The following is a 55,220-nucleotide window of genomic DNA, read 5'->3' as shown; positions in this document are numbered from 1 at the left end:
AAATTTGTCTTGTCTATATAAAAATTATCTTTTTCCCGTATTGACTCAAAACTCTGATTTCCTATACTTATAACCTTTGCCATATGCACCCCTCCTGTTTATTTTCGCAATCCAAACTCAGCACTTAACACTATCCAATCAAGTAACTGAGAGGATTGCGAACATCCTCTTCATAAGCTATATTTTAACATTGAAGCAGTTTGATGTAAAGCAGTCATTAGAGGCTCCTACACTGCTGCCAATGCCTGCTCTATATCCGCTATAAGGTCAGCTTTATCTTCAAGACCGCATGATATTCTTATAAGTCCTGCAGATATTCCTGCTTCTTTTAACTGCTCGTCATTCATCTGTCTGTGCGTTGATGTTGCAGGATTAAGACAACAGGTTCTCGCATCGGCAACATGAGTTTCTATGGCTGCGAGTTTAAGATTTTTCATAAATCTCTCTGCTGCCGCTCTGCCGCCTTTTACCTCAAATGATACTACGCCACATCCTCCGTTTGGAAGATACTTCTTAGCAAGCTCATAATATTTATTTGAAGGAAGTGTTGGATAATTTACATATTCTACTTTATCATGCTTTTCAAGGAACTCAGCAACCGCCTGTCCATTTTCAACATGTCTTGGCATACGCACATGAAGTGATTCAAGACCGAGATTTAATATAAATGCACTCTGCGGTGACTGAATACAGCCCAAATCTCTCATAAGCTGTGCCGTACATTTCGTAATAAATGCACCTTCTTTTCCAAACTTCTCAGCATATGTGATTCCATGATATGACTCATCAGGTGTGCAAAGCCCCGGATATTTATCTGCGTGTGCCATCCAGTCAAATTTACCGCTGTCTACTATAGCACCTCCGACTGCCGCACCATGACCGTCCATATATTTTGTTGTGGAATGTGTCACTATGTCTGCTCCCCACTCGATAGGTCTTAAATTAACCGGAGTCGGAAAGGTATTATCAACGATAAGAGGTACTCCATGCTCGTGTGCAGCTTTTGCAAATTTCTCAATATCAAGCACTGTAAGTGCCGGATTTGCTATCGACTCTCCAAATACAACCCGTGTATTTTCCTTAAATGCGGCATTAAGCTCCTCATCGGTACAGTCCGGGTCAACAAATGTAACATCTATTCCCATTTTTTTCATCGTAACCGCAAGCAGATTAAATGTTCCGCCATATATAGAAGATGATGAAACAATATGACTTCCTGCTTCACAAATATTAAACATCGCAAAGAAGTTTGCTGCCTGACCTGACGAAGTGAGCATACCTGCCGTGCCGCCCTCAAGTTTTGCTATCTTTGCTGCAACAAGGTCATTTGTAGGATTTTGAAGCCTTGAATAAAAATATCCCTCTGCTTCAAGGTCAAACAACTTCCCCATATCTTCACTTGTATCATATTTAAATGTCGTTGACTGATAAATAGGTATCTGTCTTGGTTCTCCGTTTCCGGGTGTATATCCCGCCTGAACACAATTTGTATTAATTGTATAATCTTTCATAATCTTTTTTGCCGCATATATTTATCGACTCTGTCAATTTTTTCTTCGTAACTCTGAGCATGACTTTCTTACCTACGCAAGCCGCACCATATATAAAACAGTAATCATAAATCAACACGGCTCCTCCTGTCCTTTTAATATTCTATAAACACTACAGACTTAGTAGTATTTTAAGCTATTATATCACAAACTCAGAAAAAAGAGTAAAAAAATACATCACCACAATGAGATTTTTCATCCAATGTTAAATCGAACGAAACACATCTTAATTATGGTAATGTATTTTTAATTATTATGGTATGTTTAAAATATCTTTTAAATCAAACGATGTCATAGGACGCATATTTCCGTTTCCTGTATCATGTTTTTATATGAATTTCACCTCAAAAGTGTACGGCTTGGTTACATCTTTAAATGAGGACAAAAAATTTTCAACAGCTTCTTTTGCATATCCATCTGATGTTTCTATCATTGTCTTTTCATCAACTTTTTTCCTGCAGTCCTCTTCAGCTCTTTTAAGTGCTTTTGTGGCTGCCTCCAAACTGTCAGACTTTATCCATGAAGTGTCATAAATCTGATAATCATCCCCAATATTTGGTTCTCCTACAACTGCATGGGGCAGTGAAACGCTTATTTTTCTTTTTTTATCATCAATCTTAATTTCTGCTTTTGACATATCTACATACGATTTCACATAACCGGTATATTTGATATAAAACTCTTTATTAAAAAATCCGCTCTTATCTTCCATCTTTACTACACCATCATATATAACTTTTGAAACCGCAAGTTCATTTAATTCATTAAGCTGTCCGCTTATAAAACTCTCAGTAACAACATCACTTAACTTATCCCTGTTGTCAATATTTATTTTTATATAAAGTATTATAAATGCAACACACATAACTGCAACTGTTATGGCTATCGTCCTGACTGTTATTCCATGGTGCCACAGACTGCCAGTCTTGACGGCATTGTTTTCTCTTTCATCATATGCGTTTCTTTTATTCATATTTCTTTCTTTTTTATCATGAACAGCTTTTTTTAACCTATCCATAATTTTCTTTACAGATTCCATAACTCACCAAATCCCATCTATATACTATTCTTTTGCATTTGTCGTTCCTGATAATACAGTTTTAACAAATCTAAACACTACCTCAAAAAGTCACTCTTCACAATGCATCATTCCTGCCCACCATCTGAAACATTTACATTTACATTTATATACTCGTCACCGTCAACAGATACACTTACTTTATATGGTTTTCTACATTTTTTTGCCCCCTCAAACATATCCTCAACAAGCTTTTTAGCTCTTATATTAGCTTTTTTTACCATATCTGTCTTATCAGTTTTTTCCCTACATTCACTTTCTGCCTGTTTAAGTCCCTGCATGACAAACTGCTTTCCCTCTAATTTATTCCACGAAACCTCATCCCATTTAATGCTACTTTTTAATATGTTTATATCAACCGTATCTGCTGCCGGAAGTTTAATATCTATCGTCCTTTTATCATCATCAACCTTAACTTTCGCTTTAGAAAGGTCAACCCCGACTTTCACCTCAGCCTTATACTCCATTAGTGCAACCTCATCAAGGACATCTATAAACCACTTATTCCTCACCTCAGTAATACCACTATATGTCGTACTGAGCACTGCAAGTTCACTAATACCTTTCACCTTTTCAGAATATACATTAGAATAAGAAACTTTTGGTTCTGCTTTCTTTGCAAAATGAACTTTCAACAAAATCCCACCCAATACAAGAATGCAAATCAATACTATTACTATAATACATTTAATTCTTTTTCCAAATCCAAAAAAATATCTAAACAAAAACATAACATCCCCATTTCCAACAACCTCCCGTAATCAGAGAGTCTCAAAAAAAATTATATTGCACTCAACCATCACCAGAGCCGCCAACCTTAAATTAAAGTCAGTTACCACCGCTGACATAAATAATACCCCTATACTAACTTACCAAAAATATTTTGTCAAATTCATAAAAGTTCCAATATTCCATAGGGATGAATCCTTAAAGATTTTATTTGACGCAATTTCCGATTAATTTATACTAAAACATTAATTCTGTAAAAATATGCATCTGCCTTTTATTTTTCCAACAAACAGCAGGAACAGATAAAAACTCATCTGTCCCTGCATCAATTAACCTCTTATCAAAAATTACAATCTCAATATCGCATCCTGAGCAAGTTCTGACCTCACACATTCATCTGCAGACATTGATATCTGCCAGCAAAGCGGACTTCCCTGCATATACTTTGCCGCATAACTTAACCCATTGGTTCTCTCATAAAGAAAAGGTTTATCTATCTGGTCAGAATCTCCCAGAAGAATTTTTTTGTATTTTTGCCTGCTCTTGTTATTTCCCCCGGAAGATACACTATATCATCATCAAACTTTTTTCTATCCTGATTGTTCCTCCCTGCTCAAGTTTAACACCCGTAAGTAAATCCCCCTGAATTAAGCTGATTTCTAAACGAAAGTAATGACTGCGATATAGATGCTTTTGCCGACTTTCATTCCGCAAAGGTGCACCCACTTTCTTAAAAAATGAATAATACAATTTTTATTGCCCGTAATAATTAAGTCACAAAAGCTTAATCACTATACCTGTATTTCGTATATTCACAACAGCTCAAATCACTTGACATAAGGAACGCTCTTTCCTATTTTCTTAACACTCTCACGCTCTATTATCTTACCCTGTATTGAAAAAACTCCCGCTGAATACAATGCATTCTGCATTTTGTGGAGCATTATATGAACAGCCCTTTTTGCCATCTCTCCTATATTTATCTCATATGTCGTAATGCCTATATCAGCCTCCTGGTCGTACTCAAAATTATCAAAACCAACAACCGAAACATCGCCTGGAACTGAATAACCGGCTTCTTCAAGTTTTCTTATAATAAGACTCGCCGCTTTATCACAGTTGCAAAAAAATGCCGTTGGAACTTCTTTTGGCAGAATAAACTGCCTATCATAATTCATCTTGCCATAAATATTATCTCTATCGTCAATGATCCAATCCGCACGGTACTTAATCCCTCTTTCCATAAGTGCCTTGAGATAACCGAAAAATCGATCATCAATACTCGGTGTCATAAGCCTTGTTCCCACAAAACCTATATTTTTATGTCCCCTGTCAAGAAGATAATTTGTCATATTATATCCTCCGTAAAGGTTATTGCTGACAACATAATCCCCAGCTTCATCACCGTCAGTCGTATCAAAATAAAGAACCGGAAAATTCTTTGTCCACCCCTTAACGGCATTCATATATTTCTTTCCAAAAGCACCCATAACGATTATCCCATCAACTTTATTTTCAGATAGCAGCATCGGCATGATACAGTCATTTTCCTGTGAATATTCAACTATCTCTATCATCGCAAAGCACTTTTTTTTAATGGCACGCTGCGATATTTCCTGATATATGTTCCAATAAAAGGACTGTTTTTCCACTATATATCGCTCGGCAACGATAACACCGAGATTGTAACTTTTTCCTGCCTCTTTTTCTTTGTTCTGCACTCTCTTGACATATCCCATCTCATCAGCAAGTGCAACTATCCTGTCTCTTAATTCATCACTCATACCTTTCTGACCGGATAAAGCCTTTGAGACCGTAACCGTACTGACACCGATTTTTGCAGCAATATCAGATAACTTTACTGCCTTTGCCATTTCTTTTTCCTCCAATTGCTATGATTTTTCCTGTCCACACCATAAATGATGCGACCGGCAACTAAGATTTTGCCTTAAGTCCTTCCATAACGCCTCCTCTGTAAGCACATGACCATATTAACTTTAGCTTAAAAAACACCATAATTTAAGCTAATTGTCAATCGACCACATTTCAATCACTGCACATGGCATGACAGTTAGTGTCATGCCTGCGAGTGAATAGTAATGATTATTAGTCTCTGCATTTTTGCAAATGGATTATCTCTGCCTTAAAATCTCCCCACGGTCTTTTTATGATAAATCCGCCATTCATAAGTGCATCTGCGTCATAGACCTTTCCATCTGTCTCATATTTTGCCGAAAAATCAAGTCCTTTAAGTTTCACACATCTGCTGTGCATATTTGGCTGTGCGAGCACCTGAACAAACATAACTATCGCTTCACTTTTATCCTTTGAAACTATCTCATAGCAATCAAAATAATGGTTGCTCTGGTATGATGCTATACGGTAATAATCTCCCGTCTGTATAAGCGGACAATACTTTTTGTAAGTCTCTACCTGTGAAGCTATCATATTCCTGTCCTCTTCAGGTATCTTTGTCACATCAAGCTCATAGCCAAAAGTTCCCGCCATCGCAATAACACCTCTAGTCTCAAACGGTGTGACCCTGCCGACTGTATGATTAGGGCAGTCCGACACATGAGCACCTATAACTGAAAGCGGATACATAAGTGCCGTGCTCTCCTGAATGGCAAGTCTCTCTATCGCATCGGTATCATCCGAGCACCATATCTGAGGACTGAAATACAACATTCCCGGATCAAATCTCGCTCCACCGCTTGAACAGTTTTCGAGAAGAAGATATGGAAATTCTTTTAAGAGTCTTCCCTGAAGCTCATATACCGCAAGTGTGTGCCTATGCATTATCTCGCCCTGTCTGTCAGCGTCAAGTACATTACTTCCAACATCAGTAAACGGACGGTTCATATCCCATTTTACATACTCAATATTCGCTGAACGCAAAATCCTGGCAACAGACTCATATACATATTCAACAACCTCTCTGTTACTGAGGTCAAGTATAAGCTGATTCCTGACCTGTCCCGGCTCTCTTCCCTCGATATGCACAGCCCAGTCAGGATGTTTTTTGTAAAGTTCTGACTCAGGAGAAATCATTTCAGGCTCAAACCATATTCCAAATTTCATACCAAGTGAATTTATATTGTTGACAAGTTTCCCTAAACCGCCTTTTAACTTATCTTCGTTTACAACCCAGTCACCGAGACTTGTCCTGTCATCATTTCTTTTTCCAAACCAGCCATCATCAAGAACAAGCATTTCTATTCCGTGCTTTGATGCTTCTTTTGCTATGTCAAATATCTTCTTTTCATCAAAATCGAAATATGTTCCTTCCCAGTTATTTATAAGTACAGGTCTTTCACTGTAGACCCATGACTTTCTGATAAGGTGCTCTCTATATAGGTCATGGAATGTCGATGTCATCTTGTCAAGACCTGCATCAGAATAGACGGTAACAACCTCAGGTGCGGCAAAACTCTCACCTGCTTCAAGTTTCCAGCAAAATCCGTTTGGGTTTATACCCATTCCAAAACGCTGCGTTCCAAATTGTGCCTTTTCCACAAATGATACAAAGTTTCCTGAATACACAAAATTCATTGCATATACATCACCTGTTTCCTGCGTTGCCCCCTCTGATACAACAGCCATAAAAGGATGCTCCTGATGGCTTGATATACCGCGTGACGATTCAACACTATGACAGCCAAATCCAACTCTCTGTCTGTCGATTCTCCTCTCCCTTGCCCATGAACCATGAAGCGTTATGTAGTCATGCGGCTCATATCCAAGTTCAAGACACGCAGACAATACTTTTTCGATATATAATGGCTTATCACCATAATTTGTTATAACAGCACTTCTAATCACCGCATCATTGCCATCAAAGATAGAATATCTTAGTTCCACCTCAAGCTTTAAAACATCATCTTTTAATGTGATGCACAGCGTCTGTGCACCATCGCCAAATGTCGCCGGAAGTCCATCAAGTGCAGGCTTTCCAGCAATTATCTTATATGAGTCATAGAAAAGTTCAACACCTGTCTTTCCGATAGTGTCTGCTGCTTCTATACAGCTCTGCCTGAAATCTCCCATGCCCGCCGTCGGATATTCCATAGGAAGCCTGTCAAGGAATGATGATTTTTCTCCATAATTTATATGAATATCGTTGAGATACTCCTGATCCATATCGAGCAGATACGCAAGATGCGTGCCCGAAAGTTTCTTTCCATAATAGATATGTACAAGATATTTTTTATCAATTATACCCAGCACATAACTGTTGTTTTCAGTATCAATCTTAAATATATTTTCTTTCCCGTCAAAAACTATCATAACATTCTCCATTCTATATAAATTTACTTTCAGCTAAAAATGTCTTTTCTCTCAGTTTTTTATTCTCTTATCTTCAGTCAAAAAACGATTTTTTTCAACTTAGTCTATATCAAATCTTCTTTTATGGCTTCAAGTTTTTTCTCGGCATCTTCGAGACTCTCACCCTTTACACCGTAGTAGAATTTAATCTTAGGCTCTGTTCCTGACGGACGAACACAGCACCATGCGTTGTTTTCAAGTTCATAATACAATACATTTGATTTTGGAAGTCCGGTCGTGCCTGTCTCACCTGTAACCATATCCTTAACTTCGTCACTCTGGTAGTCACGCATTTTAAGCACCTTAAATCCACCCATAACCGTTGCCGGATTTTCTCTCTTTTCACGCATCATGTTCTCAATCTGTTCCGCTCCGTCTATGCCTTTCTTGGTGATAGTAAAAAGTCCCTCTTTATAATAACCATATTCCTTATACATATCCTGCATTGCATCACAGAGTGTCATACCTTTAAGTTTGTAATATGCTGCAACTTCACAAAGCATCATAACAGCAACACAGGCATCCTTATCCCTTGCATATGTTCCTGCAAGACAACCGTAGCTTTCTTCCATTCCGAATATGTACTCGTATGAATTATTCTGCTCGAAAAGTTTTATCTGCTCGCCGATAAACTTAAATCCCGTAAGCACTTCTATAAGCTTTACACCGTATTTCTCAGCGACTGCCTTAAGCATATCTGTTGTAACGATAGTCTCAACTATGGCAGCATTTTCAGGGAGTTCTCCTTTTTCTTTCTTTTCCCTTAAGATATACTCCGCAATAAGCGAGCCGGACATATTTCCCGTAAAGCTTACATATTCGCCTGTCTTTTCGTCCTTAGCATAAACGCCAAGTCTGTCTGCATCAGGGTCTGTCGCAAGAACAATGTCTGCATCTTTTTCTTTTGCAAGTTCAAGTGCGAGCGTCCAAGCCTTGCTGTCCTCAGGATTCGGATAAGCAACAGTTGGAAAATTCCCGTCAGGCTTTTCCTGTTTTTCTACAACATAGACATCTGTCTTACCGTGTATATGTTCATTCTGTTTGTTCCTGCACCGATTACTCCTCTGAGTCCGCCCGTTCCAAACTCAAGCCTGCGATAAAATCTGTCCTTTATCTCTTCCTCATCATCCCTTATCGCAAGAAGTTCTTTCTTTGTCTCATCGTCAAAATATTCATCAGTACACCATTTTTCATATTCTTTTTTAAAGTCCATTTCTTCCCCATTTCCGCAAAATATTGCATTGACATATTTCACTATTTAAATTTACTTAAATTTTCTCATATAATTACTTAAATGTCAAGTAATTTAAGTTATTTTAGCCGCTTTAATTTTTTTCTTATTAACTCATAAATTTATATGCCATCTGATTTATGAACCAGCCTGTATATGGCATTTGTCACCTTATCAATATCTATAGGCTTACTTATATGATCACTCATCTTTGCCTCGAAACATTTTTTTACATCTTCCGTAAAAGCGTTTGCCGTCATGGCAATTATAGGTATATTGTCTGTATAATCCATGCCCATTTCTCTGATTGCCATTGATGCTTCAAGACCATTCATCTCAGGCATCATTATATCCATAAGGATAACATCATATCTGCTATCCACTCCGTCTTCACAGGATTTTTTAATCTTCTCTACAGCTTCAAAACCATTATATGCCGTAGTAACGATTGCTTTTGCATCGTCAAGCAGAAATTTGGCTATTTCCATATTAAGTTCATTATCCTCAACGAGCAAAATATTTACACCGGTTATGTCTTTAGGAACACTTCTTTGTCTAAATACCGGCATTTCATCCTCGCAAACCTTAAATGGTATCTGGAATTTAAATGCAGAACCCTGACCGAGTGTACTTTCTACCTCTATAATTCCATCCATCAGTTCAACAAGTTCTTTAGTAATTGCCATTCCAAGACCAGTTCCATGATAATCCGTTCCCGCATCCGTATGTTCTCTTGAAAAAGGTTCAAAGATATGCTTTATGTAGTCCTCGCTCATACCTACTCCGGTATCTTTTACCGTAAAGCAATACATGGATTTTTCTTTATTCATAAATACTTCATCAAGCCACAATTCCGTTGTTCCATTCTTTTTATTATACTTAACTGAATTTGACAAAATATTAAGTAATATTCTTTGAATATGCAACGGACTCCCTACCACTTTTTTATGCTTCACATTGAAATGCACTCCAACCATCACAACGTCATTTTCCGCTGCCATCGTGGATAGAGACTCATAACAATTTGTCATAAGGCTGCATATATCAAACCTTTCTCTTGTAAGTTCAGTCTTCCCACTTTCAAGCCTGCTCATGTCGAGCACATCATTTATAAGTGCTTCAAGCTGTCTCCCCGAATCATTTATCTTTTCAAGTGCATATAATATCTTTTCTTTATTATCAATGCACTTTCCAGCTATTTTCGCCATTCCAAGAATACCGTTCATAGGAGTTCTTATATCATGTGACATTCTTGCAAGAAATTCCGTTTTTGCAACATTTGCCCTTTTTGCTTCCTCATATGCCTTTGCAAGTAATGTCTGTGACTCAAGTTCTTTTCTCTTTTCCTCATCTATCTTCTGAATACCTACGATTATCTGTTCAACTTTTCCGGAATTATCCCTGTTTATCGGAAGTGCCGTTATCCTGCACCATCCAAGTATTGTGTCAACAAACTCCTCTGATATACTTTTTTCTTTTTCGAGCTGCAGAGCAATCCTGTCAAGATTATAAAACTTCCTCATTATATCCTGATATTCTTTTGCTACACACCTGTCTATTACTATTTCTATTGTCTTTTTCGCATCATACCCGGCTTCCTCTGCCGGTGTAAACAGTGCATCATCCTGATTTATGACTCTGACAGTATTTTTCTTTATATCATATGCCCAAACAACACTGTAAATACTGCTAAAAGCGTCAATAACCGCATATTGCTCACTAAGTACCCTCTTATGTTTTTCCTCTTTTAACTGTATATCCGTTACATCCTGATGATAACCTTTTAGTTTTATGCCATTTTTAAAATTTTTGTCACAGACACCACCGCATCGTACATATCTCTTCCCTAATTTAGGATGATGCCACGCATATGTACATTCTGATTTGCCATTTTTGACCATACTATCAACAGACTTCATCACCTGCTCCAGATAATCACTGTCAATCCGGTTGCTCCATTCCTGATACCTATACTGAGGTGTATCTTCAATTTTTATATCTAAAAGCATATTCATGGTTTTGTCCGCATACATACATGGCTCACTGTCATCGTGCAGTTCTATCGACCATATACCAATTCCGGCATTATATAAGGTATCTTCTATATCACCATAATCCATAATATGCATATTTTCACAAATATCTTTTTTATCATCGGACATACTTTTTCTCCCTATATATACTTTTTGCGGTCAACAGGCTTTAAAACACTCTGACCGCAAAAATACAATTTAATAGTTTAACATTGTCAATTTTCTTAATGTATATTGTATTTATTTCTCATCCATAAGTGGTCTTATCACCGTTACAACAAGAATAAATCCTGCTACCGTCACTACTGCCGCTACCACAAATACCGCATTTACACCATTTTTTATCAATGTCGTATTTGTCGGATCTGATGCTGTACAGGCATTATATGCAACAGCAAAAACTGCTGCAGAAATAGTCTGTGCAAGTGAATTGGCAAAATTCACAAGCGATGTGCCAACTCCCATGTCATGCGGATCTAATGCAGACTGTGCCGATGGAGTAATTGAAACGGCCCTGAAACTCTCAGCAATACCTGTTATTGTAAGTGCTGCAAAATATAATATTATTGATGTAGATGGTGTCGTAAATGCCATCATAAGCATAGGTATTGCTACAAATACTGTTCCAACAACCATAGCTTTCCACGCATTTGCCGTCTTTTTTCCAACCCAGACTCCGGCTATCGTAGGAAGTATAATAGTAAGAATTGTTCTTGGCATTTGCAATGCACCTGTAAGGCTTGCAGATGCTTTCATAACTTGCAATGCTCCAACAGGTGCATAAACATTCATCGCATTCTGGTAAAAATAACATATAAATCCTATCACAAGTAAAACTGTATATTTCTTATTTTTAAACAAATACATGGGGATAAGCGGCTCATTCGTTTTATTTTCAATTTTCACAAACAATATCAATGCGATAACACCGATAACAAAACCTGTTATAATTGCAGGATGTGCAAATCCCATTGATGAGCCAAAGTTAAGCGGAAGTAATATACCGCACAATGCTATCACCAGCGTTATGATACCCGGTATATCAAGTGATACACTTCCCTCATTTTTCTGATTTGGAAGATTAAAACCTATAAACATAACTCCTGCTATAAGAGGTATGGCAGGCATTATTATTGCTGCTTTAAGCATACCCATATCAGTGAGTACACCAGCTAAAATACTGCCGCCAAATCCTCCTACCGCAATCGATGTTGCAAGCATCCCCATTGCCTTTGGAACCTTTTTTCTTTCATTTATCAATCCGGTTATAATGTACGGTGCAGCAGTAAACGCTCCCTGTGCAAGACTTATCAGAAATCTTAATATCATAAGCAGAACAAGTGAACGGACAAATGCAAATGCTATGCCACATACAGCACAAATGATTCCCGGTATAACAACTATATTTCTTCTTCCTATTAAATCTCCCAATTTTCCGCCTATCGGTGTCATTATTGAAAGACCAAGTGCTGAAAATATCGAAAACAATCCGACATATCCCATAGCATTTACGCTCTCTAATATCGGTGATGTCAAAGTTGCAAAAACAAGTCCGTACATTGCTACAGAAAGCATCATGCATATACATCCTGCTTGAACAAATTTTCTCTTTTTTTCCGGAAGCGGTATCACCACCTGTATATTCTGTGTATCTGCCATATTTTTTCTCCCCGTACTTCTGATTTTTAGAATATTATCATCCACTCTATATACGCTCATCATACTCATTAAGCATCTGTATGATGGCAGATGCAAAAAACATTCTGCCACAACTGATATCTCAAATTACTATTTTTATTTATGTTTTTTTAGCCACTCCACAGCACAGTGTGCGAGACAGGCACTTCCTATAGGACATACATCCTCGTTAAATCTCGCCTTTGGATGATGTGCCGGAAACTCTCCACGCTCGTCCATGTAACCTGCTGACAAATACATAAATGTACTTGGTATTTTCTCAGCTATGACCGCAAAATCCTCCGAAGCACTTGCCGATACATCAGGATACGGTGTAAGTCCCGGTATATCAAGTTCTTTCATAAAACCAACTATCTCGTTTGTCATATCAGTGTCACATATAAGCGGCGGTACCTCCGAGATCATTTCTATCTCTGCTGAACCGTTGTAAACCTCAGCAGTCTTTTGTGCAACTTCTTTCATTCTTCTGACAAGCTTTTCTCTTGCGGCATTGTCATTTGTGCGGATAGTCCCCTGCAAAATGGCCTCCTCCGGTATGATGTTTGCTGCCGTTCCCGCTTTAAACTGACCTATCGTAAGAACACAGGCTTTTGAAGGATCACTCTCTCTGGCGATAAGTTCTTGCAAAGCAAGATGAACATGGACACCAATGTTTATCGGATCGACTCCAACATGAGGATATGCACCATGAGAACCTTTTCCCTTTATGATTATTTTAAACCCATCTACCGAATACATCATTGTGCCTTTTGAGTTATACATAAATATTCCGACGGGCATCTTTCCCGGAGAAACATGGTACGCAAGTGCTGCATCAGGCTTCGGTGCTTCAAGTATGCCATTTTCTATCATATTTTTACTTCCCTCAAATGTCTCCTCCGCCGGCTGAAACATAAACTTGACCGTTCCCTCAAGTATATCTTCGTTTTCCTTTAACATCTTTGCCGCCGTAAGGAGCATTGCTGCGTGAAAATCATGACCGCAGGTGTGTGCTGCTTTTCCGGTAGGGCAGGCAAATTCCTCACCACTTTGCTCCGGCATCGGAAGTGCATCCATATCAGCACGAAGTAAAAGCACTTTTCCTCCGCCTTTTCCTAAAACTGCAGTAATACCATATCCACACTCTTTGGGCTCTATGCCATATTCTTTAAGTTTCTCTATAACAAATGTCTTTGTCACAGGTATATCAAGACCCGTCTCAGCATGTTCGTGTATATAACGCCTGTTTTTTATAGTCTCATCTTTAAGTTCAACTGCTCGTTTATAAAAATCCATCTGTAGTCCTCCTCTTAGGTCATCTCCGAATTTGACATACGGAATTTACTTTATTTAATATATTTTACCAAAGCAAATGTAAAAATACAAGAAATCACAAAAAATTTATTATCAAACGGTAACAGTTTGGTCTGAAACAAAAAAATCCAATCTGCATCTTATTTGCAAATTGGATTTTTAATCGATATATTTATTGAAACTTACAATTATACTGTTTCGTTTGCACCATTTTCTGTACCGGAATTATATTTTTTTAGTTCTTCCACTGTTTCTTGCAATCCTCTTACACTTGCTGCGACTGAATCTAATTCTTTCATGTCATTTTCACTCATATTGCTTGCTTCCTGAGCACTTGCTGTTACTTCTTCACTTACAGCAGAAAGCTGTGTAATACTCTCTACAATTCGGTTATTTGATTCAAAAAGTCTCTCTATCTCTCTTTCAAGATTATCTGCACTTCCTGATAACTCCTCTGACTGCCTGCTAAGTTCATCAAAACTCTTGACATTTTCTTCAATAAGATCTTTTTGACGATTTGTTGCAGTTTTTGATCTCTCAATAAGATTTGCAGTAAGATCTGCATTATTGTTTAACTCATTAACAATCTGTTCAATCTGTTCGGTAGACTTTTTGGTCTGATCTGAAAGATCTCTTATCTGATCTGCAACAACCGCAAAACCTTTGCCCGCCTCACCTGCTCTCGCACTTTCAATGGATGCATTTAATGCAAGAAGAGTCGTCTGGTCTGATATCGAAAATATGACCTTTGTTATCTCCGAAACTTCTTCTGCCTTTGCTTTAAGCTCATTCATCGCCATCTGTACATCTCTTTCTACAGATTCAATATCTTCTGATTGATTTCTAAGTATTTCCATTCTTTTTGAATTATTACTCATCTGCTCTGATGAATTTTGAGCTGCTTTAACAACCTCAATCGTATTTTCTTTTGCTACACTGACAGCTTTCTGAATTTCTCCTGTCATCTCTGACTGTTCCTGAATACTTTCTGCCGTACTTAATATTCCCTGTGCTATTTCATGTAATGACTGATTTACATGACTTGTAGAATCCTTTAATGACATCATCCTTTCTGATGTTTCTTCTACTTTACCTCTGGTTGTATCAGCAACACCCAAAATATCTTTCATCATGGCACTCTGTCGTTTTTGCTCATCTCTCATCGTATGTATTGCATCATGATCAAATTGTTTGAGAACCCTTGTTGACCACTGAAAAAACAACATTGCCATAACAGCAATCACTATCATCATAAATTCTGACTGATTGAAATTTCCAACTATTATAATATCTTTTATGGCACGTATTACAAGTATAGCTGTTGCAATTATAACTATACTTGTATTAAACTGCTTATGATAATAAAGCATACAGCAAAATAATGGAGGGATTATATAAAGAATAACAAATTGAGAACCGTTCATAAAATTAAGTATCGCATAGACAAGCAGAAATCCATACAATATGACATTTTTTAAAATAACAGACGAATGATCTCTTATATACAATACCCAGTCTGCTATAAGACCGAGTCCCAGCAAAACTGCCGGAATTCCAATAAATCCGGCTCCTTGTTTACCCAATAAAATCTGAGTTATAAAGCCAAGCAATAAAAAGCCTTTTATTATGGACATACATACTATAACCATCTGATTTGTCTTTTTCACACGTTCTGTTTTTTTGCTGTACTTTCTGTATTTTACAAGAATCTTTTCTTCAATTTTTTCCAGTTCATTTTTTTCATACAAACTCATATCGCTTCTCTCTTCCTGCATACCTGTACTCAGACTATCGTTGGCAAGTATGCACAACCAACCTTAGCCCACACTTTCATATCATTTGTCTTTCGACTGTATAACTGTCAAAATTCCACTGTCAAACGATACATAAGCTTTATCAATGCCTTCAGCAAATTCGTTACTAACTGTTCTGCTGCTGCCTTTTATTACATCAACTCCTTCGAGTTCATACTTCAATCCTGATAATCGTAAATTTTTCACTTCATCCGTATAAGGATAAAATGAAATATATTTACTCCATATATCATCTTTATACAACTCTGTTTCCCCGTCTATAAGATAAATTTTATTGTAAGAATCAATGATATATGTTTCAACACCATTTTCCAATGCTTTTGATAATATTCCAATATTTGCGAGAAGATGATCAATCCTCCCTCCTGTTGCACCTATTATAATAATCTGTGACGGGTAATTTTCTAAAATATAATCAAGAACAAGCTCTGTATCTGTCGCATCTTTTTCCGCAGGATATCGTATAAACTGTGCATCTATTGAGGATTTTATCATTTTATTCATATATTTGTCAAGAATTCCAGGTGATACACTGTCAAAATCTCCCATAAAACAGTCAACTTTTACATCAAGTTTACACGCTGTTTCAAGTCCTGAATCAGCACATACCACCGTATCAAATTTATGTGATTTAAGGTATATACTCACAAAGTCTATGTCTGTTTTGCCTCCACTAAGAAGCAATGTTTTGCCAAATGTTTTATTATCAGTCATTTTCACTTATTTCTTCCTTTTCGGGCTTTGGAACTTCTCCTGTCTTTGTTTGATGGCTCTTTCGCAACTCTTTTTCCATATAATACATCTCTTTTTGACGCTTCAACGCTTCACGCTGAATATCATATATGTATTTTATAAGCCTTTTATCTGTCTGCAAAAATACACAGCCATATGAATATGAATACTTACTTCCCTTTGTCGTTATATCGCTTTTTCTTACGACCTGTGCCCTAGCTTTTAATTGGCCGAATTTTGATGGAATATTAAAAAATACCGCATCATCCGTCTTTAATTTTATGTTAAGACAGATATTTATTCCTGTTTCACTGACATCCTTGATAAATCCCTGCACAAACTCCGGAACCGGTGTCTTATATGCTGCAAATTTAGGGTCATCAACATCCGGATAAGGCATTTCTGAAACTTTAAGTCCTGTTTTCGCATCCATATAAAAACCAAACATAGTCTCTGTATCAAGATCTACCCTGTATGCATTACGTCTGTTAAAGGATTTCCCTTTATCCTTTATCTCAAAAAAATGAATAAGACTATTGTCTAGCTTTGCCATACCTGCCCGACATTCTTCCCATTTCCACATATTATCACTGTCTCTGTAAACAACACTTATAGAATCCTCAGAATTAAACTTAAAAACTTTTCCTCTTGCAGCAATAAGTGTCACGCAGATCTTTTTTTTGTCAACATACTCTGCCTTACTGGTAAGTCTGTACCTATACCCCTCTCTATCAACAAATATTTCTACCGTTCTTCCTAAAGGTATATTTTCGAGAAGCAATTTAAAATTCCCCCTTTAATTTTCTTATATTTTCTTTAATATCACCGCCAAATACAGCAGTTCCGGCGACAATCCAGTCAACTCCGTTTTCAGCTATTTCTTTTGCATTTTCAATATTTACTCCACCGTCTATTTCTATCAGGAAATCAGATTTACTTTCTTTTCTGATATTGTCAAGCTTTCTAACTTTCTCCAATGAATCTCTTATAAATTTCTGACCGCCAAATCCCGGATATACACTCATCACCAGTACAACATCAACAATGTCCAAAAGTCCCTCTAATTTTGACACTTCCGTATCAGGACTTATCGCCACAGAACATTTCATGCCTGCTTCTTTAATCTTTTCCAAAGTTGCCCTTACATCTTTACATGCCTCATAATGAACCGTCAGAAGATCAGCTCCACACTTAGCTAAATCCTCAACATATCTTACCGGTTCATTTACCATTAAATGCACATCAAAAAACATATCCGTTATTTTCCTGATTGATTTTATAACCGGCATACCGAAAGATATAGACGGAACAAACTCTCCATCCATTATATCAATATGCAGAAGCTCAATATCACATTCTTCAAGCTCGTGTATCTGTTCCCCTAATTTGCAAAAATCTGCCGAAAGTATTGACGGTGCAAGTTTACTCATTTTTTTCTCCATTATATAGAGTTCCTCCTGTGCTTAATATTTTCTTTTATTGCTAATTTCATCAAAAAATTGTCTGTAGTTATCATATCGTCCCTTTGGAATCCTGCCCTCATCAAGTGCAATCTTTACACTGCACTGTGGCTCATGTATGTGAACACATCCCAAAAACTTACAGCTATTTTTATACTCCTCAAATTCCGGATAATAATCCCTGAGTTCCTCTTTTTCAAGATTTGGAAGTCCAAGAGAAGTAAATCCCGGTGTGTCCATAATATAAATTCCGTCACCAAGTGAAAAAAGTTCAGAATGTCTTGTTGTGTGCTTTCCTCTTTTAATTTTTTCACTTATCTCACCAATCTCCATCCCTGCTTCCGGAAACAGTCTGTTTATTATAGATGACTTTCCTACACCTGATGGTCCTGCAAGTACAGATGTTTTGTTTTTAAGACACTCTCCAAATTCTTTGATTCCTTCGCCTGTAAATGTGCTTGTCATAAATATCCGGCTGCCGCACCCACGATAATTATCCGCAAGTTCTGCCAGATATTTTTCATCTGCATCATCTTTTTTATTAAAGCAGATAACTGTTGCAATCCCCTGTGTCTGCATCATAAGCAGAAATCTATCCAGCAGATTAAGGTTTGGCTTTGGGACTGATGCCGAAAATATCACAACAGCCTGATCCACATTTGCAACGGCAGGTCTTATTATGGAATTTTTTCTCGGCAGTATCTTTTCAATGCTCCCTAGCATTTTTTCCATGTCAAGTATCTTAACTTCTACATTATCTCCAACTAACGGCTTTACTTTTTTATTTCTGAATATTCCCTTTGCTTTACATTCCACAACTCCCGGCAAGTCTGTATCAACATAGTAAAAGCCGCCTATTCCTCTTATAATCTTTCCCTGCATTACTGCCTAACCTTTTTAAATTCAACATTGTATGAATTACCAGTTGCAACATCGCCTTTATACAATGTTACTGTACCATTGTTCTCACTCCAGCCCTTTATTGAAAATTTCTTTGGGAAATCATCATAGGAAAGTGTTCCCTTATATATAGTCTTAGTCTTTCCATCCTGCTCAAGAACAAGTTTGATAACAGCAGGTTCATCATCCTCATAATCAAACGGATTGCCGCTTACCGTAACACTGCCCTCATAACTATAATTATATACTGGCTTTGGTGTTGGTTTTGCTGTCGGCTTCGTGTCAGAGCTTTTTGTTCCCATGCTGACTGTATAATCCACAACTGTTCCGACCGGAACTTTTGTGCCGGCTTCGATAGTCTGACCTACAACGATTCCTTTTGCATACTTACTTGAGTAAATATAAGAAACATTTGATGAATTTCCCGTAAGACCTCTTGCCGTGAGCCTGTCAAGAGCAACCGCCTCTTTTATACCAACGATATTTGGCATTGTAACATTATCACTCTCAGGACCTTTACTTAAGATAAGTTTTACGGATGAGCCTGATTTTACACTTGAGCCCACAACAGGATCCGTGCCACACACAAGTCCCTTATCAACCGTATCACTGTATTCTTCTGATGTTGATGAAACGGAAAGTCCCAAAGCTTCAAGTTTCTTTGTAGCATCATCCTTTGTAAACTTTGTAAGCTCCGGTATCGTAACACCACTGCTTCCCTTACTATACTTAATGGTTACGCGTGAATATTCTTCAACGCTGCTTCCCTCATCAGGACTCTGCTCTAAGACCGTATTTGGTGTCTCATCTGACTCCACCGGTTCAAGTCTCCACTTAAGTTTCTTTTCTTCAAGTATCTCCTGTGCTTCTTCAAGTGTTTTGCCGCTTATATCAGGAACTTCTACCATGCCTGCCTTAGGTTCTTCTGTTGCCTCTGCTGTTGTTTCTGCCGGTGCCTCCGTTGTTATTGAAGTCACATCCTTATCGTCTTTTCCTGAGCCCTTGCCCCACCAGCCGCTCACTTTTCCGATTATCAGAAGAATCACTATAAGAATAATAACTGCAACAACTACACTGCATATTTTTAATATCTTTTCAAGCTTAGGGTCTATCGCATCATCATCGCCGCTCTCTTCCTCCTGCGGTTCTATGTTCTCCTCCTGAGCATATCTTCCTCTTGATGCATCTCTTACTTTGTTTACATCGTCACTTGAAAATTTGATTGTAGGCGAAAAATCATCCTCATCATCTACAATATTTACATATGCCCCATCCGGCTCTGACAAAGATCTCTTAAGATCAGAAATAAGTGCTGCTGAGGACATATAACGCATATCCGGTTTCTTCTGCATACATTTCTGCACAATTTTTGAAAGGCTTAACGGTATATTAGGATCAAGCTGTTGAAGTGGAACCGCTTCATCCTGTATATGAGCGAGGGCGACCGTGACCGTACTCTCTCCCTCAAAAGGCACTTTTCCTGAGAGCATCTCATATAAAGTCACTCCGAGCGAATATATATCACTCTTCTCATCACTGTAACCGCCTCTTGCCTGTTCAGGACTTATATAATGAACAGAACCCATGGCATTTGATGTAATTGTATTTGATGTTGCCGCTTTTGCAATTCCAAAATCCGTTACTTTTACTTTTCCTTCTTTTGAAATGATTATATTCTGTGGTTTAATATCCCTGTGTATAATATGGTTATTGTGGGCTGCTTCCATTCCCTGTGCTATCTGTATTCCGATGCCGACAGCCTCTTTCACATCAAGCTTGCCCTTTTTCTCGATAAACTTCTTTAATGTGATGCCCTCAACAAGTTCCATGACAATATAATGAAGTCCATTGTCCTCTCCAACATCATACACATTAACTATATTCGGATGTGACAATCCTGCAACGGATTGTGCCTCTGCCCTGAATTTTGCAACAAATTTTGCGTCACTGCTGTATTCCTGTTTCAAAACTTTTATTGCAACATATCTATTCAAACGATGACATTTGGCCTTATAGACATCTGCCATTCCACCCGAACCCACTCTATCAATAATTTCATATCTGTCACTGATCATCATTCCGGGATTAATCATACTTTCCTCCATTCTGCCATCAGGCATAAATCTCATTTATAATCTTTTTTTCCGGATGTATGCATCCGGATCCGGCTATATGTATTTGGTCTATATTTCAACCAAAATAACTGTAATATTATCTTTCCCACCATTCTCATTAGCTTTTTCAACAAGACTGTCTACTGCTTTTTCTATAGAGCCGCTATGACGCACTATATACTCTATATCATCATCCTCAACCATGTTTGTAAGACCGTCACTGCACATAAGTATCTTATCATCCGGCTTTACATCTACCTCAAAATAATCTGCGTGAACTGTCTCGTCAATTCCTAAAGCTCTCGTAATAATATTCTTCTGTGGGTGTATCCTCGCCTGGCTTTCGGTGAGTTCACCCTTTTTGACCATTTCCTCTACCCATGAATGATCATTTGTTATCTGTTTTATATCATCACTTATGATGTACAGACGAGAATCCCCAATATTAGCAATATATAATGTATTATCCATAACAGTGCATACTACCATAGTAGTTCCCATGCCCTCATATTCAACATTCGCTTTTGCTTCTGCAAGAACGGCATTATTGGCGACCTTTACCGCCTCCTCCAATGTCGTTACCGGTGTTATACTTTCACTGTTTTTTATGGATTCAGCCATTTTCTCAACACAAAGCTTTGACGCATAATCTCCTGCTTTATGTCCACCCATGCCATCTGCTACAATAAACAGATTTTGGAAACCACCAACCGAATTTTCATTGCAGTAAACGGAATCCTGATTCATGGCTCGTTTGCTCCCGATATCAGTCTTTGCATATGCTTTCATCGTCGTTTCCTCCTCGTTCTTTATTTCTAAGCTGACCGCAGGCGGCATCAATATCCCTGCCCATCTCTCTTCTTATAGTAACATTTGTGTGATTTTTTTCAAGTAGCAATTTAAAATTCTGTATGTCTGCCCCTTTAGAACGCTGTCCCATTCTTCCCTCAACCGGATTTAACGGTATGAGATTTATGTGGCAGTTAAGTCCTCTTACGAGTTCTACAAGCTGCATCGCACATTCCCTGCTGTCGTTTTTCCCTTCTACCATACTGTATTCAAATGTAATTCTTCTTCCTGTCATGTCAACATAATAACGGCACGCATCAATTATCTCATGTATCGAATATCGATTGGCTATAGGCATCATTTCTTGTCTTAATTCATCATTAGGAGCATGAAGTGAAATAGCTATCGTTATAGTCAATTTCTCATCGACAAGTTTTTTTAGTCTGTCTACAAGACCGCAGGTAGATAATGTGATGTTTCTCTGACTGATGTTAAGACCATTTTCATCAGATATCATCCTGATAAATTTAACAACATTATCATAGTTGTCAAGTGGTTCTCCTATCCCCATCAATATAATATTAGAAACTCTCTCTCCGGTTGTCCGCTGAATTTCATAAATCTGGTCAAGCATTTCAGAAGTCTTAAGGCTTCTTATAAGTCCCCCCACCGTAGATGCACAAAATCTGCATCCCATACGGCATCCGACCTGAGTTGAAATACATACACTGTTTCCATGCTTATATTTCATAAGAACGCTCTCAACCGTGTTTCCGTCTGAAAGTCTCATGAGAAATTTTGCTGTTCCGTCAGATGACACCTGTTTTTTTATTATTCTTGCACCTTCTATCGTACAGCTTTCATCAAGTTTTTTTCTCATATCCTTTGAGAGATTGGTCATTTCATCAAAACTTAAAACAAGTCTTTTATGAATCCATTCATATAATTGTTTTGCTCTAAACTTCTTCTCGCCCATCTCCTCTAAAAGTTTTTGCAATTCAGTAAAATTCAGGCTCTTAATGTCAATCTTATCTTCAGTCAATATATCACCATCCTATTGTTTTATAAATGCCGCTATAAAAAAACCGTCTGACTCTGTCATATCAGGTAATATCTGTATATATCCATCGTCTTTCATATAATTTCTGATTTTTTTTGGAACTCTTTTTCTTATATCCGCTTTCTTAAAAGGAAGATTTTCAAGCATCCACCTGACATTATCTTCATTCTCTTCCATTGCTATTGTACATGTACTGTAAAGAAGCTGTCCACCTTTTTTTAAATAACGGCTTACATTTTTTAATATTTCCCTCTGTATCTCTGACAATGCATTTATATCTTCTATCGAGGTCTTATATTTTATATCACATTTTTTTCCGATAACTCCAAGCCCTGAACAAGGCAAGTCAGCGATTACAATATCTGCCGTATCTTCCCATTCTTTTTTAAAAATAAGTGCATCATTTTTAATAACGGAAACATTTTTAAAACCGTTTCTTTCGACATTTTCTTTTATAAGCGATGTTTTAGCATCAGTAAGGTCACAAGAAATTATCTTTCCTCCGCTTTTTAGTTTCCTGTCATTTAATCTGTCGGCAATATGAAGCGTCTTTCCTCCGGGTGCTGCACATATGTCAATGACATTTTCCCCGCCTTTTATCTCAGGGATATGCCCTACAAGTATCGAGCTGAAATCCTGCACCTGTATATAACCTTTCTTAAGTGCCTCAACATCCTGCAGTCTGTCAAAATCATCTATCGAGAAAGCATAATCAAAAACTTCACTCCTCTTCACACTTATATTCTGTTTTTGTAACATATCATACACTTCCTGCGGTTCTGCTTTTGATACATTGCATCTTACACTCACGCCTCTGTCTGCTTTAAGAAATCCCTCAAAAATCCTTTCTGTCTCATCCTCGCCGTACTCCTCACACATATAATTTACTATCCACTCAGGCATGGAGTATCTGACTGAGGCATAAGCACAAAATCCGTCCTTTTTGTCAGGAAACTTTATCTTATCTTTTTCTCTTGAAATATTTCTTAAAACACCATTTACAAAACCTTTGAGATTTGTAAATTTTCTTTTATTGGCAAGCTTTACCGCTTCGTTACACACTGCACTGTCAGGAACACTGTCCATATGCATTATCTGGTAAACTCCCATTCTTAGTATTTCTCTGATAACAGGTTTCATTTTTTTTACTTTTGTCTTTGAAAACAGATTTATAATATAATCTGATGAAACCGCATATTCTATGGTTCCCTGACAAAGTCTCGTAAAAAATGCTCTGTCTCTCTTTTCAAGTCCCGGATGTTTTTCAAGTGCAGCGTGTATAGCTTTGTCTGAATAAGCCCCCTTATCCATTACAGATACTATAACATCAAGTGCGAGATTTCTCAAATTTACTTCATCAGCCATTTAGAGTTTCCCCTTTTTCAACTTTATATCCACGAAGAAAATCAGCTATATTCATTCGCTTTTTGCCCTCAAGCTGAAGTTCTTTCACATCAAGATAACCTTTTCCCGTACTTATAAGTATCTTATTTTTGTCCACATATGCGATATGTCCGCAATCTGTCTTTGCAATATCAAACGCTTTAACTTCTTCATCGTCTAATACATCTGCCTCCCATATCTTTAACATTTTTCCATGAATATGAGTAAATGCACTAGGCCATGGATTTAATCCTCTTATAAGCCTCTCTATCTCAACCGCTGTTTTGGAAAAATCAATCTCACCTGTCGCCTTGCTTAACATTTTTGCATAAGTCTGTTTTGACTCATCCTGTTTGACCGGATTTAATTTTCCCTCTTCTGCCTGTTTTAAGACTTCGAGTATCATAGGTCCTCCAAATGAAGCCAGCTTGTCAAAAAGACTTCCGCCTGTCTCTTTCTTGTCAAGCTTATATTTTTTTACAAGAAGCATATCTCCTGTGTCAAGTCCCTCGTCCATCTGCATAATAGTAACACCGCTCTCCTCGTCTCCATCTATAACGGACCACTGGATAGGTGCTGCACCTCTGAGCTTCGGAAGTAATGATGCGTGAACATTAATGCAGCCGTATTTTGGTAGTTCAATTATCTCCTTTGGTAGTATCTGTCCGAATGCCACTACTATTATAACATCAGGATTTAATTCTTTTAATACTCCGATAAATTCCGCATCTTTTACTTTCTGTGGCTGATATACTTTAATACCGGCTTTGACTGCTGCCTCCTTCACGGGAGTAAACATCATTTTCCCACCGCGTCCTTTCGGCTTATCCGGCTGAGTTACTACAGCAGTCACATCATGCTCACTGTTTATAAGTGTTTCTAAAGTCCCTACCGCAAAATCCGGTGTTCCCATAAAAACTATATTCATGCTTTTTCCTCCTCTCGCATATTAGTACAACGAATCATTAATATATCAAAGATTTCATTTTCGTTGTACTATATTTGAATTGTAACAAACTGTATTTTGCAACAGTTTTATACTTACTCTTCCCCGGCAGATGCATTCATAAGCTCGCCCTCTACCTTTGATACATAAAGTACACCTGATAAATGGTCTATCTCATGCTGGAGTGCTCTTGCCAAAAGTTCTTCGCCCTCTACCTCTATCTCTACCATATCCTCATTTAAGGCTCTTACTTTAGCATAATTTGCCCTTGTAACTATTCCTGCCTTGCCCGGCACGCTAAGGCATCCCTCCTGTCCTGTCTGTGTGCCTGACAGTTTTACTATCTGTGGATTGATAAGTACAATAGGCTGACTGCCATCCTCAGTCACATCAATAACTACAATCTGCTTTAGCACACCGACCTGAGGTGCTGCAAGTCCTACGCCCTGTGCATCATACATTGTATCAAGCATATCCTCGATAAGTGTCTTTATCCTCGGTGTCATCTCCTTTACAGGTCTTGCATTCATTGTAAGTATTTCGTCACCAATCGTCCTGATATTTCTTATTGCCATAGTAATATTTCCTCCGTTTTTATTATGTACACGATAATCTTTTTACAAAATCACCGTAACAGTACATTAATTTATATTTGTTTTTTATATCTTAAATATAGTCAAATGACTGTTCGTTATCTGTTTTCTACTTGATAGTGTTAAATTCAAAATTAAGCCTGCAGTCCCTAAACGACTCCGTTTCATGCATAAATTCCTCGAAACTGTTTTTTATGGAGCACAGTATCCCATAATCTGCACACTTTCCATATATCATATGCCTGTAAACATCTTTCACCTTTGAAAGTGCCGCAGGTGCAGGTCCAAGCACCGTTACATCCTGATAGAGTTTCATCTTATCGGCGAGTATCTGTGCCAGATTATCCGCATTTCTTTCATTTTCTGAAAGCACCAACACTCCTAGTATATTTGAAATCGGCGGATATTGCAACATTTGTCTTGTAACAATTTCCTGTTCATAAAAATTTTTATAGTCATTTTTTGCTGCATAGACGATACTGTAGTGCTCAGGCTGATATGTCTGTATAACAACTTCTCCGGGCTTATCTGCCCTGCCTGCACGACCACACGCCTGTGTTGTAAGCTGAAAAGTCTTTTCCGCTGCACGATAATCGCCTGAATTTAATGAAAGGTCTGCTGCAAGTATTCCCACAAGCGTAACATTTGCAAAATCATGTCCTTTTACTATCATCTGTGTTCCGATAAGTATGTCCGCACCACCTTTTGAATATTCTTTTAAAATATTTTCATGTGCATTTTTACCCGTTGTCGTATCAGCATCCATACGAAGTACATCTGCCTGTGGAAATCTTTTTTTAACCATCTGCTCAACCTGTTGTGTACCAATCCCGAAACTGCTTATGTAAAGCGAACCGCAGGATGGACATTTATCCGGCATCTGAATTTTGTAACCGCAGTAATGACACATCAGATAGGAAACTCTCCCATTTACAGAATGTGGTTTTAATGCGACCGAACAGTGTGGACAGCCAAGAACCTCGCCACATTGCCTGCACGAAACGAACCCCGCAAATCCTCTCCTGTTTAAGAAAAGCATTATCTGTTCTTTTTTCTCCAGTCTGTCACGCATAAGTTCATCAAGTCTTCTGCTGAATATTGAATAATTTTTTGCTTTTAATTCCTCCCTTAAATCTTCTATATACACTGACGGATAAACTGCATTGCCAGCTCTCTCGTTTAGTTCAAATAATCTGTATTCTCCCTGCATTGCTTTATAATATGAGTCAACCGATGGTGTTGCCGAGCCTAAAACAACGCTTGCACCGACCATTTTAGCCCTCTGTATCGCAACCTCTCTTGCATGGTACTTTGGCGGCATCTCACTCTGATAGCTTGAATCATGCTCCTCGTCGATAACGATAAGTCCGAGATTTTGAAACGGTGTGAAAAGTGCCGACCTCGGTCCTATCATAACATCTATCTCGCCGTTTTTTGCCCTTGTGTACTGGTCAAACCTCTCCCCCGCCGAAAGTCTTGAATGCATGACTGATATTCTGTTTCCAAATCTTTTATAAAAACGGTTTACCATCTGAAATGTGAGTGAGATTTCCGGTATAAGCACTATAACCTGCTTTCCGAGGCAGATTACCTTTTCAACAATATTCATATACACTTCTGTCTTGCCGCTTCCTGTTATCCCGTGAATAAGGTATGTTCCTCTTACATCTCTTATATAATCATTTAATATCGAATCTACCGTGTGTTTCTGCTCTCTGTTTAAAACAGGACGCACCTCCGGTCTTTCATCAATATTTCCAATAGGATTTCTGTATTGCTGTATGGCATCGACCGTTATTATATCCAGTTTCCTAAGTCCCTCTATAACGCTCGCCGTAAGGCTTAGTTTCTTTGTGGCATAAGAATAATCAAGTCCCGCATTATAAGCCGTCTTATCCAGCTTAAGAAATTCATCGAGAAGTCTTACTCTTGCCTTATTATGCTTTTTTTCAAACTCGTCTCTTTTTTCCCTCATCTTATCCATGCTGACAGCAGGATATATAACTCTCTTTATCTGCTCTTTTATCTCCCTTTTAACAGGCATAACAGACTTTATGGCATCATTCATCGTTGAGCCGTAATTTTCCTTTATCCAATAAGCAAGGGAAAGCAGGTGTGATTCCACGACCACTCCCTGCTTTATTATTTCAAGTATGCTTTTCGTTTTTGATATATCAAACTTCGCTTCGCCCGAAAGACCAACGACATATCCTGTCATAGTTCGATTTCCCATGCCGAACGGGATTTTTACGACCGAACCTATATCAACATCAAACTCCATCTCCTCAGGAACTATATATTGAAATGGTCTGTCAAGACTCTTGACTGATATATCTATTATTACATCAGCAAATATCATTTCTTTCCCCTAATTTTTCTTTTTAATTTTTTATCGTCCAGGACTCCCATAAACTTTCAGCTTTAAAAATTTCCCGTCTTCAGCCTTTTGTATCTTCTTTAACTGCCATTTAGGAAGTCCTGCTCCTTTGGCTCAGTTATCTGATAAAATTGCCATCTTTTACTACATCAGCGACAAGTTCTCTCTCGTCCATATGATATTTCTTTCCTTTTATCTCCTGGTAATCCTCATGTCCTTTTCCTGCGAGCACGATAACATCACCCTCTTTTGCATTTTCAATGGCATATCTTATGGCATCTGCCCTGTCGATGATGGTTATGAATTTACCATCCGCTTTCTTTACACCTGTAACTATATCATCAATGATAGCCTGTGGTTCTTCATTTCTCGGATTGTCGGATGTAACAATCGTGAAGTCTGCAAGTTTTGAAGAAACCTCACCCATCTCAAAACGACGCTCTCTCGAACGGTTTCCACCACATCCAAACAGACATACCAGTCTTTTTGGCGAATACTCTTTAAGTGTCGTGAGCAGACTGTTAAGGCTCATTGCGTTGTGAGCGTAATCTATCATTATCGTAAACTTAGGTGATACGGGTATTATCTCAACCCTGCCTTTAACTCTGACTTTTGAAAGCGAGTCGAGTATAACTTCTTTCTTTACACCGAAGTGTCTGCATATTGAGATTGCGGTCATTGAATTGTAAACACTGAACTTGCCCGGTATGTCTATCTCAACATCCATATCCATAAGACCGCTCATATGATATGCAACTCCGAGAGTTCCACCTTTATCCATAAGATGAACATCAGATGCCTTTATATCTGCATTTTCAGAAAAACCGTATGTCTCAACTTTACAGGTATGACCCTCAAGTATCTTTTCAAGATGGCTGTCATCCGCATTGAAGATACCCTGTTTGCATTGTCTGAAAAGCAGGCTCTTACAGTGGATATAATCATCAAGGTCCTTATGTTCATTTGGTCCGATGTGGTCCGGCTCAAGATTTGTAAATATTCCGTAATCAAATACAAAGCCGCCTACTCTGTTTAGCATAAGTGCCTGTGAAGAAACTTCCATAACGACACATTTACAGCCTGCATCAACCATCTTTCTGAAATACTGCTGAACTACATATGACTCAGGTGTGGTATTTGCAGATGGAATGACCTCATCACCGATAATACTCTCGATAGTTCCGATAAGTCCTGTTTTGATGCCTGATTCCTCCAATATGGAACGAACCATATAAGTTGAAGTGGTTTTCCCCTTTGTTCCGGTAATTCCGATAGTTGTGAGTTCATTTGCAGGATTTCCAAAATATGCCGCTGATGAAACAGCAAGACCAAGTCTTGTATCAGCAACTTTAATAACAGTCACATCGTCAGGCACATCTACATTCTTTTCAACGATAAGAGCCTTTGCTCCTGCCTTAACAACATCTTTTGCAAAATCGTGTCCGTCCCTTACCGCACCACTTATACACACAAAAACACTTCCATCCTCAACCTTTCGTGAATCATATACAAGTGTAGTAATATCAATGTCAGTGCTTCCCTGAACACACTCAAAATCTAAATCTTTTATCAGTTCTAAAAGTTTCATTTATATTCTCCATTCCGTTTTTTATCAAAACAAATATAATAAATTTTTTAAGACGCTGTTACAAAGCAGTGCCATAAGTTTAATCTTTGTTATATCTCTATCGTTCCCTCAAATGCAATAGCTGCAGGTCCGGTCATCCAGACTGTATCGTTATCTCTGTCATATTTTACCAATATATCACCACCGAGCAGATGAACCGTTATCTCATCTTCGGTAAGACCATTTAAAACGCAGGCAACGACTGTCGCACAAGTTCCCGTACCACAGGCAAGTGTCTCACCTGAGCCACGCTCCCAGACACGCATATTTACTTCATGTCTGTTTAGCACCTGGACAAACTCCGTATTCACCCTGTCAGGGAACATAGGATGATTTTCAAACTTAGGACCTATCTTATCAAGTGGGAATTTATTTACATCCTCATCTATAAAAGTAACTGCATGAGGATTTCCCATTGAGACGCAGGTTATCTTATAGACTTTTCCGTCAACATTTATATCCGCATCTATACATTTATCCGTATCAACCGCAACGGGAATATCTTTTGACTTAAGGATAGGTGCTCCCATATTTACTTTTACGAGTGAAACCTTTCCATCCTCCACTGTAAGCTCAAGTTTTTTTATTCCGCTTTTTGTTTCGATAGAAAGATTTTTCTTGTCGGTAAGTCCTTTATCATAAACATATTTCGCAACACATCTGATACCATTGCCGCACATTGCCCCCTCTGAACCGTCAGCATTATACATAGCCATTCTAAAATCTGCAACATCAGATGAACATATAAGTATCAGACCGTCAGAACCTATTCCAAAATGTCTGTGACTGACTTTTCTTGAAATCTCACCCGGATTTTCTATCATCCCCTTTGTGCAGTCAACATAGACATAATCATTGCCACAACCATGCATTTTTGTAAAATTCATAATTCCCTCCATTTCCATGTGCCATTTTGCATATGCCTTATTTCATATGCTTTTGACCTTTGCATTATTTTATATTTTTATATATTTTAATCGTATTCCCCCAACTGCCATATACTTTCTTTCCGTTTTTCTTAGTATATGCCCTCATCTGTATAAAATGTTTTTTCCTTGACTTCTTCAATCTAACCATAGTTTTCGTTGATTTGCAAGATACGGCTTTGCTGCTTAAGTCTTTATTATATTTTACGCTCGTCGAATATCTCACCTGATAACCCGATGCATTTTTTACTTTTCCAAAGTAAACAGTGACCTTATTTTTATTTATCTTCCACTTTTTTATCTTAACTTTTGCAGGCTTTGTCACCGGCTTTGCTGTCGGTGTCACTGTTGGTCTTGCAGTTGGAGCTTCTGTCTCCTCAGGCTCCTCTTCCGGTTCTTCCGTCTCCTCAGGTTCGTCCGTGATTTCTGGTTCCTCTGTCTCCTCAGGTTTCTCTGTGATTTCAGGCTCTTTTGTCGGCACTGCCGTCGGTGTTTCCGTTGGTGCTGCCGTCGGTGTCTCTGTAGGCTTTACCGTAGGTTTTGCTGTCACAGCCTGACCGTCTTCAAGACTAAAGAAATTAACCGTGTAACTTACATCACTGCCAAGACCTGTTATGTCTACATCAAACACATCATCTGCTGTATATTTTATACTGGTATCAGGTCTGAATATAATGCATCCTTTCTGACCGTAACCTGCATTATTTACATTGAAATAACCGTCTGCTTCTTCACTTGAAAAGTTCCATACCTTGCCATCACTTTCCCTTGTAAGTTTTACCTTAACAGAAGTAATATCTACATTTTTTCCCATAGATACAGACCACGGAAAATCCGTACCAAAATATTCTACAGGCATATTCTGTGCCGGCCATGCAACTCCGTACTCACCCGCTTTTGTATTTTTCATATCAAAAGAATACATCGCACTGTATGTTCCATTAGTTCCAGTCACTGCTCCAAAACCGGTATATTTCATATTTGGATTTAACACCCATCTTCTGTGCCCTAATCTGTCGATATTGTAATCATCTCCATCATCAAGCCAGCCGTTTACCAAACTCTGGTTCATGCCGGCATTTTTCCATGAAGCCCATGCAATATTACTCTCTCCTGCTCCCTTTGCTCCAAGATTATATAAATCTTCGTCCATATTAGCAGGTTTTGACGGATAGTGGCTGAGTTCACCATTTACATAATTTACAAGTGCTGCCGTCTGTGTAAGGCTGTTGTATGTATCGTCTAATTGCACATCGTATGAAATCCCCGCTATATATCTCACCTGATTAAACATATTGATAGCACTGTTTAATGTCTTGTCAGATAGCTTTCCGGCAGAATAATCTCCACTGACAACAGGATTTTCTGCAAATGTAAGTGCATCATTTAAGCCCGCAGCATTTTCTGCACAAAATGCTCTTATCTCATCCTGTGTATGATATGCCACATTTATCCCCTGTGCCTCTGTATCCTCAGCCCGTACATAACTGCTTCCCAATGTCACACACAAAGCCAGCGTCATTACATAACAAATACTCTTTCTGTTCTTTCTAATCATAGATTCTTTCTCCTTTCCGTACTTATGTACTCACGAAATCTTCTGAACGAAGAACTCACAGAGTACATACTTTGCAAACTGCCATTCACACCGCAGACATGAAATCAGCCTTTGCGATAACCGTTCACACCATAAGCGGGAGCGGCAATATTTTGTAACCCGGTTTTTCTTAATGTGAATTAATTATAATATATAGCACCTTTTAGGGCAAGTAAAAGTTACTGTTCACCCATCTGCATAAAACAGGCTGCAATCTTATAAAATTTACTTATCAGTACATAATCTATAACTGTTATCATGGCAGGTTTATGAATGTAATAAACGGAAAGCTGAACTGTTACCCATTATTATTGAATTTTTTCTTTATGATATACAATCCACAAAATGTATGCTATAATTTTATATATTTATGCAGGAATGGAGAATGAAATGAGACATAAAATAGTGCTTATGACAGGCGGAACCGAAACCCTTGAATTTTTTTCATTGCAATTAAAAAAAGGCTTTGAAGCCTTAGGATACAAGACTTTTCTTTTCGACCAGACAACAGAAGAAGAAAGTGCAGAAAAACTTTACGATTTTGCAACAGCTTATGACACGATACTTGTCACTTTTAACTTTGACGGTATTCATTATGAGACTTCACTTTTTAACATGAATGGAGTCTCTATCTGGGATGAACGCAAAATCCCATGCGTCAACATAGCCGTTGACCATCCATATTTTTATCCCGAACTTTTCGATATACATCCAGATATTTTTTATGAAGTATCCATCGACAGATACCATGACAGATATATGAAAAGATTTTATCCGGAACTTATGAGTGGAACTTTTCTTCCACTAGGCGGCACCTCACTCTCCCCAAACGGAGATTACAAGAAGATGGCTGACAGAAAATATGACATATGTTTTACCGGTAATTACACACCACCGGAAGTCTTTGACGATGCAATAAACAGACTCGGTGACGAATATGCAATGTTTTATCTTGAGATAATACATGATCTTATCACCAATCCCGACAAACCGGATGATCTGACAATGGAAGAACACTTAAAAAAAGCTATTCCCGGAATCACACATGAGGAAGTAAAAACAGCTATTCCAAACATGATTTTCATTGATACATATGTCAGATGTTATTTCAGAGGTGAAGTGATTAAAACTCTTGCCGATGCCGGCTTTAAGATACACTGTGTCGGCAAAGGTTACGATAAACTCATGTGTAAACATCCCGAAAATCTCGACATGAATCCTGATGAGCTTTCCTATGGATGTCTTGAAGCACTCGCCGACAGCAGACTTTCATTAAATGTCATGCCGTGGTTTAAAGATGGTGCCCATGACAGGATATTTAACTCTATGTGCAACGGAGCAGTCTGCATAACAGACCACAGCAAATACCTTGATGAGATACTCACACCTGATGAAAATATTATATTTTATGACCTCAAGCAGCTTGATAAACTGCCTGAGATATTTGAAAATGCATTAAATGATACTGATAAACTGGAGAGAATACAGAAAAACGCATTTAACTTTGCAAACTGTGAACACACATGGTATGCGAGGGCAAAACAGCTTCACAATGAACTGTTAAAATTTTTGTAAATATACAAATCTACCTGTTTATTCCCTGTATAATCCCTCTTTTGCATTAACTACCCCATGCTCCATCATAGCAGTATTCAGAGAAGATACATCACGATTTGTGCTTTCACCTCCGAGAATTTTTTTAAGAGTAGCACAGCATGCCATATCACCCAATACATCGACCATCGTAACTATCATATCTGAAAGTGTGCTTATACTTATGAATATTCCCATAACACCTGCCGGGATGCCTGCTATCTGGATAAGTGCCGCAAATGATGCAACCTGACCATTTGGAATACCCGGTGTACCTATTGATAAAAGCACATTTGCCAATACTATCACGACCATATTAAGCAAAGTAAGGTGAACCCCACAGGCATTTGCAAAAAATGTTATCATAACCGACATAAGTATTGATATTGCATCCATATTTACAGTTGCTCCAAGTGGAAGCACTATACTTGTTATCTCCTTTGATACACCCATTCCCTCCTCTGCACATCTCATGCTTATCGGAATAGTCGCAGAGCTTGAACAGGTACCAAATGCATTAAGTGCAGCAGGACTTACCGATTTTACAAATGTCTTTAAAGGCATTTTTGCTATAACTCCCACTATGATGCCATAGACCACCACGGCGTATATTATTATTATCGCATATGTCGTAAGAAGTGCCGTTCCTATTGAAACAACCGTATCTGCACCGGTAGTAGCAAGAACCGGCATTATCGTACAAAGAACACCAAGCGGAGTAAATTTCATAACCTCAAACAATATTTTCATTGAAACTTCATTGACGGATGTTATAAGATCCATCAAAGGCTGGGCTTTTTCCTGTAATGCGAGTATCGCAAAACCTATGATAACCGCAAATACCAGGATTGACAGCATATCACCGTTTACAAACGAAGCAAACGGATTTGACGGAATAAGGTTAGTTATTGTATCTAGTATGTTTGATACATTATTCACATCTACATCCGCACTTGCAAGCTGCAGCTTTGCATTTTTTCCGATACCGAGCATCTGCGGAACAAATATACCAAAGACACAGGCAAGACAGGTTGTCGATAAGAAGAATACCATCGCTCTGCCTGCTATCCTGCCCGTTGCTGACACGCTTCCCATGCTCCTTATTCCACATACAAGAGAACAGAATACCAAAGGATATATCATCATTTTCAAAGCATTCATATAAATCGTTCCTATAGTCTGCGATGCCTTGATAACTCCTGTCCAGCTTTTAGGAATTATAAATCCAAGTATCACACCAATTGCAAGCCCTATCATTATCTGTACTGTAAGATTTAATTTTTTCCATCGTTTTATCATATTAGCCCCCGTTTCTGCACACGTTTTTTTGTGCATAGTGCAAAAGGTTTTGCCTTTCGCACATGAGTTTTGTGCCAAGTGTGCCCAGACACAAATCCTGCAAAAAAATAAGCGGCAAACATATTTTATGTTTTGTCGCCTTTGACACGCTATATACTATATTTATTTTTTAGTCAGTCAGAAATTAGTAATCTGCTGTCTGTTTATAACACTATTACTTATGTACTATATCAAATGAATCTTTTATCAAATATTAAAATCATCCGAACTTTTTATTTATCATTTCAAGAAGCATATCGACAGTTCCGTCAACTCCCATTATACTGCTGTCGAACATTGCATCTTTTCCGTCATGCTCACCTCTCCTGTTTCCCGTGACATATTTATAATATGTATCACGCTTTTCATCCATCTGCCTTACAAGTCTCTTTGCCGAAAACATCGACATATCATATTTCTCCGCAATATGCTTAGTTCTTACATCAAACGGAGCATAGATATATATCTTCAGACAGTCATCCCTGTCTTTCAAAATATAATCAGCACATCTTCCCATTATGATGCACGACTCATTCTGTGCAACTCTCTCAATTATATCAGCCTGTGCATCAAGCACCTGGGTTGAGAGATAAAAATTGCCGACGCCGTATGTAGTTTTTAAACCCTCAATGTCTTTTGCAGATACCTCATCTGCTTTCTGAACGGTATGCTCATCCATCTCAAGTTTCTTTGCAGCTTCCTCGACAAGCTGTCTGTCATAAAGTTTAACTCCAAGTTTTTCGGCAAGCTTTTCAGCAATATCACAGCCCTGAGCTCCAAACTCTCTTCCTATCGCAACAACAAAATGCTTCATATGCATCCCTCATTTCTTTTTATCTGCTTAAACAAAATACTTTAAATCAACTATGTCTTTAAAAACATCACTGTTACTGATTGTCACTTACAAAACAGATGAAATAAACATCATCTTTACACTACAACTTCATAATATAAATCTGCAAGGACAACTTTTTGTTTTGCACAGCTTTATAATACCATTATTTTAGATTTATCTGTATGTCCATAGTAAACATAAATATCAAAAAGTGTTTGTCCACTACAGACAAACTATAAAAAATAAAACTTACACCGCCGACGATAGCAACGGGCATAGTGCTTATTATGGCGGCAAATTTAGGAACAAAGCTGAGCACGGCCGCATATACGGCGGCAGAAAACGCATTGAACGATTGCCCCCACTATCCTGATTATAAGTGCGAGCACAAGATATAAAAGACCTGCAACGACGATTCCTCCGTAGGCATATGGAAGTTTCTCTCCCATAGTCATGTTCTTAAAAATTTCAGTATCAAGTTTTGCAACCGTCTCAAACCCACCAAGAAATGCAAATGATGAGCCAAGAAAAGCAGGCACTTTTAACTTTGTGCAAAGATGAAAGAATAATGTTCCTATACCTGCAAAAAATAAAGTGACCTGAACCGACAATCCCTCTCCATTAAAATAATTATTAACCAGTATCGAAACGAGAATGGTGGCACCAAACATAGCAAACATATGCTGCAAACCAAGCAAAAGCATCTTTGGCAAACCAAGAGTTCTCGCATCACGAATAGTTTCGTTATCTTTGTTCATAAAATCCTCTTTTCCGCACACATTTTTTATTCCTATCAAGTTTGTGTCAAGTGTGTGCAGACACAAATCTTGTGTATGAAAAATTTTATTTTTCAATCTATCCTCCCTATAAAAATTTTGTCACTTGCACCATCATTAAGGAAAACAAGTGATATGGCAAGCATTTTTTATAGTGATTTTACAAGTATTTTTTTCTTGACTTTATTTAAAAAATCAAGTATATTATTGCCGTTGCTGTAATGTGTTTATAAATAATGTATTCGCAAACATATATACATACAACATCTATAATTTGATATTTACGATGTAGAACAGTATTTCTGAAATTTATTTCTACATTTATATCATTTTTTTACTGAAAATTACAAGTGGATTTTTCCTGTACGATCATCTTTTCGCCACGCACTTATTTTAGTGCGTGTTTTTTTTATCTAAATTTGCAAGACAGTAACTTTTTTGATGCAGCAGATTTATCAGGCAGATATTTGAATACACTCTGCTAACTTGCTCATAATTAAGGAGATTCAAAATGAACAATAATGATTTTATGAAAACAAAACCTGTTTTACCGCTTATCCTGTCAATGTCGATGCCAATGGTAATCTCTATGCTTGTCAATTCTCTCTACAACATCGTTGACAGCTTTTTTGTTGCCAAGATAAGTGAAAACGCAATGACTTCCCTATCACTTGTTTTTCCCGTACAGAATTTTATAAATTCAATTGCGGTCGGTTTCGGAGTAGGTATCAATGCGGTAATATCTTATTTTCTCGGTGCAAAGAAAAAAGAGCAGGCTGACAATGCCGCCTCAATAGGTATGCTCTTTTCCGTTTTACATGGTATTTTAATGATATTTATATGCAACCTTATCATGCCATCATTTCTGGGTATGTTTACCTCTGACAAAGAAGTAATAGAGCTCGGTCTTAAATACTCAAGAATTGTTTTTTCTTTTTCAATATTTATCTGCGTAAGTCTTACCTTTGAAAAAGTATTTCAGGCAGTCGGAAAAATGACCTTTACAATGATAAGCCTTATGTCGGGATGTATAGTAAATATAATACTTGACCCTGTTCTTATATTCGGTCTTGGTCCTGTTAAAGGTCTTGGAATAAACGGTGCAGCCATAGCAACCACAATAGGACAGCTTACAACATTTTTAATCTATGTATTCATTTATTTAAGAAAAGATGCAGGAATAAAATTTAAACTCAGAAATATCAGCTTTGATATTTCAATAATAAAAAAATTGTACGCAGTTGGAATACCAGCAACATTAAACATGGCACTGCCATCCGTACTAACATCGGCTCTAAATGCCATATTAAGTTCATTTTCGGGAATGTATGTCGTAATACTCGGCATCTATTATAAATTGCAGACATTTCTCTATCTGCCCGCAAACGGACTTATCCAGGGTATGCGTCCGATAATCGGCTACAACTATGGTGCAGGCGAGAAAACAAGAGTAAAAAAGATATATCACACTACACTTGCATTAAACAGCATAATAATGATATTCGGCACGATAATATGTCTTATAATCCCCGGCCAGCTTATGGGACTGTTTTCAACAAGCCCTAAGACAATACACGCCGGCAAGACAGCACTTCGCATAATCTGTCTTGGATTTATCATATCCACAATATCCGTCACCGCCTCCGGTGCATTAGAGGGACTTGGCATGGGACTAAAATCCCTCGTCATATCTCTTCTCAGATATGTGATAATAATAATCCCGTCAGCATTTATCCTAAGCAGCTTTGCAGGAGTTTACGGTGTATGGAACTCGTTTTGGATTGCAGAGGTGATAACTGCATCGTTTAGTTATATTATGGTTAGGAGGATGTTTAAAAGGATGCCATAATGGCATCCTTTGCAGGGGGATATTTATAAATTTCTGTATTCTCATCCGTCTATATGTTTCTTTTTCCACTCTTTTTGAATACGATATTCACTGACATCCATATCATAATATTCCATATCCAGTTTTGTCCCCGACCTGTCGATAGAGGCAGTTGCAACATTATACTTTTCAGGAATGTATAATTTAGAGTTTTTTATTATATCAACGATTTCAGAAAAAGCTTCTGAAAGCTCATTTTCGTCCAGTTCATACTGCTCTGCAAGAGCATAACACTGGACTGCCTGCCCGTTTATAAAAGAATAAAAATACACTTCCTGACTTGTTTTTGTTATTCCTGCAAAGAAAACCGTCTTATCACTATTATCCGGGATGATTTTCCTTACTTTGTCAAATATCAATGTTTCCGGTTTCATAATTACCTCCTATCTTGGACTGTACTCCCTATATGTCTTTGTTCCTGTCGATTCATCTAATATTCCCACCGTTACTTTTGCAATATTTCCGCTCTCGTCATATTCAACCTTGACGGATGTAATCGCAACATCGCATCCGTCTTCTTTCATATCATCTAAAGTTTGTTTTAATCTGTCATAATCCTCGTCACTTATCTTATCTGACAACGATTCTGATAAATCCGTAGAACCTTCAACATTATCAAACTCACATACCGTCTTTTTGCCATCAACAATATATCCTGCCCTGATTTTTGTCGGTCTGCCTGACTCACTGTTGTATTCAATTTTTATGTGTACGCTAACCTCCTTGCCCTCCTGCAAAGCCTTAGCAATCTCATTTTCCATCCTTTTATAATCGCCACGGTTAATCGTTCTCCGCATCGGCACAAGATTTTCTTCACCCTCTGAACCGCCAAGAATTCTCGCAATAATGTGTCCGCCGTCATCGTCCTCTCTGCGTTCTTCACCGCCCGACTCTTTTTGCTCTTTCATATTCCTAGAACCCTCCTCCGTATATTCAGGATTTGAGTCACACGATATTTTATTTCCGTTGCCATCCGTTTTATATACATTTCCATTTGCCGTATATTCAATATCGGGAAGAATTTCGCCGTTTTTCTTATATGTCTGACCGTTTTCGTCAGTCTCATATGTATTTCCGTTAAACTCATAAACAGAGTTTGGTTCTCTCTTTTCAGAATAATCGGGTTCTTCGGGTATTATATCCTCCTGCTGCTCCGCAGATACTTCACTTAAATTATCATCACCCATAAGCCTGTCAAACTTTTCGCTTGCCTTTTTGCTAATCTCACCTGATTTCATACCTTTAGTTTCTGAAATCTCACTTAATCCACCAAAAAAATCCATACAACCACGCTCCTTTATATGTGATCCATCAGCCGTTCAAATAAATCCACTGTCTCGGCTGTGCCATCAATCCGTGCCTGTTCTTTTGTCAATAAAGCAATTATTTTCTGCTGGTCATTTTCACTAAGAAGCATAATATCAGGTTCAAGCATCTCCTTTATGCAGTCATACCAACTGCTTATATTGTTTTCTTTTCCTTTTGCAAGTCCGAATGCTATTTCAGAATTGAACAGGCTATACACTACCTGACCTCTCAATTTTTGAACTTCATCCTTTGTCACGGCTTTTGTATATCTGATAAATGCAGCCTTTGACTCAGCCGGAATACGCAAAGTATATATGCCATTTACCAGTTCATCAATATAGCGGGCATCAAGTTTGTTTCTCTTATCTATCGGCAACAGCAGATATTCAAGATACTTCATTTTATCTTCGTCAGCTTTTGTCTTACAGTCATATGAATATTTTGAAACATTTTTAAAATTTGTATCTATATTGCACAAAACAGGTTCAAGCCAGTTATTCTGATACACCGCTGCCACAAAAGTCTTAAGTCTCGACAGTTCAAAAATCTGATCCTCATTAAGTCCTGCGGCTCTTCCAACCAGCTCTCTGTCGGCAAGATCCGGCAATCCAAGAATTATCTTTGTATTTGTATTTCTTATCACGGACATATCCATTAAACCAGGTGCCTGGTCTGCGATAATAAATCCCTCACCGTAAGTTCTCATCTCCGCAATAGAATTTGCCAGCATCTCTACTGATTTTCCAAGCATATTAGAGCCCTCACTCGTCTGCTCAGTCGAAGTCCGTTTTAAAATATTATGTGCTTCTTCCAATACAGTAATATGCTTAAGCGGTTCATTTCCAGCCGTGGCATTTGCCATTCTGTACTCCTGCAGTTTCATAACAAGCAGTCCCATAATAAGTGACTTAGTCTCGATCGAACCTGTTCGGCTGAGGTCTATGATAACATTCTCGTCAAACAGCTCACTTGTGCTGATTTCATCATTAGTAAAAATCTGACCGTACAACCCGTTTGTCAGTGATTTAAGCCTTGTAGACAATGCACCTTTATAATCACCCTTACTATCTGACGAATATGCAGACTCGTCCATAACTCTGTTAATCTGATGCAACACATCCATAAAAGACGGATACAGCGGAGTACCTTTAAAATCTTTATATCTGCATTCTGATGTTTCAAGATTCCAGCCGGAAACAACATATGCTCTCTCAATGGCATCTTTTAAAACAGCAGGCATTGCGGCATACATCGGCCAGCAGACATTAAAGATTTCTATCAGACGGTCTATGTGTTCCAACACATGAATATCATACGGAAAACTAAAAGGATTTATCTTTAACAGCGGCATCTTCCTGTAATTTGTTCCATATACTTTCACATCGGCATAATCGCCAAATCTGTCCTTATATTCACCCTTTGCCGGCTCAATAACCATAAACTTTATTTTATCATTCTTTCCTCTGACATTATGAGTCATAAGTTTATCCAGAACAGAACAAATCGCAGTTGATTTTCCTTTACCCGTAGAGCCTGTGATAAAAGTGTGCATGGAAAGACTTTCAATGTCGATATTGACTTCCTGCTCTTTTCCGTCATAACCCTCGTTGTGCCCCATGTGGTAAAGTTTACCAAGCGTTATTGTATCATTATTACTTTCTGTTACATTCCGCCCGAATGGAGCCATCGGAATTACCGTTATGCCGGGAATTGACTTTTTAGGCAGACCTATCTGGATTGCAAGCTCATCACCACTGACTATCGAAGCCGGAGTAACAATTATCTTATCTTTTTTATTCTGCCAAAATCTCGGATGCACAAACGAGCCGATATACTTTCCTAATATCCGTGTCTGCTCCACTTTGAACCATGAATTAATATGTGATGACTGAACACTGGAATTTTTACCTCTCATAAGAGCATTGTAATTGCTTGCAACGGTAAGTGCCGTTTCACGGTTATTAGCGATAACATACGCTGCACATTCAAAAGCACCAAAACTCTCACATTCATCAAGTCTTTCCAAATGCTTATCGATTTTATCCAAAAGTGCCTTAACAGAGCGGTTTTCATATGTTAATTGCAAACTCTTTCCCGCTGTTTTTGAAGATGAAGCCGTATCAGTGACTGAACTACTTCTCTGATTTGTCTCAGTTGTCGTGTTTGTCTTTCCTGTTGTATTTGCAGTGCTGCTGTTTACTCCTGCATTAAATCCCACATTTGCGGAAACAACAAAACTTACACCTGCACTTGCACTTCCGCCAAAATATCTGCCCTTTGAGTTCGTCTTACTCTGTGTAAGTAAGATTCCTTTTGATATACCCTCCGAAATCCCGTCTGTCCTCGCCTTTGATAAAGACAAAGTGTCACTTTCATTTATCGTCACCGAACTGTGTGCAAAAGTAGCAAGCTGCGTATGCAGCAATTCATATCCCTGTTTCATCCTCTGAATTTCCGATGTGGAAACAGGGTCTGCAAGCATTACGATAGTATATTTCTGCCCCTTCAAGGAATCTACAAGATTTTCAATTCCCTGAACATAACTTTCTATGCTTTTATCGTCTTCATCACGAAGTGCTACTATTCCCGACACAGAGGAATAACACTTTTCATTTTCCGAAAAAATCGTATCCCTGAAATTCTGAACCTCTGTTTTTTTAAGTTCCTCTAAATCAGAACCTACAAGATTTCCATCCAATGCTCCCCTAAAAGCTTTAGCATCCGCCTGACGCCTTTTTACGCTAACTTCCTTTGAGTCTCTTGCATTTTTTGAAATAATACCAAATAAAAACTCTATTTTTGAACCGTCACTTTTTATTATCGTTGCAATACTGCAATCAATGGAAGATGTAACATTAACTATTGTTGTCAGCTTATTCAAAAAGTTCTCCTCTTTGTTGACAACTAATTTAGAAAGCCTGTAAAATTTACCGCACTCCGCAATATCAATATCCGTATCCTCAGCAGATGGTGGCAGGATTTCAAATGTCTCCAGCCTTTCTAAATAATCCTTAGTAATAATCGCAGAAGCATTGTTCAGCGAACTATCTAAATTATTTAATCCGGTTTGTGTGACCTCTAATTCATTTGCCATGATACATCCTCCATTCGTTAATTATGACTTTTAAAGCGGACATTCACAATCCGCCTTATATGTGTTCAAGCTCTGATTTAAGTATCTCTGCATATTCTTTATATCCTGCGATTTCTTTTTCCTTGTTTTCGCATTGACTGAGTAATTCTTCAAATTCTTTAGTAATATTGTCAAGCAGCGACTCCTCCACTTTCTTGCCGATTTGTGCCATTTCTCCCTTAAACTTCTTTACGGCAGAGTCTAATTTTTTGCATAATTCATCGTATATCCTTGAAATCGCTTTAGACAGAGCCGTAGATAGTTCCGTCTTTTGGCTTGCAGAAGTAAGTTCCCCGGTAAACTTGCCAGCAATACCATTCATCTCGTCCGAAATGTCAATGTCAAAAACAGGAAGTTCAATACCACTTACTGTTTCTTCGACCATAATCCTAAATAAAGACGAATCGTACTTTTCACTTCCCATGTCAAAGTTATTAACAACAACATTAAGCAGGCGTCTCTTTATTTCCTTTATGTGCAACGCTTCACTGAATACCTCCTCGACCTGATTAGACGCCTCCAGACCGTATTTGCGTAAATTTTCAATGGCATCCGCCGCAATACAGTATGAATAATGTTCCTCATATGTATAATACTCAACATGACTACTTCCCCATGAAAAGGGATTATACCATTTTGAATCCGATACCCTGTATGAATCACGGATAACTTTCGTTCCTGTCCTCTCCTTTACATTGAGATAATCTTTACCCGCATCCCGAAGTTCCCTGACAGCATTTGATTTTTCCGACTCTAACTTGGCATTTAACTCTCCAAACACAGATGCAATATCAGCTTTTATCGAACTCATTTGCGTCTCAACAAATTTTTTCTGCTCAATCAGTTGTTCCCTGTCATTACTTTCAAGAACCTGAATCCTCTTATTTGTTTTCTCCAGATAACTTGAAAGAAGATTTTTTAATTCCTCTGCGGCATTAGGAATAAAGCTCTTTGCCTTTGCCGATAATATATCTTCCTTATCTTTCACTACATCTTCAAACAAACTCTTTACTTCATCAAAATTCCCAAGAAGTTTAAGGTCTGACTCCATGTCATTTGAAAACTGCTTTAGTGCCGAGTATATATTTTTTTCTTCGGATGAGAAATCTTCCTGACTTTTTCCTGTCATATTGTAGGCTAAAGAAGAAACCAGTATCGGATCAGCACACTGCTTTATCACCTCGATAAGTTCAGGTGAACTTCCTCTCTTTTCAAGATCCTTTGTAAATTCCTCTACCTTGCTTTTTGCTCTTTTTCTAAATTTCTTCTTTATAATCTTACAGGCTTTTGGAATATTGTCAGCCGTATTTTCATCATCACCAAAAATATCGTCATCATCCTGAACCCTCAAAATATCACGGATTCCGCTATCATATTTACTGGCGATGAGAACAAGTTTTTTAACACCTTTCTGCGGAAGCTGGCTTGATAATAAAATCCAATCACTCTTATCGAGAAAGCTGCCTGATTGACTCAAAAAGAATACGACATCACAAACTTCCATAAATTCCTTTGTACGGATCGTTCTTGAAGCAATCGGGTCATTCAGTCCCGGAGTATCAACTATTGATAACCCCTTAAATTCATCTTTGTTGAGAAATAAAGTTACCGCTTTTACTATCGGAGTAAACCTGCCGTCCTCACCGACATAATCATTTAAACTTGAAATCAGATCCTCATATGTATCAAACTCAATCCTGTCAATTCCTTTTTCAAGATACGGTGCAGTATCCACTCCGTTTCTCTTTACCATATCAACAATCTCTCTTGCCGATGTATAGATTTCATCCTCAATATCAACGGCGGCATTCTCCTCCAACACCTCCCACTCTTTAGGAGAATAATATTCTATTTGAATTATGTTTTCCTCGGAATACTCCATTTTTGTAAGTGTTGCAGTCTTGGGTGTCGATGCCTTAGGCAGGATTTCCTTACCACCAAACAACAATGTGTTCAAAAAAGAGGACTTACCCGATTTAACCTGCCCGACAACACCAATATTAAGCTTTCTGTTTTCACGATAAAAATCCTTTGTTTTCAGCTTAAAATTATCGATAAGCTTATTAAGACCCGATATATCATCTTCCTTAGCATATCCCGTGACATCATCCACTATGTTTTCTACCTGACCTACAAAAGTTTCAAACTCTTTATTGTCATTAGTAAATATATTCATCTAAATACCTCTTTTCCGTAAGTGCAAATTTTGGCTAATCCGTAAAACTTTAAGCTTCACAGCATTATTTTCCCGCCTTTATCCAAGCCTTAATTGACTCTTCATTGTCCTGTTCCTGAGCAATAACACCGTAATTAGTATTGTTATCTCTAAACTGAAAGATGGTACCTGATACCGGAGCTTTTACTTCTACTAATTCATAACCCCCAAAACTATCCAATAATGATTTCCTTCTTTTCGATAAATAAATGTTTTTTGAATTTCCTCTTCCACCATCTATCCTCTTATTAGTCCTGTAAGCGGCAATCATGTCTCCGCTTTTGACTGCCTGTTGCTGCTCTACTTTCCACGCAAAGAGCATTGTTTCATTATCAGGCACCTCAACTGCAACCACCCGCAGTTTTGCGAATACTTTCTCCACTAAATCACTTCTGATATAATGTCCATATTCTTTTACTTTATCTCCTAATACTTTCAGGTCATCATCACTAACACCAGATAAATTTTGACTCAATGACACTTTGGAAACAAATGCCAGACCTTTCACATCTTTTCCCGACACCCCTAACACGGTTATTGCATCAGCAATATACTTATATATTTCTTTATTTGCCATACCTGTAATATTAGCCACGATAAGTGCATCAACCAAAAAATACTCTTTATAATCTTTTGATATTATCTCAGACATTTCATAAAACAACTGCTCGTCTGTTTTCAAACAGTCCAAATACAAGTCCTCTAATGACAGATCAATATGTGACTGCATCTGCAGCCATTGAATAAATACCATTCGATTTGCCGCAGCTTCATCATCAGGGTCAAGTCGAACAATATTTAAGAGCATTTCCAGATAAATCTGACATGAATGTCTATCTTTAAGTTTGCTCAAAGGATGCTCTCCGAGGTCAATCTGCTTTGCCAGCACCTCTATTTTTGAATAATCTAATGTAATATCTTCTGATGAATTTCTTATCGTCTCAATGTCTGTGCCGATAGATTTAACACATTCATTGATTTCCTGTATATTCTTTTCCAGTATATGTATATCCTGTTGAATATCTAAAAGACTTTTCAACATATTCACCTCTTTCTATGGTTTTATATCAATCCCTTATAAACATATCAATTAACCTGATATAAATAAATCAATTAACCTGATATAAATAAATCAATTAATCTTATATAACCAAATTAATTAAAACGAGCCGAATTTTCATATGTGCAATTAGTTGCCTTAGACTGCGGAGTAAACATTGTTCTTCTGCTGTTTTCCGGGTCAATACTATTAATGTTGAATTTAAATAACTAATCATCACCTCTATCATCATCTTCCCAATCATCCTTTGCATGATAACAATCTTTGCTGTTAAATTCTGGACTATTATTTATTTTATTATCAATATTTTCAGTTTTTCTAGTAAATAACCGCATACGCCCCTTTTCTAACTTTAAATAGTCTTGTTGCCTGGTACCTAAATACGCATAGTATTCTATATTATCAAATTCACAATTGCTTACATAGCTTTTTTTATTTGTTATAATACTTCCGGGTCTTGCATAAAATGAAGGCCTATAATATTTAACTTTTGAACTACCCGTCAAATTTTGAAACTTTGAATTAATTATGGAAATTTTAATTTTTTCATTTCCATCAATTTGAATTATTAATCCTATTTTTTCATTTCCACATACATCTTTTATAAAATTACAATTTTGAACTAAAGAATCCTGAAAAAACACTTCTTCACAATTTTCTAATTTAAATATATCGTGTATATTGTTTAAATTTGTAAAAGAACATTTTTCAATCCTTATATTTTTACATCCATTAACAATTATACAACTAATATCCTCTTTTACATTTTTGACAAATTTACAATTGACAAAATTTAATTCTTCACATTTATTAAAACTAAGACTATCCTCCAAACATATTTCCATATTTTCAAATATTATCTTGTTTGATTCATATATTCTCTTTGGATTTAACCCCTTATTAGTCATATTACGATAATAAATATACTTTTCATTATCTGATACTATTCCCGAATCAAAAAATGACTTAATATATGGACTAAAGTCAGTTCCCATAACATTATGACCTATACACTTTTGTGCTTTTTCATAACAGTCTGATTTTTGTTGCAAAATAGAAATTGCAATCAACGATAAACTATTTAAATCATTCTTATCTAAACCACATACTTCAAGTAACTCTGCAAGATATTCAATATTTCTATAGTCATGATTCCCCATTACCAATAAAATAATTCCATCAACAGCAAAATAACATTTTACTATATCCTTTTTCATAAACAATATAAAATCTTCTATATCCACCTCTGACAGCTCAAGTGCTTTTTTCATATATTCTTCTATAGGATCTTCTATATCCATACCTTGCATAATTCTTTTCAAATATAACACTTGCATTTCTAAAGGATCATTTTCATATAAGATTATTGTACACAATAATTTTATATATAAACTTTTAATGTATTCATCCAATCCCAATAATTCTGGATTTACAATTGGATATACTTGTGCCTTCATATCTTTAATTTTCAAACGCATTTTTAATATTTTATCATTGATTTCACTCATAAAAAACCTCCTCTATTAGGTACTAATTTCATCTACTTTTATAAGCATCATTAATATGAATATCTTCTGCATTAATGCTGCATGACTCTTTGATAATGTCAATCAATTCCTCTTTGTATTCACTGCCGCCGGCAGATTTATTTATAACAGGTTCTATTCCTTCAAATATATTTTGTAGCATATCTGCCACGGAACTGTCTGTTTTAATACCTTTTTGTTTCTTATAATCTTCTATAAGCTGCAAAGGATTTTGAACTTTATCCTGAAGCAGGTCTATCTCAGACGGCTCTGGCATATCAATATTTACAATGTCTGAAATAAACTTAATCTCCGTAAAGAACTCATCCTGTAATTCTTTTAATTTTTTACTGATATTCTTAAGTTCATTTACATTCTTTTGTGCTTCTTTTACCATTAATTGCAAAGGTTCTAATATCTCCGTATCAATATCTTCTGCTTCAAGCTTAGTGATAGATGTGTTCAGTCTCGTAAGTTTACGGCTTTCTTCGTTAATCTCATCCTCGTAAAAATCCTTGCATCTCACAAATAATTTCTTAAAGTTTCTCGCAAAATTCGATTCATAAACCTGACTGTTCCAAGTCTCAATCTGCTGTCTTATCCTGCCTGCATCTTCTTCAATAAACGCTTTCAGACTGTCATCTTCAATCTGCTCAATTTTACTTGTAAATGCAAAAACATCAACATAACGGACACCTTTAACATCTAATGTAGATTTTATCTTTGCTATGATCTCCTTAAGGTCAGCGAGATTTTTCTTATCCGCTTTATTCAGGATTATAAGCATTGGAATACCGTCACGCAAAGTCTTTATAAACTTAATATCTTCTTCTGTTATAGTTCCTGCATCTGCCTGCACAAACCACAAAATATAGTTGCTGGAATTAAGCTGTCCTCTTGAAATCTGTTCATCTGTCTTTGCAGAATACTTTTCCGAATCCGGTTTTGAATAGCCGGGCGTATCAAGCAATGCAATATTTTCATACTTGTGTAACGGTGTCGAGAAAAAGATGTTTTCCAAAACATGTCCAAGAGTTACTGCATCCGTAACTTTCTCATCGTCATCATCTTCAACCTCACCAAAGCCGTGAGCAATCTTTTTAATATCTCTAGGCTGCATCTGTACTTTCGTGTCAAATACATTGATACCCATAACCTCATGCTTCTCGCCCCTTACAATATATGTAGGAACAGATGTAGATGGGTCAATGTCTGACGGAAGCACCGATTTTCCCATCAGTGCATTTAAGAAGCTTGACTTTCCACTCGAAAATCCGCCACCCAAAGCCACGATATTTTTTCCTATCAGCTTGTCATACAAAATGAAGTCCCTGAACTTTTCATATTCTGACTTAAAATCAGTGTATAGTTCATAAAAATCTTCAGGTGCATTCTTTTTTAAAGTATCCGGAATTTTGTCATTAATTAATTTTTCAATCTTTGTAATGTCAGCTTTCATCTGATTTTCGGATGTATTTTGCCTGATGATAGCACAGAGCAGATTGAAATTTTTTAGTAATTTTTCATATACTTCTTCATCGTAAGTCATCTTTTATTTCCTCCATTATTTAAAGTTCGCCAATGTTATAATTCTTATAATTCGACCGAATCCCTCCATCGATATAATGATGAGAAGAACACTCATTAAACTCATTTCCGTTTTCATTTGAGTTTTTTAATCCTAAAATATAACTTTTAACATTTACTCCCCTAGATATATCTGAATAACAACAACAGTTATTAAATTTGTTTTCTCCTACCGTAGTATTTATTGCTTTTACAATTTGCATTTCAAATGTTGCATACTGCTCATGGCTCGTTGCTTCGCCTCTAGCTATACATTTATCAAATATACATTCTCTTACAAAACCATTAGCGATTGTAAAAACACCACCCGTTGTATATTGTCTGAAATGGTGTATTGTAACCATAGTGCAATTATCAAATATGCATTTGGAAACCTCCACATTATTTAACTCAAAAAGATATGTGCATGGTAAATCAACTCCCTGACAATTTACGAATTTACACTCACGAATTTTACCATCAGAAATATTCAAAATATTTTTCGATGTATGAATATCAGTAAAAACCGTATTTATCATTAATATATTCTGACCTTGAATAAGTACATAATCCTCTGTATCAAAATTATTATTTTCAAATTTACATCCATCGAAAATGACTAATTGTTCATTTTCCCTAAATCCTTTTATATTAACAAACACGCAATTTCTAAAAGTAATAGATGTTGCAACTGTTTCACTTAAATCAAAATACTCATGACAATTTGATATTTGTGCATTTGCCACCAATACATTTCCTTCTAAATGTTGAATATCTACAAAACTGCTGACAATAGTTGTGTATTTATTGTCAGGAAAATATCCCAAAAAACAGTTATAATTTATTGAATCTTTTTCACTTATTTCTCCAATCAACCCCTCAAAATCCTGTTCAATAATACATTTTGCAATTTGTGCAGCTTTTCTTACATCATTTTTACTCATTTGTAAAAATTGAAAAATATCAGAAATAGTTTCATAGCTGTTTCTTCTAATATTGTTTGGTTCCAACATATACAAAATCAACATATCAACTGAAAAACATAATATTGTTTCAGAATCAAAAGTTTCTATCATGCTTTGCATTGTTTTCATATTTATCTTTAAACTCTGGGCAATATATTCAGTTAAATCGATATTCTGCTCATATGAAGCAATTATTCTGCAAATATGATATATTTTATTTTCCTCCATTGACTTATTCAAACCACTATTACAAAAAGCCAACAAACAGCCTATATAAAGTTTTTTTTCAAAATCACTTTTGTCCACAAGGCAATGCCCTCTGATGGGATATTGTTTAGCTAATAAAATACTCTTCGCACCTGCATTGTCCATGTCTGCCTGAGTAGAATCTTTTTCAAGAGTCTGAATTGCATCCATAACTTGATTTAATAATGTAACAATCTGATTTAAATCCATCTTAAAACCTCTCCCTCACTGTAAACTATCTTTTATTTCCTCTATCCTTTCTAAATCCGCATTAATATCAATCGCAAGATTTTCTTTTTTTGTTTTTTCATCATTTATCTGTTGTTTCAAATCCTCCATTGCCTTTTCTAATGTATTTCTCTGGTTTGTAAGTTCTTCCTCCATAGAAGTATTTACAAGTTTTATCTGTTTAGTAATCGCTGTCTCTATTCCGTTTCCAACTTCTCTGATTACTTTTGGATATACTTCCGAACGCAGCTTTTGTCTGATAGACTGCTTTGCTTCTTCTCTCTTTTTATCCCCTGATAACTTCATGAAAATACCGGCTATCACTCCTAAGATTGGTGCTCCCAGTAACATCCCTGCTGCAACGGCAACAATACTTCCCGCCATTCCTTTATTTATTTTATCTGCATCAAATGCAAAAGATATATTGACATCTCCTATCGACTCACTATTGATTGCTTTTGTAACTCTTTTCAGATACTTTTCAACTTTAGGAATAAATCGGCTTTGAATACTTCTCGTCACTGCATTTCTGATAACAGAATTAAGATGTTCATTAATACTTTGATTATTTAATGCCATAGTAACTAATGTTGATTCTTCGGCTTCCATTGCACTCTGAACATCAGACTTTATCTCCTCAACACATCCAGATATTTCTAAATCAAAATCCTCCTGTTCCTTTGAAAACTTGGAGTTTAAAGATGATAACTGCTTTTTTAATGTGTCCTCTTTTTCGTTTAATTCTGACTGCGACAACTGACTTCCATTTAATGTAGTGATTAAATAATTTTGTGTATTATCAACTAAAGGCATAGCAAGATTTTTATACTTATTTGCAAGTATTTCCTGAGATTTTTCCTGAATTTCCTTTAAAAATTCTTCAAGTTCTTCTGCGTCCCCATGAAAACTCGTTGTCTTGCAATACTTGATTTCCCTGTCTCCCACAAATCGTTTCAAGCTCTCTTTCATCTTTTCAAAGGTCACTTCAAAATCATCATTATGTTTATCATATTTTGTAATGACAACACAAAGCGGCATATCATGAAGACACAATTCTTTCAAAATGTTTCCCACGCTGCTTCTTACAATCATGTCATCGGCGGGGAAAGTAACGATATAAGCCAAGCTCTGCGGCAGATAATTGTCGATTGCTTTGTTATGTACTTCAAATCCCGACTCAAATCCGGGCATATCAACAAGCATCACATCCGGAATTTTCTCTAGGAAACTGTTTCTCAACTCAATATATGCACATTTAACCGTATTAGCGTCTGCCTTATAGTTTCTGTACTCATCCACAGATAAATGCTTATTTTCGCCATCGTTTGTAATTATCGTTATTACATCATATGAGTCTGTATAAACTATCTCCGCCGGAACTGCTGTTTCAGGTGTAATATCTTCTTTGAGAATTTTTCTGCTATATCCCAAAATAGTATTAACCAATGCACTTTTTCCTGAACTAAATTTGCCAATGATAGGTGTACAAACTCTTGCCGTAGACATTTCTTTCTGCAATTTGCTAATTCCGTCCGTATCAATACCATAAGCAGTATTCATACTTTTTAGCTCATCTAACGCCCCCCATTATTTTTTCCATAGCGTTCAAACCTCCACTTCTCTATGTACTTTTTGGATTTTACTCTCTCATCTTATGATTAATTTAAGTCTCTTGATATTTCCAAAATATAAGTATATTATAAATGATTACTCGTCTAACATCAAGAAATATATGTGTATTTTGCACATCTATTATAATTTTTCCAAAAATCATTTATACATCTTGCACATATTATCTATTTCTTTTTTCATTTCATCAACAAATGATTTTGGGTAAAGAGCTTTTACTTTACTTCCCTGAGATAATAGAAACATATTTACACCCGTTCCATAGGTTTCTGCTTCAATAGTCGTTACATTTCCTGTCTTATTAATTACTTTTGCTGTCGGGATTTTATCTAATATTGCCTGCACTGACATACCGGTATATTCAAATCCAATCTTTCGATACTCTCCCGGAAACATAAACTGAATTTTATTTCTTAGTTCTCCCTCATCAAAATCATGTTCACGGGGAACTTCAAAATGCTTTCGGTGTTCGACAATATTAACTATTCGATCCACTCTGTAATATAACGGTTTCCAATCATCCTCATCACATCTGTAAGCAATAAGGTAAAAATAAAAATCAGAAAACATGATAGCAGCCGGCAGCAATCTCCGTTTAACCAAGTCTCTTGATATTTTATAATATGAAACGGATATTTCTATTTTTTCATATATGCAGTGTGTAAGCTGCCATAAATTATCAATCACACTATTGCAATCATGATTTACCTCATTGTAATGATACATTTCTTTCCTAATGATTTTTTCAAGCATATTCCTGTCATTATAAGAAGTGAAATTTTTAAGCTTAGTGATTATATCCAGAATTTCTATTTTACTAAAAGCTCTACAGCCTATCATCATTTTAATAATGGCAGCCAGTTCTTTGCTAAGTAAAAAATTATCAAATTCCAAATAATAAGTTTTTGAACTTGCCGCATATTTCAACTCTGTATTTCCTACCAACTCCCTGTTTTCATACAGAAAATTTTTAATTTCTCCCAAGTCTCTGGATATACTTTTAGCCGACACCCCATATTCCCCTGCAAGATTTTTCACCGATATGTTCTCGCCACGCAATGCCCTAAAAAATATTTCCAACATTCTGTTCTTTTTTGTTCCAGTGCTGCTCATACATTTCAGTCCTCTCTTAATTTTTATTTATTATATCATTCTACAGGGACAAATGTATGTCTTACTAAAAATAATATATAAGTTTTCTTTCACTAAGATTTATTTTTTAATTTAATACTCTATCGTCCATCTATCAACACTTCCTTACCTCTGAACGCAAATCCATAGTGTTGTATATTTTCCTCTTTCACACCTCTTTTGATAAGCTCTGCATCATAGTTTTTTTCATCTATCTGTCTTAATGCGTTTTTTACTGTTTCTTCTAATGTATCTTCTTTCTTTTGGTTAAATACCTTAAACTCTATCACAATGCCAGGATATTTTTCATTGTTTTTGTCTATCGGTTCAAGCATTATGTCATATCTTCCGAAACCACTCTCCCTGTTTGAACTTAAGATATAATTATCTACCTGGTCGACCATCAGTCCTAATACTAAACCATGGTAGAACCTTTCCGGTTCTTCGTCAGATGGAGTTTTTCCTGTATCAAAATAACTTATCACTCCTCTTGTAACTCTGTTCATGTATTCGTTCATACTTTCAATGTCACCATTGAGAAGTGATTTTACAAAATTATTGTAATTAAACTTTTCTTCCCCAAACCATTGTTCTATCATTACCTCAAACATTCTCTCTACTTCAAGGTTAGTTAATTTCAAACCATATATTTTTCTTTTCAGCCTGCCGACTTCCTTATATGACTCTATACATAAATACCCACTTGCAAGCAAAAGACTCCATATTGCATCCTCATTTTTATCTAATTGATCAAATACAATTTGTTCATCAATCTTTTTTTCTATTACACCACCCGAAATAAGAACTGCCATTGCTTCTTTAACATCCGGTGTCCCTGTTTTTATCAGTTTGTTTACAATTCCATTTGAACTCGAATCTGTCCAGTATGAATCTATTTTTCCTGTCTGTAAATAATTAATTATAGACCACGGATTATATATATCTTTGACATCTCCAAATGTAAAGCCATCATACCATTCCTTTACCGCTGCCTTTTCATTTGACATATTTACTTCATCAAGAGCATCAAAGACTTCTTTTTCCGTAAATCCAAAACTTGTTGCGTATTCCCTACTTGTAGTTGTTACCACTTTAAGATTATTTAAATCCGAAAAAATGCTTTCTTTTGATACACGGGTTATTCCTGTCATTATCCCTCGTTCAAGATAAGGATTTGTCTTAAATGTCGAATTAAAAAGACTTCTCGTAAGTGCTACAAGTTCATCCCAATATCCATTCATATATGCTTCCTGCATTGGTGTGTCGTATTCATCAAGAATTATTATCACTTTTTTCCCATAATATTTATACATAAAAACACATAGCTTATTTAATGATGTACTAATAATTGCATCAGACATATCCATACTAACACTTTTATAGAAAGCCTTCTCACTTTCACCTAATATATCACCCTCTAGTAAATACTCGTTTTCTTCATATAAATCCAATATTTTTATACATATCTGCTGGCGTGCCATTTCAAAAGTATTTCCTTTAATATCCGCAAAACTCAAAAATATCACT

39 protein-coding genes and 2 pseudogenes are annotated in these 55,220 nt (G+C 36.9%); 2 read left to right on the top strand and 39 right to left on the bottom strand.

Annotated elements, in window-relative coordinates; translation table 11 throughout:
* Nucleotides 1-227: 227 nt before the first annotated feature.
* From DW721_RS03545 to DW721_RS03425, 25 genes and pseudogenes are all read right to left on the bottom strand, one after another.
* Complete coding sequence (locus DW721_RS03545) at nt 228-1,511, bottom strand: O-acetylhomoserine aminocarboxypropyltransferase/cysteine synthase family protein (protein ID WP_022013131.1); 1,284 nt, start codon at nt 1,509-1,511, stop codon at nt 228-230.
* A complete protein-coding gene (locus DW721_RS16585) occupies nt 1,492-1,626 on the bottom strand; it encodes a hypothetical protein (protein ID WP_270393692.1) in 135 nt (44 codons plus the stop codon). The genes DW721_RS03545 and DW721_RS16585 overlap by 20 nt, the downstream gene beginning before the upstream one ends.
* Before the next feature lie 252 nt (nt 1,627-1,878).
* Nucleotides 1,879-2,568, bottom strand: coding sequence for a DUF4230 domain-containing protein (locus tag DW721_RS03540; RefSeq protein WP_182436188.1), 690 nt, complete (start codon nt 2,566-2,568; stop codon nt 1,879-1,881).
* 128 nt (nt 2,569-2,696) lie between these two features.
* On the bottom strand, nt 2,697-3,353 hold the full coding sequence (locus tag DW721_RS03535) for a DUF4230 domain-containing protein (protein ID WP_207665609.1): 657 nt from the start codon (nt 3,351-3,353) through the stop codon (nt 2,697-2,699).
* Nucleotides 3,354-4,184: 831 nt separating this feature from the next.
* Nucleotides 4,185-5,231 carry a LacI family DNA-binding transcriptional regulator gene (locus DW721_RS03525; RefSeq protein ID WP_118744821.1) on the bottom strand — a complete coding sequence of 349 codons (1,047 nt, stop codon included), beginning with the start codon at nt 5,229-5,231 and terminating at the stop codon, nt 4,185-4,187.
* 232 nt (nt 5,232-5,463) lie between these two features.
* On the bottom strand, nt 5,464-7,644 hold the full coding sequence (locus DW721_RS03520; RefSeq protein ID WP_118744820.1) for an alpha-galactosidase: 2,181 nt from the start codon (nt 7,642-7,644) through the stop codon (nt 5,464-5,466).
* Nucleotides 7,645-7,748: 104 nt separating this feature from the next.
* Nucleotides 7,749-8,896, bottom strand: a pseudogene (locus tag DW721_RS03515) (hypothetical protein).
* Between the two features lie 140 nt (nt 8,897-9,036).
* Nucleotides 9,037-11,076: an ATP-binding protein gene (locus tag DW721_RS03510; protein WP_118744819.1), complete on the bottom strand. Its 2,040-nt coding sequence runs from the start codon at nt 11,074-11,076 to the stop codon at nt 9,037-9,039.
* Between the two features lie 111 nt (nt 11,077-11,187).
* On the bottom strand, nt 11,188-12,606 hold the full coding sequence (locus tag DW721_RS03505) for an MFS transporter (protein WP_118744818.1): 1,419 nt from the start codon (nt 12,604-12,606) through the stop codon (nt 11,188-11,190).
* Between the two features lie 135 nt (nt 12,607-12,741).
* Nucleotides 12,742-13,920: a M20 family metallopeptidase gene (locus DW721_RS03500; protein ID WP_118744817.1), complete on the bottom strand. Its 1,179-nt coding sequence runs from the start codon at nt 13,918-13,920 to the stop codon at nt 12,742-12,744.
* A 206-nt stretch (nt 13,921-14,126) separates the two neighbouring features.
* Nucleotides 14,127-15,692 (bottom strand): methyl-accepting chemotaxis protein, encoded by a 1,566-nt coding sequence (locus DW721_RS03495; RefSeq protein ID WP_182436186.1) that lies wholly within the window; start codon nt 15,690-15,692, stop codon nt 14,127-14,129.
* Nucleotides 15,693-15,773: 81 nt separating this feature from the next.
* Nucleotides 15,774-16,466 (bottom strand): thiamine diphosphokinase, encoded by a 693-nt coding sequence (locus DW721_RS03490; protein ID WP_147355376.1) that lies wholly within the window; start codon nt 16,464-16,466, stop codon nt 15,774-15,776.
* Nucleotides 16,459-17,265: a PilZ domain-containing protein gene (locus tag DW721_RS03485; protein ID WP_118744814.1), complete on the bottom strand. Its 807-nt coding sequence runs from the start codon at nt 17,263-17,265 to the stop codon at nt 16,459-16,461. Before DW721_RS03485 ends, DW721_RS03490 begins: the two co-directional genes overlap by 8 nt.
* A gap of 1 nt (nt 17,266) precedes the next feature.
* On the bottom strand, nt 17,267-17,914 hold the full coding sequence (gene rpe, locus DW721_RS03480) for a ribulose-phosphate 3-epimerase (RefSeq protein ID WP_118744848.1): 648 nt from the start codon (nt 17,912-17,914) through the stop codon (nt 17,267-17,269).
* Between the two features lie 33 nt (nt 17,915-17,947).
* A complete protein-coding gene (gene rsgA, locus DW721_RS03475) occupies nt 17,948-18,826 on the bottom strand; it encodes a ribosome small subunit-dependent GTPase A (protein ID WP_118744813.1) in 879 nt (292 codons plus the stop codon).
* Entirely contained in the window at nt 18,826-20,937 is a 2,112-nt protein-coding gene (pknB, locus tag DW721_RS03470) for a Stk1 family PASTA domain-containing Ser/Thr kinase (RefSeq protein ID WP_182436185.1), read from the bottom strand. The genes rsgA and pknB overlap by 1 nt, the downstream gene beginning before the upstream one ends.
* A gap of 90 nt (nt 20,938-21,027) precedes the next feature.
* Entirely contained in the window at nt 21,028-21,747 is a 720-nt protein-coding gene (locus DW721_RS03465; protein ID WP_055943171.1) for a Stp1/IreP family PP2C-type Ser/Thr phosphatase, read from the bottom strand.
* The gene (rlmN, locus tag DW721_RS03460) at nt 21,725-22,789 is read right to left on the bottom strand and encodes a 23S rRNA (adenine(2503)-C(2))-methyltransferase RlmN (protein ID WP_118744811.1); all 1,065 of its coding nucleotides are present in this window, start codon (nt 22,787-22,789) and stop codon (nt 21,725-21,727) included. Before rlmN ends, DW721_RS03465 begins: the two co-directional genes overlap by 23 nt.
* Before the next feature lie 12 nt (nt 22,790-22,801).
* The gene (gene rsmB, locus DW721_RS03455; RefSeq protein ID WP_118744810.1) at nt 22,802-24,172 is read right to left on the bottom strand and encodes a 16S rRNA (cytosine(967)-C(5))-methyltransferase RsmB; all 1,371 of its coding nucleotides are present in this window, start codon (nt 24,170-24,172) and stop codon (nt 22,802-22,804) included.
* Entirely contained in the window at nt 24,165-25,118 is a 954-nt protein-coding gene (gene fmt, locus DW721_RS03450) for a methionyl-tRNA formyltransferase (RefSeq protein WP_118744809.1), read from the bottom strand. Before fmt ends, rsmB begins: the two co-directional genes overlap by 8 nt.
* A 113-nt stretch (nt 25,119-25,231) precedes the next feature.
* Nucleotides 25,232-25,711: a peptide deformylase gene (def, locus tag DW721_RS03445; protein WP_118744808.1), complete on the bottom strand. Its 480-nt coding sequence runs from the start codon at nt 25,709-25,711 to the stop codon at nt 25,232-25,234.
* Between the two features lie 127 nt (nt 25,712-25,838).
* On the bottom strand, nt 25,839-28,088 hold the full coding sequence (gene priA / locus DW721_RS03440; protein WP_118744807.1) for a primosomal protein N': 2,250 nt from the start codon (nt 28,086-28,088) through the stop codon (nt 25,839-25,841).
* Between the two features lie 136 nt (nt 28,089-28,224).
* Entirely contained in the window at nt 28,225-29,694 is a 1,470-nt protein-coding gene (locus tag DW721_RS03435; RefSeq protein ID WP_118744806.1) for a UDP-N-acetylmuramoyl-L-alanyl-D-glutamate--2,6-diaminopimelate ligase, read from the bottom strand.
* An 89-nt stretch (nt 29,695-29,783) separates the two neighbouring features.
* Nucleotides 29,784-30,620 (bottom strand): diaminopimelate epimerase, encoded by an 837-nt coding sequence (dapF, locus tag DW721_RS03430; RefSeq protein WP_118744805.1) that lies wholly within the window; start codon nt 30,618-30,620, stop codon nt 29,784-29,786.
* 64 nt (nt 30,621-30,684) lie between these two features.
* The gene (locus DW721_RS03425; protein ID WP_118744804.1) at nt 30,685-32,217 is read right to left on the bottom strand and encodes a CAP domain-containing protein; all 1,533 of its coding nucleotides are present in this window, start codon (nt 32,215-32,217) and stop codon (nt 30,685-30,687) included.
* Nucleotides 32,218-32,646: 429 nt separating this feature from the next.
* Here DW721_RS03425 and DW721_RS03420 point away from each other — a divergent pair, with 429 nt between their 5' ends.
* The gene (locus DW721_RS03420; protein WP_182436184.1) at nt 32,647-33,831 is read left to right on the top strand and encodes a glycosyltransferase; all 1,185 of its coding nucleotides are present in this window, start codon (nt 32,647-32,649) and stop codon (nt 33,829-33,831) included.
* An 18-nt stretch (nt 33,832-33,849) separates the two neighbouring features.
* On the opposite strand, the gene DW721_RS03415 is transcribed toward DW721_RS03420, so the two are convergent.
* The 3 genes and pseudogenes from DW721_RS03415 to DW721_RS03400 all read right to left on the bottom strand — a co-directional run.
* Nucleotides 33,850-35,148, bottom strand: a complete 1,299-nt coding sequence (locus tag DW721_RS03415) for a dicarboxylate/amino acid:cation symporter (RefSeq protein WP_118744802.1) — start codon at nt 35,146-35,148, stop codon at nt 33,850-33,852.
* 259 nt (nt 35,149-35,407) lie between these two features.
* Nucleotides 35,408-36,001, bottom strand: coding sequence for a cytidylate kinase-like family protein (locus DW721_RS03410; RefSeq protein ID WP_022013159.1), 594 nt, complete (start codon nt 35,999-36,001; stop codon nt 35,408-35,410).
* Between the two features lie 345 nt (nt 36,002-36,346).
* Nucleotides 36,347-36,780 (bottom strand): annotated as a pseudogene (locus tag DW721_RS03400) (solute carrier family 23 protein); the annotation flags it as partial.
* Between the two features lie 529 nt (nt 36,781-37,309).
* On the opposite strand from DW721_RS03400, the gene DW721_RS03395 reads away from it, so the two are divergent.
* Complete coding sequence (locus DW721_RS03395) at nt 37,310-38,647, top strand: MATE family efflux transporter (RefSeq protein ID WP_118744799.1); 1,338 nt, start codon at nt 37,310-37,312, stop codon at nt 38,645-38,647.
* A 41-nt stretch (nt 38,648-38,688) separates the two neighbouring features.
* Here DW721_RS03395 and DW721_RS03390 read toward each other — a convergent pair whose 3' ends face one another.
* From DW721_RS03390 to DW721_RS03340, 11 genes are all read right to left on the bottom strand, one after another.
* Nucleotides 38,689-39,060, bottom strand: a complete 372-nt coding sequence (locus DW721_RS03390) for an immunity protein YezG family protein (protein ID WP_118744798.1) — start codon at nt 39,058-39,060, stop codon at nt 38,689-38,691.
* A 9-nt stretch (nt 39,061-39,069) separates the two neighbouring features.
* Nucleotides 39,070-39,969: a DNA/RNA non-specific endonuclease gene (locus DW721_RS03385; RefSeq protein ID WP_118744797.1), complete on the bottom strand. Its 900-nt coding sequence runs from the start codon at nt 39,967-39,969 to the stop codon at nt 39,070-39,072.
* A gap of 14 nt (nt 39,970-39,983) precedes the next feature.
* Entirely contained in the window at nt 39,984-43,088 is a 3,105-nt protein-coding gene (locus tag DW721_RS03380) for a DUF87 domain-containing protein (RefSeq protein WP_118744796.1), read from the bottom strand.
* A gap of 55 nt (nt 43,089-43,143) precedes the next feature.
* On the bottom strand, nt 43,144-45,303 hold the full coding sequence (locus DW721_RS03375) for a dynamin family protein (RefSeq protein WP_118744795.1): 2,160 nt from the start codon (nt 45,301-45,303) through the stop codon (nt 43,144-43,146).
* Nucleotides 45,304-45,367: 64 nt separating this feature from the next.
* On the bottom strand, nt 45,368-46,384 hold the full coding sequence (locus DW721_RS03370; RefSeq protein ID WP_118744794.1) for a hypothetical protein: 1,017 nt from the start codon (nt 46,382-46,384) through the stop codon (nt 45,368-45,370).
* A 227-nt stretch (nt 46,385-46,611) separates the two neighbouring features.
* Entirely contained in the window at nt 46,612-47,910 is a 1,299-nt protein-coding gene (locus DW721_RS03365) for a hypothetical protein (protein WP_118744793.1), read from the bottom strand.
* A 28-nt stretch (nt 47,911-47,938) separates the two neighbouring features.
* Nucleotides 47,939-49,477, bottom strand: coding sequence for a dynamin family protein (locus tag DW721_RS03360; RefSeq protein WP_118744792.1), 1,539 nt, complete (start codon nt 49,475-49,477; stop codon nt 47,939-47,941).
* A 19-nt stretch (nt 49,478-49,496) separates the two neighbouring features.
* Complete coding sequence (locus DW721_RS03355; RefSeq protein WP_118744791.1) at nt 49,497-50,915, bottom strand: hypothetical protein; 1,419 nt, start codon at nt 50,913-50,915, stop codon at nt 49,497-49,499.
* 15 nt (nt 50,916-50,930) lie between these two features.
* Nucleotides 50,931-52,493 (bottom strand): dynamin family protein, encoded by a 1,563-nt coding sequence (locus tag DW721_RS03350; protein WP_118744790.1) that lies wholly within the window; start codon nt 52,491-52,493, stop codon nt 50,931-50,933.
* Nucleotides 52,494-52,703: 210 nt separating this feature from the next.
* Nucleotides 52,704-53,675, bottom strand: a complete 972-nt coding sequence (locus DW721_RS03345; RefSeq protein WP_118744789.1) for a WYL domain-containing protein — start codon at nt 53,673-53,675, stop codon at nt 52,704-52,706.
* Between the two features lie 119 nt (nt 53,676-53,794).
* Nucleotides 53,795-55,220 (bottom strand): AAA family ATPase (locus DW721_RS03340; protein WP_243035931.1); only part of this gene is annotated, 1,426 nt, incomplete at its 5' end.

The organism is Clostridium sp. AM27-31LB (genome assembly GCF_003480745.1).
In the GTDB taxonomy this organism is placed as follows: Bacteria; Bacillota; Clostridia; order Lachnospirales; family Lachnospiraceae; genus Butyribacter; species Butyribacter intestini.
This window is presented reverse-complemented; position numbering and strand designations above follow the sequence as displayed.

Excerpts from the sequence above, each read along its gene's own strand:
- DW721_RS03365 (WP_118744793.1), bottom strand. The coding sequence starts at position 47,910 with ATGAGTGAAATCAATGATAAAATATTAAAAATGCGTTTGAAAATTAAA.
- priA (WP_118744807.1), bottom strand. The coding sequence starts at position 28,088 with ATGATATTTGCTGATGTAATAATAGATATATCAGTCAAGAGTCTTGAC.
- DW721_RS03375 (WP_118744795.1), bottom strand. The coding sequence starts at position 45,303 with ATGAATATATTTACTAATGACAATAAAGAGTTTGAAACTTTTGTAGGT.
- DW721_RS03360 (WP_118744792.1), bottom strand. The coding sequence starts at position 49,477 with ATGACTTACGATGAAGAAGTATATGAAAAATTACTAAAAAATTTCAAT.
- DW721_RS03355 (WP_118744791.1), bottom strand. The coding sequence starts at position 50,915 with ATGGATTTAAATCAGATTGTTACATTATTAAATCAAGTTATGGATGCA.
- DW721_RS03345 (WP_118744789.1), bottom strand. The coding sequence starts at position 53,675 with ATGAGCAGCACTGGAACAAAAAAGAACAGAATGTTGGAAATATTTTTT.
- DW721_RS03385 (WP_118744797.1), bottom strand. The coding sequence starts at position 39,969 with ATGGATTTTTTTGGTGGATTAAGTGAGATTTCAGAAACTAAAGGTATG.
- DW721_RS03395 (WP_118744799.1), top strand. The coding sequence starts at position 37,310 with ATGAACAATAATGATTTTATGAAAACAAAACCTGTTTTACCGCTTATC.
- DW721_RS03525 (WP_118744821.1), bottom strand. The coding sequence starts at position 5,231 with ATGGCAAAGGCAGTAAAGTTATCTGATATTGCTGCAAAAATCGGTGTC.
- DW721_RS03410 (WP_022013159.1), bottom strand. The coding sequence starts at position 36,001 with ATGAAGCATTTTGTTGTTGCGATAGGAAGAGAGTTTGGAGCTCAGGGC.
- fmt (WP_118744809.1), bottom strand. The coding sequence starts at position 25,118 with ATGAATATAGTTTTTATGGGAACACCGGATTTTGCGGTAGGGACTTTA.
- def (WP_118744808.1), bottom strand. The coding sequence starts at position 25,711 with ATGGCAATAAGAAATATCAGGACGATTGGTGACGAAATACTTACAATG.
- rsmB (WP_118744810.1), bottom strand. The coding sequence starts at position 24,172 with ATGGCTGATGAAGTAAATTTGAGAAATCTCGCACTTGATGTTATAGTA.
- DW721_RS03420 (WP_182436184.1), top strand. The coding sequence starts at position 32,647 with ATGAGACATAAAATAGTGCTTATGACAGGCGGAACCGAAACCCTTGAA.
- DW721_RS03435 (WP_118744806.1), bottom strand. The coding sequence starts at position 29,694 with ATGAAACTTTTAGAACTGATAAAAGATTTAGATTTTGAGTGTGTTCAG.
- DW721_RS03510 (WP_118744819.1), bottom strand. The coding sequence starts at position 11,076 with ATGTCCGATGATAAAAAAGATATTTGTGAAAATATGCATATTATGGAT.
- DW721_RS03500 (WP_118744817.1), bottom strand. The coding sequence starts at position 13,920 with ATGGATTTTTATAAACGAGCAGTTGAACTTAAAGATGAGACTATAAAA.
- DW721_RS03505 (WP_118744818.1), bottom strand. The coding sequence starts at position 12,606 with ATGGCAGATACACAGAATATACAGGTGGTGATACCGCTTCCGGAAAAA.
- DW721_RS03465 (WP_055943171.1), bottom strand. The coding sequence starts at position 21,747 with ATGAAAGCATATGCAAAGACTGATATCGGGAGCAAACGAGCCATGAAT.
- DW721_RS03495 (WP_182436186.1), bottom strand. The coding sequence starts at position 15,692 with ATGAGTTTGTATGAAAAAAATGAACTGGAAAAAATTGAAGAAAAGATT.
- DW721_RS03425 (WP_118744804.1), bottom strand. The coding sequence starts at position 32,217 with ATGATTAGAAAGAACAGAAAGAGTATTTGTTATGTAATGACGCTGGCT.
- DW721_RS03545 (WP_022013131.1), bottom strand. The coding sequence starts at position 1,511 with ATGAAAGATTATACAATTAATACAAATTGTGTTCAGGCGGGATATACA.
- DW721_RS03520 (WP_118744820.1), bottom strand. The coding sequence starts at position 7,644 with ATGATAGTTTTTGACGGGAAAGAAAATATATTTAAGATTGATACTGAA.
- rpe (WP_118744848.1), bottom strand. The coding sequence starts at position 17,914 with ATGAGTAAACTTGCACCGTCAATACTTTCGGCAGATTTTTGCAAATTA.
- DW721_RS03380 (WP_118744796.1), bottom strand. The coding sequence starts at position 43,088 with ATGGCAAATGAATTAGAGGTCACACAAACCGGATTAAATAATTTAGAT.
- rsgA (WP_118744813.1), bottom strand. The coding sequence starts at position 18,826 with ATGCAGGGAAAGATTATAAGAGGAATAGGCGGCTTTTACTATGTTGAT.
- DW721_RS03490 (WP_147355376.1), bottom strand. The coding sequence starts at position 16,466 with ATGACTGATAATAAAACATTTGGCAAAACATTGCTTCTTAGTGGAGGC.
- dapF (WP_118744805.1), bottom strand. The coding sequence starts at position 30,620 with ATGAATTTTACAAAAATGCATGGTTGTGGCAATGATTATGTCTATGTT.
- DW721_RS03415 (WP_118744802.1), bottom strand. The coding sequence starts at position 35,148 with ATGATAAAACGATGGAAAAAATTAAATCTTACAGTACAGATAATGATA.
- DW721_RS03370 (WP_118744794.1), bottom strand. The coding sequence starts at position 46,384 with ATGTTGAAAAGTCTTTTAGATATTCAACAGGATATACATATACTGGAA.
- DW721_RS03540 (WP_182436188.1), bottom strand. The coding sequence starts at position 2,568 with ATGGATAGGTTAAAAAAAGCTGTTCATGATAAAAAAGAAAGAAATATG.
- DW721_RS03350 (WP_118744790.1), bottom strand. The coding sequence starts at position 52,493 with ATGAATACTGCTTATGGTATTGATACGGACGGAATTAGCAAATTGCAG.
- DW721_RS03390 (WP_118744798.1), bottom strand. The coding sequence starts at position 39,060 with ATGAAACCGGAAACATTGATATTTGACAAAGTAAGGAAAATCATCCCG.
- pknB (WP_182436185.1), bottom strand. The coding sequence starts at position 20,937 with ATGATTAATCCCGGAATGATGATCAGTGACAGATATGAAATTATTGAT.